Origin of the sequence: Terrabacter sp. 2YAF2 (genome assembly GCF_052114705.1) — a bacterium.
GTDB lineage: Bacteria > Actinomycetota > Actinomycetes > Actinomycetales > Dermatophilaceae > Terrabacter.
In genome coordinates, this window is record NZ_JBFRFG010000009.1 from 57,672 (window position 1) to 114,223 (window position 56,552).

51 protein-coding genes (2 of these 51 cut by a window edge) are annotated in these 56,552 nt (G+C 71.2%); 33 read left to right on the forward strand and 18 right to left on the reverse strand.

All coding sequences use genetic code 11. The features are described 5' to 3' along the window. Positions 1-654, reverse strand: the 5' portion of a protein-coding gene (gene corA / locus AB4030_RS12305; protein WP_442279508.1) for a magnesium/cobalt transporter CorA. Its footprint begins 348 nt before the window's first position; only the first 654 of its 1,002 coding nucleotides appear in the window; it begins with the start codon at positions 652-654; its stop codon lies beyond the left edge, outside the window. A 92-nt stretch (positions 655-746) separates the two neighbouring features. On the opposite strand from corA, the gene AB4030_RS12310 reads away from it, so the two are divergent. The 4 genes from AB4030_RS12310 to mshC all read left to right on the forward strand — a co-directional run bounded on the left by AB4030_RS12310 (position 747) and on the right by mshC (position 4,154). Then, entirely contained in the window at positions 747-1,478 is a 732-nt protein-coding gene (locus AB4030_RS12310) for an MSMEG_4193 family putative phosphomutase (RefSeq protein WP_442279509.1), read from the forward strand. Positions 1,479-1,488: 10 nt separating this feature from the next. Then, the gene (locus AB4030_RS12315; protein ID WP_442279510.1) at positions 1,489-2,043 is read left to right on the forward strand and encodes a DUF3090 domain-containing protein; all 555 of its coding nucleotides are present in this window, start codon (positions 1,489-1,491) and stop codon (positions 2,041-2,043) included. Next, complete coding sequence (locus AB4030_RS12320; protein ID WP_442279511.1) at positions 2,027-2,836, forward strand: SCO1664 family protein; 810 nt, start codon at positions 2,027-2,029, stop codon at positions 2,834-2,836. The genes AB4030_RS12315 and AB4030_RS12320 overlap by 17 nt, the downstream gene beginning before the upstream one ends. Positions 2,837-2,897: 61 nt before the next feature. Beyond that, positions 2,898-4,154 carry a cysteine--1-D-myo-inosityl 2-amino-2-deoxy-alpha-D-glucopyranoside ligase gene (gene mshC, locus AB4030_RS12325; RefSeq protein ID WP_442279512.1) on the forward strand — a complete coding sequence of 419 codons (1,257 nt, stop codon included), beginning with the start codon at positions 2,898-2,900 and terminating at the stop codon, positions 4,152-4,154. Positions 4,155-4,516: 362 nt separating this feature from the next. Here the strand turns inward: mshC and AB4030_RS12330 are convergent, their stop codons facing one another. Continuing rightward, positions 4,517-5,371 (reverse strand): PAC2 family protein, encoded by an 855-nt coding sequence (locus AB4030_RS12330; protein WP_442279590.1) that lies wholly within the window; start codon positions 5,369-5,371, stop codon positions 4,517-4,519. A 261-nt stretch (positions 5,372-5,632) separates the two neighbouring features. Between AB4030_RS12330 and metH the strand changes: the two genes are divergently transcribed. Together metH and AB4030_RS12340 are read left to right on the forward strand one after the other, a co-directional pair. Then, positions 5,633-9,415, forward strand: a complete 3,783-nt coding sequence (gene metH, locus AB4030_RS12335) for a methionine synthase (protein WP_442279513.1) — start codon at positions 5,633-5,635, stop codon at positions 9,413-9,415. Positions 9,416-9,419: 4 nt separating this feature from the next. Beyond that, positions 9,420-10,127: an HAD family hydrolase gene (locus AB4030_RS12340; protein WP_442279514.1), complete on the forward strand. Its 708-nt coding sequence runs from the start codon at positions 9,420-9,422 to the stop codon at positions 10,125-10,127. Here AB4030_RS12340 and AB4030_RS12345 read toward each other — a convergent pair. Beyond that, entirely contained in the window at positions 10,090-10,605 is a 516-nt protein-coding gene (locus tag AB4030_RS12345; protein ID WP_442279515.1) for an SRPBCC family protein, read from the reverse strand. The two genes, AB4030_RS12340 and AB4030_RS12345, sit on opposite strands and share 38 nt — an antisense overlap. Positions 10,606-10,679: 74 nt before the next feature. Next, complete coding sequence (locus AB4030_RS12350; RefSeq protein WP_442279516.1) at positions 10,680-11,444, reverse strand: LysR substrate-binding domain-containing protein; 765 nt, start codon at positions 11,442-11,444, stop codon at positions 10,680-10,682. Positions 11,445-11,612: 168 nt separating this feature from the next. Between AB4030_RS12350 and AB4030_RS12355 the strand changes: the two genes are divergently transcribed. Together AB4030_RS12355 and AB4030_RS12360 are read left to right on the forward strand one after the other, a co-directional pair. Beyond that, positions 11,613-11,990, forward strand: coding sequence for a DUF5997 family protein (locus tag AB4030_RS12355; RefSeq protein WP_442279517.1), 378 nt, complete (start codon positions 11,613-11,615; stop codon positions 11,988-11,990). Between the two features lie 79 nt (positions 11,991-12,069). Then, positions 12,070-13,497 carry a carboxylesterase/lipase family protein gene (locus AB4030_RS12360; protein WP_442279518.1) on the forward strand — a complete coding sequence of 476 codons (1,428 nt, stop codon included), beginning with the start codon at positions 12,070-12,072 and terminating at the stop codon, positions 13,495-13,497. 30 nt (positions 13,498-13,527) lie between these two features. On the opposite strand, the gene AB4030_RS12365 is transcribed toward AB4030_RS12360, so the two are convergent. Beyond that, the gene (locus tag AB4030_RS12365) at positions 13,528-14,880 is read right to left on the reverse strand and encodes an aminotransferase-like domain-containing protein (RefSeq protein ID WP_442279519.1); all 1,353 of its coding nucleotides are present in this window, start codon (positions 14,878-14,880) and stop codon (positions 13,528-13,530) included. A gap of 60 nt (positions 14,881-14,940) precedes the next feature. On the opposite strand from AB4030_RS12365, the gene AB4030_RS12370 reads away from it, so the two are divergent. The 3 genes from AB4030_RS12370 to AB4030_RS12380 all read left to right on the forward strand — a co-directional run bounded on the left by AB4030_RS12370 (position 14,941) and on the right by AB4030_RS12380 (position 19,159). Further along, positions 14,941-16,440, forward strand: coding sequence for a CoA-acylating methylmalonate-semialdehyde dehydrogenase (locus AB4030_RS12370; RefSeq protein ID WP_442279520.1), 1,500 nt, complete (start codon positions 14,941-14,943; stop codon positions 16,438-16,440). A 14-nt stretch (positions 16,441-16,454) separates the two neighbouring features. Next, positions 16,455-17,837: an aspartate aminotransferase family protein gene (locus AB4030_RS12375; protein ID WP_442279521.1), complete on the forward strand. Its 1,383-nt coding sequence runs from the start codon at positions 16,455-16,457 to the stop codon at positions 17,835-17,837. 533 nt (positions 17,838-18,370) lie between these two features. Further along, complete coding sequence (locus tag AB4030_RS12380) at positions 18,371-19,159, forward strand: alpha/beta hydrolase (RefSeq protein WP_442279522.1); 789 nt, start codon at positions 18,371-18,373, stop codon at positions 19,157-19,159. 22 nt (positions 19,160-19,181) lie between these two features. On the opposite strand, the gene AB4030_RS12385 is transcribed toward AB4030_RS12380, so the two are convergent. Continuing rightward, the gene (locus tag AB4030_RS12385) at positions 19,182-20,024 is read right to left on the reverse strand and encodes a RecB family exonuclease (protein WP_442279523.1); all 843 of its coding nucleotides are present in this window, start codon (positions 20,022-20,024) and stop codon (positions 19,182-19,184) included. A gap of 118 nt (positions 20,025-20,142) precedes the next feature. Here AB4030_RS12385 and AB4030_RS12390 point away from each other — a divergent pair, with 118 nt between their 5' ends. From AB4030_RS12390 to arc, 4 genes are all read left to right on the forward strand, one after another. Continuing rightward, positions 20,143-21,288 (forward strand): M50 family metallopeptidase, encoded by a 1,146-nt coding sequence (locus tag AB4030_RS12390; RefSeq protein ID WP_442279524.1) that lies wholly within the window; start codon positions 20,143-20,145, stop codon positions 21,286-21,288. Positions 21,289-21,505: 217 nt separating this feature from the next. Then, a complete protein-coding gene (locus AB4030_RS12395) occupies positions 21,506-21,928 on the forward strand; it encodes a single-stranded DNA-binding protein (protein ID WP_442279525.1) in 423 nt (140 codons plus the stop codon). 11 nt (positions 21,929-21,939) lie between these two features. Further along, positions 21,940-23,052, forward strand: coding sequence for a tRNA (adenine-N1)-methyltransferase (locus AB4030_RS12400; RefSeq protein WP_442279526.1), 1,113 nt, complete (start codon positions 21,940-21,942; stop codon positions 23,050-23,052). 56 nt (positions 23,053-23,108) lie between these two features. Beyond that, a complete protein-coding gene (gene arc / locus AB4030_RS12405; protein ID WP_442279527.1) occupies positions 23,109-24,866 on the forward strand; it encodes a proteasome ATPase in 1,758 nt (585 codons plus the stop codon). Positions 24,867-25,006: 140 nt separating this feature from the next. Here the strand turns inward: arc and AB4030_RS12410 are convergent, their stop codons facing one another. From AB4030_RS12410 to AB4030_RS12420, 3 genes are read right to left on the reverse strand one after another with little or no spacing between them, the layout of a single operon-like run. After that, entirely contained in the window at positions 25,007-25,402 is a 396-nt protein-coding gene (locus tag AB4030_RS12410; RefSeq protein WP_442279528.1) for a DUF3054 domain-containing protein, read from the reverse strand. After that, complete coding sequence (locus tag AB4030_RS12415) at positions 25,399-26,388, reverse strand: ribose-phosphate diphosphokinase (protein ID WP_442279529.1); 990 nt, start codon at positions 26,386-26,388, stop codon at positions 25,399-25,401. The genes AB4030_RS12410 and AB4030_RS12415 overlap by 4 nt, the downstream gene beginning before the upstream one ends. A 40-nt stretch (positions 26,389-26,428) precedes the next feature. Continuing rightward, complete coding sequence (locus AB4030_RS12420) at positions 26,429-27,436, reverse strand: alpha/beta hydrolase (RefSeq protein ID WP_442279530.1); 1,008 nt, start codon at positions 27,434-27,436, stop codon at positions 26,429-26,431. A gap of 194 nt (positions 27,437-27,630) precedes the next feature. On the opposite strand from AB4030_RS12420, the gene AB4030_RS12425 reads away from it, so the two are divergent. The 5 genes from AB4030_RS12425 (at position 27,631) to prcA (ending at position 33,630) form a co-directional block, all read left to right on the forward strand. Then, a complete protein-coding gene (locus AB4030_RS12425; protein WP_442279531.1) occupies positions 27,631-30,096 on the forward strand; it encodes a lysylphosphatidylglycerol synthase domain-containing protein in 2,466 nt (821 codons plus the stop codon). Between the two features lie 79 nt (positions 30,097-30,175). Next, positions 30,176-31,696, forward strand: a complete 1,521-nt coding sequence (gene dop / locus AB4030_RS12430; RefSeq protein WP_442279532.1) for a depupylase/deamidase Dop — start codon at positions 30,176-30,178, stop codon at positions 31,694-31,696. A gap of 88 nt (positions 31,697-31,784) precedes the next feature. Further along, positions 31,785-31,991 carry a ubiquitin-like protein Pup gene (locus AB4030_RS12435; RefSeq protein WP_056756869.1) on the forward strand — a complete coding sequence of 69 codons (207 nt, stop codon included), beginning with the start codon at positions 31,785-31,787 and terminating at the stop codon, positions 31,989-31,991. Continuing rightward, positions 31,988-32,821, forward strand: coding sequence for a proteasome subunit beta (gene prcB / locus AB4030_RS12440; RefSeq protein WP_442279533.1), 834 nt, complete (start codon positions 31,988-31,990; stop codon positions 32,819-32,821). The genes AB4030_RS12435 and prcB overlap by 4 nt, the downstream gene beginning before the upstream one ends. After that, positions 32,818-33,630, forward strand: a complete 813-nt coding sequence (prcA, locus tag AB4030_RS12445; RefSeq protein ID WP_442279534.1) for a proteasome subunit alpha — start codon at positions 32,818-32,820, stop codon at positions 33,628-33,630. Before prcB ends, prcA begins: the two co-directional genes overlap by 4 nt. Before the next feature lie 110 nt (positions 33,631-33,740). Here prcA and AB4030_RS12450 read toward each other — a convergent pair whose 3' ends face one another. The 6 genes from AB4030_RS12450 to AB4030_RS12475 all read right to left on the reverse strand — a co-directional run bounded on the left by AB4030_RS12450 (position 33,741) and on the right by AB4030_RS12475 (position 41,064). Continuing rightward, on the reverse strand, positions 33,741-34,940 hold the full coding sequence (locus tag AB4030_RS12450; protein ID WP_442279535.1) for a hypothetical protein: 1,200 nt from the start codon (positions 34,938-34,940) through the stop codon (positions 33,741-33,743). A gap of 105 nt (positions 34,941-35,045) precedes the next feature. Next, positions 35,046-36,005 (reverse strand): ABC transporter permease, encoded by a 960-nt coding sequence (locus AB4030_RS12455; protein ID WP_442279536.1) that lies wholly within the window; start codon positions 36,003-36,005, stop codon positions 35,046-35,048. Between the two features lie 11 nt (positions 36,006-36,016). Then, entirely contained in the window at positions 36,017-37,036 is a 1,020-nt protein-coding gene (locus AB4030_RS12460) for an ABC transporter permease (protein ID WP_442279537.1), read from the reverse strand. Further along, positions 37,033-38,139, reverse strand: a complete 1,107-nt coding sequence (locus AB4030_RS12465; protein ID WP_442279538.1) for an ABC transporter ATP-binding protein — start codon at positions 38,137-38,139, stop codon at positions 37,033-37,035. Before AB4030_RS12465 ends, AB4030_RS12460 begins: the two co-directional genes overlap by 4 nt. Beyond that, entirely contained in the window at positions 38,136-39,233 is a 1,098-nt protein-coding gene (locus tag AB4030_RS12470) for an ABC transporter ATP-binding protein (RefSeq protein ID WP_442279539.1), read from the reverse strand. The genes AB4030_RS12465 and AB4030_RS12470 overlap by 4 nt, the downstream gene beginning before the upstream one ends. A 22-nt stretch (positions 39,234-39,255) precedes the next feature. Further along, the gene (locus AB4030_RS12475) at positions 39,256-41,064 is read right to left on the reverse strand and encodes an ABC transporter substrate-binding protein (RefSeq protein ID WP_442279540.1); all 1,809 of its coding nucleotides are present in this window, start codon (positions 41,062-41,064) and stop codon (positions 39,256-39,258) included. Positions 41,065-41,271: 207 nt separating this feature from the next. Here AB4030_RS12475 and AB4030_RS12480 point away from each other — a divergent pair, with 207 nt between their 5' ends. From AB4030_RS12480 to AB4030_RS12505, 6 genes are all read left to right on the forward strand, one after another. After that, positions 41,272-41,955, forward strand: a complete 684-nt coding sequence (locus AB4030_RS12480) for a response regulator (protein ID WP_442279541.1) — start codon at positions 41,272-41,274, stop codon at positions 41,953-41,955. Between the two features lie 21 nt (positions 41,956-41,976). Further along, positions 41,977-43,293 carry an ATP-binding protein gene (locus tag AB4030_RS12485; protein ID WP_442279542.1) on the forward strand — a complete coding sequence of 439 codons (1,317 nt, stop codon included), beginning with the start codon at positions 41,977-41,979 and terminating at the stop codon, positions 43,291-43,293. Next, positions 43,286-43,882, forward strand: coding sequence for a GerMN domain-containing protein (locus tag AB4030_RS12490; RefSeq protein WP_442279543.1), 597 nt, complete (start codon positions 43,286-43,288; stop codon positions 43,880-43,882). Before AB4030_RS12485 ends, AB4030_RS12490 begins: the two co-directional genes overlap by 8 nt. Positions 43,883-43,967: 85 nt before the next feature. Continuing rightward, entirely contained in the window at positions 43,968-45,359 is a 1,392-nt protein-coding gene (gene pafA, locus AB4030_RS12495) for a Pup--protein ligase (protein ID WP_442279544.1), read from the forward strand. A 200-nt stretch (positions 45,360-45,559) separates the two neighbouring features. Further along, a complete protein-coding gene (locus AB4030_RS12500) occupies positions 45,560-46,555 on the forward strand; it encodes an FKBP-type peptidyl-prolyl cis-trans isomerase (RefSeq protein ID WP_442279545.1) in 996 nt (331 codons plus the stop codon). A 70-nt stretch (positions 46,556-46,625) separates the two neighbouring features. After that, entirely contained in the window at positions 46,626-47,012 is a 387-nt protein-coding gene (locus AB4030_RS12505) for an FKBP-type peptidyl-prolyl cis-trans isomerase (RefSeq protein WP_442279546.1), read from the forward strand. 27 nt (positions 47,013-47,039) lie between these two features. Here AB4030_RS12505 and AB4030_RS12510 read toward each other — a convergent pair whose 3' ends face one another. Next, positions 47,040-48,143, reverse strand: a complete 1,104-nt coding sequence (locus tag AB4030_RS12510) for a DUF3866 family protein (RefSeq protein WP_442279547.1) — start codon at positions 48,141-48,143, stop codon at positions 47,040-47,042. 78 nt (positions 48,144-48,221) lie between these two features. Between AB4030_RS12510 and AB4030_RS12515 the strand changes: the two genes are divergently transcribed. The 7 genes from AB4030_RS12515 to AB4030_RS12545 all read left to right on the forward strand — a co-directional run bounded on the left by AB4030_RS12515 (position 48,222) and on the right by AB4030_RS12545 (position 55,812). Continuing rightward, a complete protein-coding gene (locus AB4030_RS12515) occupies positions 48,222-49,253 on the forward strand; it encodes a helix-turn-helix transcriptional regulator (RefSeq protein ID WP_442279548.1) in 1,032 nt (343 codons plus the stop codon). Continuing rightward, complete coding sequence (locus AB4030_RS12520; RefSeq protein WP_442279549.1) at positions 49,250-50,242, forward strand: helix-turn-helix transcriptional regulator; 993 nt, start codon at positions 49,250-49,252, stop codon at positions 50,240-50,242. Before AB4030_RS12515 ends, AB4030_RS12520 begins: the two co-directional genes overlap by 4 nt. Before the next feature lie 125 nt (positions 50,243-50,367). Continuing rightward, positions 50,368-50,763, forward strand: a complete 396-nt coding sequence (gene tatA, locus AB4030_RS12525) for a Sec-independent protein translocase subunit TatA (protein ID WP_442279550.1) — start codon at positions 50,368-50,370, stop codon at positions 50,761-50,763. A gap of 39 nt (positions 50,764-50,802) precedes the next feature. After that, complete coding sequence (gene tatC / locus AB4030_RS12530) at positions 50,803-51,609, forward strand: twin-arginine translocase subunit TatC (RefSeq protein ID WP_442279551.1); 807 nt, start codon at positions 50,803-50,805, stop codon at positions 51,607-51,609. A gap of 9 nt (positions 51,610-51,618) precedes the next feature. After that, positions 51,619-52,524, forward strand: a complete 906-nt coding sequence (locus AB4030_RS12535) for a diacylglycerol kinase (protein WP_442279552.1) — start codon at positions 51,619-51,621, stop codon at positions 52,522-52,524. Further along, entirely contained in the window at positions 52,521-55,394 is a 2,874-nt protein-coding gene (locus AB4030_RS12540) for a DEAD/DEAH box helicase (RefSeq protein ID WP_442279553.1), read from the forward strand. The genes AB4030_RS12535 and AB4030_RS12540 overlap by 4 nt, the downstream gene beginning before the upstream one ends. Before the next feature lie 217 nt (positions 55,395-55,611). Further along, positions 55,612-55,812 carry a cold-shock protein gene (locus AB4030_RS12545; RefSeq protein ID WP_020144233.1) on the forward strand — a complete coding sequence of 67 codons (201 nt, stop codon included), beginning with the start codon at positions 55,612-55,614 and terminating at the stop codon, positions 55,810-55,812. Between the two features lie 102 nt (positions 55,813-55,914). On the opposite strand, the gene AB4030_RS12550 is transcribed toward AB4030_RS12545, so the two are convergent. Together AB4030_RS12550 and AB4030_RS12555 are read right to left on the reverse strand one after the other, a co-directional pair. Beyond that, complete coding sequence (locus AB4030_RS12550; RefSeq protein WP_442279554.1) at positions 55,915-56,139, reverse strand: hypothetical protein; 225 nt, start codon at positions 56,137-56,139, stop codon at positions 55,915-55,917. 128 nt (positions 56,140-56,267) lie between these two features. Next, positions 56,268-56,552 carry the end of a 5'-3' exonuclease gene (locus tag AB4030_RS12555; protein WP_442279555.1) on the reverse strand. Its footprint extends 693 nt past the window's final position, so only the last 285 of its 978 coding nucleotides appear in the window; the start codon falls outside the window, past its right edge; its stop codon occupies positions 56,268-56,270.

Here is a 56,552-nt window from a genome sequence, read left to right on the forward strand (position 1 = left end):
GTCGGACACTCCGTGTCGGCGGGCGGGGTCCATGAAGTGGGTCAGGGTGTCGGCGAGCGGCTGGCTGGCCCGCCGGAACTCGAGGACCTCGCGCTTGAGCCGGTAGATCGTGTTGGCGTCGCCGCCGGTGGCCGAGGCGAAGACCTGCTCCTCGATCTGCTCGAGGTCCTGACGCACCTCCCGGTCGACGACGGTGTAGTTGTCGACGACGGAGTCCATCACGGCGTGCAGCACCGTCATCGACCCATGGCGGAGGCGTTCCGGTGCGGCCTCGAGCCGCTGGCGCACCCCGGCCAGCGGGTTGCCCTCGCCGTGCCGCACCGTGACGACGAAGCGGTCACCGATGAAGAGCATGACCTCACCGGTCTCGATGTCGCTCGTCGCCTCGACGTAGCGCAGGGTCTTGAGCACGACGAACACCGACGACTCGTACTTCTCGATCTTGGCTCGTTGGTGGCCGAGGACGGCGTCCTCGACGGCCAGGGGGTGCAGGTGCAGCTCCTCGTTGACGAGTTCGAACTCCTCGTCGGTCGGGTCCTTGAGGCCGATCCAGAGGAAGCCGTCCTGGGTGAGGCGCAGCACGTCCAGCTCGTCGCTGAGGTCGCCGCACCCCTCTCGCCGTCCGTTGCGGTAGATGGCCTTGTCCACGATCACGTCCCCTACTTCACCACGTCCGCAGGTCGGTGGCGCGCACGTGAGGGCGTATGCCGGTGGTGGCGTCCGGCTCGCGGGCTAGGGTGACGACCGTGCCCACCGTCCTCTTCGTGCGCCACGGCCGATCCACCTCCAACACCGCCGGCACGCTGGCCGGCTGGATGCCCGGCGTCTTCCTCGACGAGACCGGCGAGGCGCAGGCCGCTGCCGTCGGACAGCGGCTGGCCGCAGCCGTCCTGCCCGTCGTCGAGATCGTCAGCTCACCTCTGGACCGCTGCGTGCAGACGGCGGACCTGCTGGCCGCGCCGCTGCCGAACCAAGTCGCCCGCAGCGTCCACGCAGGGCTGGGCGAGTGCCGCTACGGCGCCTGGACCGGGCGTCCCATCTCGGAGCTCGCCAGGGAGGAGCTCTGGAAGGTCGTGCAGGACCGACCGAGCGAGGCGCGCTTCCCGGACTCCGCGGCATACCCCGGCGAGTCCATGGTGGAGATGCAAGACCGGGCGCTGCGCGCCGTCCGCGAGACCGACGCGCGCATCCTCGAGACGCACGGCAACGACGCGGTGTGGGTCGCGGTGTCGCACGGCGACGTCATCAAGTCCATCCTGTCGCACGCCACGGGCGCGCACCTCGACGACTTCCAGCGGATCAACGTCGACCCGGCGTCGGTGAGCGTCGTGCGCTACACGAGCCGCAAGCCGTTCGTGCTGCGGCTCAACGACGTCGGGGGAGACCTCACGGGCCTGCGGCCACCCCAGAAGCAGGCGGCCGAGGACGGTGACGCCGTGGTGGGCGGCGGCGCCGGCGCGGTCGGTGGCGTCGGATAGGGTCGAACGCATGACGGTCCAGGACTTCGATCCCGCTGACCGGTTCGTCGCCGGGACGGTCGGCCCCGCCGGCCAGCGAGCCTTCTACCTGCAGGCGAGTACCGGACCGCTGGTCGTGACCATCGGTGTCGAGAAGCAGCAGGTCTCGATCCTCGCCGACCGCATCAACGATGTGCTCGACCAGCTCGCACCCGCCACGGCGGCCGAGCCGGGCGAGCCCGGCGGCGTGCCCGAGGACACCGACCCGTTGCAGACGCCGTTCGACGAGGACTGGCGCGTGCAGACCCTGTCCCTGGCGTGGGACGAGGACGCGCAGAAGGTCGTCATCGAGTGCCACGACCACGACCCCGACGAGGTCGACGAGGTCGCCGACGCCGCCGACGACGAGGTGGGACCTCTGGGGCGCAACTCGCTCCGCGTCACCCTGACGCCCGCGCAGGCCCGAGCCTTCGCGCGGCGCAGCAACGCGCTGGTCGCCGCCGGCCGGCCGCCGTGCCCGTTCTGCGGCAACCCGCTCGACCCCACGGGCCACATCTGCCCGCGGGCCAATGGCTACAAGCGCTGACCTGACGCCGTCGCCGGTCGACCTGACCGGCGAGATCGAGGTTCTGGGACGGATCGCCGACTCCTCGAACCTCGCGGTCCTGGCACGCGTGTCGACGCTGCCCGGCGGCCATGTCATCTACAAGCCCATCCGCGGCGAGCGGCCCCTCTGGGACTTCCCCGAAGGCACCCTCGCCGGCCGCGAGGTGGCGGCCCAGGTGGTCTCCGAGCTCGGCGGCTGGGACGTCGTCCCCCCGACGGTGATGCGCGACGGCCCCCTCGGTCCCGGGTCGGTGCAGCTGTGGATCGGCGATCCTTTCGAGTCCGTCGCCGACGACGTCGTCGTCGACCTCGTGCCGGAGGGGCGCACACCCGAGGGTTGGTCTGCCGTCCTCGACGGCGAGACGCCGGGCGGGTCAGCCGTCACCGTCGTGCACTCGCGTGCCGATGACGTGCGGTCGCTGGCGGTGCTCGACGCGGCGCTCAACAACTCGGACCGGAAGGGCTCGCACTGCCTCCGGGACGCAGACGGCCGTCTCTGGGCCATCGACCACGGCGTGACCTTCTCGCCGACGCCGAAGCTGCGCACGGTGCTGTGGGGCTGGGCGGGTGAACCGATCGTGGACGCCGACCTCGCGCGCCTCGAGCGCCTTCGGCGTGCCCTCGAGGCCAGCGACGTGCGCGACCGCCTGCTCGTGCTGCTGCCGGTGGCCGATGTCGACGCCCTCCTGCTGCGGGTGGCGCGCCTCATCGACCGCGGGGTGCACCCGTCCCCCAGGCGCGACTGGCCGTCGGTGCCGTGGCCGCCACTCTGAGTCGGTCCGCGGACCCGGTGCCCGCGACGAGCGCGCCCGCACCGCGGGATAGAGTCTGCGCGTGAGAAGTTGGCCGATGCCGTTCGTTCCCGAGGTTCCCGGCAGTGCCCCCGAGGTGCGAGTCCGCGACACGGCATCCGGCGAGCTGGTTCCCGCTGCGCGTGGCGATGTCGTCACGCTCTACGTCTGCGGCATCACCCCCTACGACGCCACCCATATGGGCCACGCGGCGACCTACGTGACGTTCGACCTGCTCGGGCGGGCGCTGCGCGCCAGCGGGCACAGCGTGCGCTACGTCCAGAACATCACCGACATCGACGACCCGCTCCTCGAACGGGCCGAGCGCGACGGCATCGACTGGCGCGACCTCGCGACGCGCGAGGTCGCGCTCTTCCGCGAGGACATGACCGCGCTCGCCGTGATCCCTCCCGACGAGTACCTCGGGGCCGTCGAGAGCATCCCCACCTTCGTGGGCCCCATCGAGAAGCTCGTCGTCGACGGTTGGGCGTATGCCGTGCCCGCGCCAGACGCGTCGCGCCCGGGTGCGCAGGACTTCTACTTCGACGTCGCGAGGGACCCGCGGTTCGGCTCGGTCAGCCACCTCGACGAGGCGGGCATGATGGAGGTCTTCGCCGAGCGCGGGGGAGACCCCGACCGTGCGGGCAAGCGCAACCGGCTCGACGCCCTGCTGTGGCGAGCCCACCGTGAGGGCGAGCCCGAGTGGGACGGCGGGTCGCTCGGCTCGGGCCGGCCGGGCTGGCACATCGAGTGCGCGTGCATCGCGCTCGACCACCTGGGCCTCCCTGTCGACGTCCAGGGCGGCGGCACCGACCTCGTCTTCCCGCACCACGAGATGAGCTCGGCGCACGGCCGCGCGCTCAGCGGATCCCAGTCCTTCGCGGGCGCCTTCGTCCACCAGGGCATGGTCGGCCTCGACGGCGAGAAGATGAGCAAGAGCAAGGGCAACCTCGTCCTCGTCTCGCAGCTGCGTCGTGACGGCATCGACCCGATGGCGATCCGGCTGGCCCTGCTCGCCCGGCACCACGCGCACGACTGGATGTGGACCCACGACCAGCTCGTCGAGGCGCAGCAGCGGCTCGCGACCTGGCGAGAGGCCTTGTCGTGCAACGGCGGTCCCGTCGCCGACCAGACCGTCGACGACATCCGCGCCGCTCTCGCCGACGACCTCGACAGCCCGCGGGCCCTCGAGGCGGTCGACCGGTGGGCCAGCCAGGCACTCAGCCGCGGGGGCGACGACCCGGGTGCCCCCGGCATACTCGGTCGGGCCCTCGACGCCCTGCTCGGCGTCCGCCTCTGACCCCACACCGGCCACCCCCCTCCCCAATCGAAAGAGCATTCCGTCCGGACGGAATGCTCTTTCGATCGTGATGGGGGAGGGTGGCAGGCCGGCGCGCCAGGCCGTGCGCAGGGCGCCGGGGGCTCTTCACCCGATCGAGAGAGCGATCCGTCCGCGTTCGGCGGGACCGCTGGGCGGACGGAATGCTCTTTCGATCGTCAGCGGCCGGTCTGGTCGTCGTCGCGCCCGTGGACGGGCCTTCCACGTCAACTGACCACTTGGGGGCTTGTTGCGGTCCACCTCGCCCACATGACGCAACAAGCGACCAGATGGTCGGCTGATGAACTCACGCTGCCCCGCCGCCGACCCCGAAAGAACTCGGCTCAGCGGCCGGTCTGGTCGTCGTCGCGCCCGCGGAGGTAGCGCTCGAACTCGCGCGCGATCGCGTCACCGCTCGCCTCGGGGAGCTCGGCGGTGTCCTGCGCCTCCTCGAGGGACTGGACGTACTCGGCGACCTCCTCGTCGGACTGGGCCAGCTCGTCGACGCCCCGCTCCCAGGCCCGGGCGTTCTCCTCGAGCTCGCCGTGCGGCACGGTCACCCCGAGCAGCGACTCGATGCGGCGCAGCAGGCTCAGGGTCGCCTTCGGCGACGGCGCCCCACCGGCGTAGTGCGGCACGGCAGCCCACGCCGAGACCGTGGGGATGCCGGAGTCGGCGGCGGCGTGGCTCAGCACCCCCACGATGCCCGTCGGCCCTTCGTAGCGCGACGCCTCGACGTCGAAGCGGTGGATCGCCGCCTCGTCCTCGGCGGTGGCGGTGACCGGGATCGGTCGGGTGTGTGGGACGTCCGCGAGGAGCGCGCCGACGGTGACGATCGTCGTGACGCCGAACCGCTCTGCGAGCTCGAGCAGCTCGACCGTGAAGGCCCGCCAGCGCATCGACGGCTCGATGCCCTGCACAAGGACGACGTCACGGTCCAGACCCGTCTCGGTGGCGACGAGGACGCGTGTCGTGGGCCAGGTCAGCACGCGCCGACCGTCCTCGAGCGACACGCGCGGACGGTTGACCTGGAAGTCGTAGTAGTCCTCGGGGTCGAGGGCCGCGACGACCTCGGCGTCCCAGACCTCGGCGAGGTGGCGGACCGCGCTCGTGGCCGCCTCGCCGGCGTCGTTCCAGCCCTCGAAGGCCGCGATGAGCACCGGGTCGACCAGCTCCGGCACGTCCTCGAACTCCAGCACCATGTCTCCTTCACCGTGGTCGCGGTCGCGTCCACCCCTTCAGCCTAGGACCTGCCGGACCGGATGGCCCGGACTCCCGGGCGGGCGCGCCCCGGGGGCTGCGGGCTCCTGCGCGGGCTCTGGCGCGGACTCGATCGGGTATGCCGGAGGGTGGCGTCGCGTGACCGCAGTGCGGGCGGCAGCGCGGGAGCCACGGCAGGTCCGTAGAATCGGGCCGGTCCCGTCACACGGCACGTCTTCGTGCCGCCGAGAGGAGCCACGTTGTCCAAGTCGCAGCAGCGACCCGATGCCACCGAGAGCCTCACCGCCACGCTCGGCCGGCGCATCATGATTCTCGACGGCGCCATGGGGACGGCCATCCAGCGTGACCGCCCCGACGAGGCCGGCTACCGCGGCGAGCGCTTTGCCGACTGGCCGAGCGACGTCCAGGGCAACAACGACCTCCTGACCCTCACTGCGCCCGAGATCATCGGCGGCATCCACCGCGAGTACCTCGAGGCCGGCGCCGACATCATCGAGACCAACACCTTCAACGCCAACGCGATCTCGCTGTCGGACTACGGCATGGAGGAGCTCGCCTACGAGCTGAACTTCGAAGCCGCCGCTCTGGCGCGCCGTGAGGCGGACGCCATGACGGACCGCACGCCCGAGCGACCCCGCTACGTCGCGGGCGCGCTCGGGCCGACGACGCGTACGGCCTCGATCTCTCCCGACGTCAACGACCCCGGGGCGCGCAACGTCTCCTACGACCAGCTCGTCGCCGCCTACCTCGAGTCGGCCCGCGGCCTCGTCGACGGCGGCAGCGACCTCATCTTCATCGAGACGATCTTCGACACCCTCAACGCCAAGGCGGCGATCTTCGCCGTCGAGACCCTCTTCGAGGAGCAGGGCCGGCGCTGGCCGGTCGTCGTCTCCGGCACCATCACCGACGCGTCCGGCCGCACGCTCTCCGGTCAGGTCACGGAGGCATTCTGGGACTCCGTCCGGCACGTCTCACCGCTCGCCGTGGGCCTCAACTGTGCCCTCGGCGCCAAGGAGATGCGGCCCTACATCGCCGAGATGGCGCGCCTGGCCGACTCGTTCGTCTCCTGCTACCCCAACGCCGGGCTGCCCAACGCGTTCGGTGAGTACGACGAGGCGCCCGACGAGACCGCGGGCATCGTCGGTGACTTCGCCGAGGCGGGGCTCGTCAACCTCGTCGGCGGCTGCTGCGGCACGACGCCCGAGCACATCGCCGCCATTGCCAAGGCCGTCGACGGCAAGCCGGTCCGTGAGCCCGCGTCCCTCGCGCCGGCCATGCGCCTGTCGGGTCTCGAGCCGTTCACCATCACCGACGAGAGCCTCTTCGTCAACGTCGGCGAGCGCACCAACATCACCGGCTCGGCGCGCTTCCGCACGCTCATCAAGGACGGCGACTACGACACCGCACTGTCGGTCGCTGCGCAGCAGGTCGAGAGCGGCGCGCAGGTCATCGACGTCAACATGGACGAGGGGATGATCGACGGGGTGGCGGCGATGGACCGCTTCCTCAAGCTGGTCGCGAGCGAGCCCGACATCAGCCGGGTCCCCGTCATGGTCGACTCCTCGAAGTGGGAGGTGATCGAGGCCGGGCTCAAGTGCGTGCAGGGCAAGGCCATCGTCAACTCGATCTCCCTCAAGGAGGGCGAGGAGCCGTTCCTGCGCCAGGCCCGCCTCGTGCGCAAGTACGGCGCTGCGGCTGTCGTCATGGCCTTCGACGAGGACGGTCAGGCCGACTCGCTCGAGCGCCGCAAGCAGATCTGCTCCCGGGCCTACCGCCTGCTCACCGAGGAGGTCGGCTTCCCCGCCGAGGACATCATCTTCGACCCCAACGTCTTCGCCGTCGCCACGGGCATCGAGGAGCACGCGTCCTACGGGCTCGACTTCATCGAGGCGACGCGCTGGATCAAGGAGAACCTCCCGGGCGCCAAGGTCTCGGGCGGCATCTCCAACGTGTCGTTCAGCTTCCGTGGCAACAACCCCGTGCGTGAGGCGATCCACGCAGTCTTCCTCTACCACGCCATCGCGGCCGGCCTCGACATGGGCATCGTCAATGCCGGCGCCCTGGCCGTCTACGACGAGGTCGACCCCGAGCTGCGCGAGCGGATCGAGGACGTCGTGCTCAACCGCCGACCCGACGCCGCCGAGCGGCTCCTCGAGATCGCGGAGGAGTACAACAAGGTCGGCCAGGCCGCTGAGGTCAGCGAGGAGGAGTGGCGCGCCTTGCCGCTCGGCGAGCGCATCACGCACTCCCTCGTCAAGGGCGTCGACGCACACATCCAGGCGGACACCGAGCTGCTCCGCGCGGAGATCGCCGACCGCGGAGGCCACCCGATCGAGGTCATCGAGGGTCCGCTCATGGACGGCATGAACGTCGTCGGCGACCTCTTCGGCGCGGGCAAGATGTTCCTGCCCCAGGTGGTCAAGAGCGCCCGCGTCATGAAGAAGGCGGTCGCCTACCTCATCCCGTTCATCGAGGAGGAGAAGGCCAAGGACCCCGAGCTCGCCACCGCCAAGGACACCAACGGCACGATCGTCATGGCGACGGTCAAGGGCGACGTCCACGACATCGGCAAGAACATCGTCGGCGTCGTCCTCCAGTGCAACAACTACGAGGTCATCGACCTGGGCGTCATGGTGCCGGCCCAGAAGATCCTCGACGCCGCCAAGGAGCACGACGCCGACATCATCGGGCTCTCGGGCCTCATCACCCCCTCGCTCGACGAGATGGTCGGCTTCGCCGCCGAGATGCAGCGCCAGGGCCTGACCATCCCGCTCCTCATCGGGGGGGCGACGACCTCTCGCGCGCACACGGCCGTCAAGGTCGACCAGCGCTACGACGGGCCCGTCGTCTGGGTCAAGGACGCCTCACGATCGGTCCCGACTGCCGCCGCCCTCCTCAGCGACGAGCTTCGGCCGAAGCTGCTGGCCCAGGTCAAGGAGGACTACGACTCGCTGCGGACCCGCCACGCGGCCAAGCACGACCGGCCTCTGCTCGGCCTCGAGCAGGCACGGGAGCGGCGCACCCAGGTGGACTGGTCCGGCTACCGGCCGCCGCACCCGCACCTGTTGCTCCAGCAGGACCACGACGTCTCGACGATCACCCGATCGCACCGGATCTCCCAGCACGTCAAGGCCTTCCACCACTACTCGCTCGGCGAGCTGCGCCGCTACATCGACTGGCAGCCGTTCTTCAACACCTGGGAGATGAAGGGGAGCTTCCCCGACATCCTCAACAACCCGGCCAGTGGTCCGGCCGCGCGCAAGCTCTACGACGATGCGCAGGCGATGCTCGACCGCATCGTCGACGAGCGCTGTCTCACGGCCAACGGCGTCATCGGCTTCTTCCCGGCGAACTCCGTGGGCGACGACATCGAGGTCTACCTCGATGACGCGCGCTCCGAGCGGCTGACGGTCCTGCACCACCTGCGCCAGCAGGGGGAGCACCGCGCAGGCGTGCCGAACCGGTCGCTTGCCGACTACGTCGCACCCAAGGGGACCGACGACTGGATCGGCGGCTTCGCCGTGACCGCCGGTCTCGGTGGGGGAGAGCGGGTCGCCGCGTTCAGGGCGGAGCTCGACGACTACAACGCGATCCTGCTCGAGTCGCTCGCCGACCGCCTGGCCGAGGCCTTCGCCGAGCGGATGCACGAGCGGGTCCGCAAGGAGTTCTGGGGCTACGCGCCCGACGAGCACCTCGACAACGTCGCGCTCATCAAGGAGCAGTACGCCGGCATCCGTCCGGCTCCCGGCTACCCGGCCTGCCCCGAGCACACCGAGAAGGCGACGCTCTGGCGCCTGCTCGACGTGGAGGCCAACACCGGCATCACGCTCACGGAGAGCATGGCGATGGCCCCGGGCGCGTCGGTGAGCGGCTGGTACTTCTCGCACCCGCAGTCGCAGTACTTCGTCGTCGGCCGTCTGGGTCGCGACCAGGTGCAGGACTACGCCGACCGCAAGGGCTGGACGCTCGCCGAGGCCGAACGCTGGCTGTCCTCCAACCTCGCGTACGACCCGGAGGACTGAGCCGGTGCCACTCTCACCCGCCACCGAGCCCGACGTCGTGGTGCCGGCCCTCCCGGCCGCGGTCCTGTGGGACATGGACGGCACGCTCGTCGACACCGAGCCGTACTGGATCCAGGCCGAGCACGAGCTCGTCGCGGCACACGGAGGCGAGTGGAACGACGAGTTCGCGCACCAGCTCGTCGGCAACGCGCTCGAGGTGTCGGCCCAGCTGATCATCGAGAAGTCGGGGATCTCGCTGTCCGTGCCGGAGATCGTCGACGCCCTCCTCGGACGCGTCATCGCCCAGGTCGAGCGCCGCGTGCCGTGGCGTCCCGGCGCCCGCGAGCTGCTGCTCGAGCTCGGCGCCCTCGGCGTGCCGTCGCTGCTCGTCACGATGTCGTGGCGCTCGCTCGCCGACATGGTCGTTCGGCGCCTGCCGGAAGGGGCCTTCGACCATCTCGTCACGGGCGACGAGGTGAGCCACGGGAAGCCGCACCCGGAGCCCTACCTCGAAGCCGCGCGCCTCGTCGGGGTCGACCCCGCCGACTGCATCGCCATCGAGGACTCCCCGGCGGGCGTGCGCTCCGCGACGGCGGCCGGTGTGCCGACGATCGCGATCCCGCACGTCGTCCCCGTGCCGCCCATCGCCGGGGCGGTGCACATCGACACCCTCGCAGGAGTCGGCGCGGCCGACCTCACGAGGATCGTGTCGAGCGTGCGGTCCCCTCGCTGAGGCGGGCCAGCGTCTGCAGCTGGCGCCGCATCATCACGAGGTCGCCCCAGGCGAGCGCGGTGGAACGCGCTCGGGCCGGCGCCGATCGCGCCCGGGGGAGCGCGATGTCGCCTCGGAGCGTCGTGCGCGGACCGTCGCTCTCGATGGGACCGTCCGTGAGCGGCACGGTCTGGTAGACGAGCGGCAGCCGACCGAAGAGGCGTATGCCGGCCGGCTCCGTGATCTCGAGGGCGACCATCTCGTCGGGCACCCAGTCGACGAGCGTGAAGATCGACGCGAAGCGCTGTCCGCGCTCGAGCCTCTCCAGGCCCGGCGTCAGGGAGCGTGGGCTGCGGCGGCCCAGGTTGTCGACGAGGTCGTAGCTGTACGGCGCCACCCTCAACTGGCACAGCCACCGGAAGACGACCTGGGGCTCGGCACGCGCGGTGACCGCCCGGCTCACGACCGGCCCGTCGTGGCCGACCAGACGTGCCGGCATACGTGATTGTGCGAAATCGCCCCAGCGCCAGGGCAGTTCGGCTCGCGGCGCCAGCGCACCGGGTGGGGGGTCACTCACCGGCGACCCTTGCGTCGGGAGGCACCCCCGCGAGGCGCGCCCTTGCGACCGGCCGGCTGGCCACGGCGGGCAGTGGAGTGTTGCGAGCGCCCCGGTGACGCCTCGCGTCGACCCGCCTTCCGGGCGGGATCAGCCTTGGGGGACGCGTCCGTCCCGCCGCGGGTGCTGCGTTCGGTGCGGCCGCGGACGATACCGATGAAGTCCTCGATGCGGGGATCCTCGTCGTCGGCGCGCCACGCGAGGCCGACGCGCGACGGGGCCACCCCGGTCACGGGACGGTGCACGACGTCCTTGCGGTGGTGCAGTCGCGCGACCGACATCGGCACGACGACGATGCCGGAACCGGATGCCACGACCGAGACGGCCTGCTTCGTCGTCATGCGCGGCATCGCCGTCGCCCGCTCGAGCGCCTCCGGACCGGCGACGGCCGTCCACTCCGGCACGGAGGCAGGGTCCTGCATGAGGACCTCGTCCGCGAGGTCGGCGACGTCGACCTCGTCGACGGCCGAGACGACGTGGTCCTTCGACACGACGACGACCGGGACCTCCTCGTAGAGGGGGATGACGTGCAGGCCGTCGCGGTCGACCGGTAGCCGGAGCAGGACCATTGACGAGGCACCCTCACGCAGGTGGTCGAGCGCGTCGGTGTCCTCGACGGGAACCGCCTCGAGAGGGGACTCCGGGAGGCGCTGGGCCCACACCCGCAGCCACTTGTCGGGCGTCACGCCGGGGACGAACTCGACGCGGAACGGTTGCGTCATGGTGGGCCTTCGCTGTCGGGACAGGTCGGTCCGAGGCTAGTCCACCCGGGCGTCGCTGCCCGACCACGTGACGGCCGTGGGGGCTGTGCCGGGACGCTCGCGCTCGACGGCTGCCGGAGGCCCCGGCGCGTGCGCAGTGACGGTCCCGGGACGCCCTAGGCTTGACCCATGCCCACGCCGAAGCCGCAGACCATGAAGCCCCAGACGGCCGCGAAGAAGCTCGGCGTCCTGCTGTCCGAGACCCCGGCCGACTTCCAGGAGGGCGTCGTCAGCCGCACCGAGCTCAACGCGCTGCAGGCCGACCCGCCTGAGTGGCTCTCGACCTTGCGCCGCAACGGTCCCCACACGCGCCAGGAGACGGCCCGACGCCTGGGCATCTCGAACTCGGGTCTGGCCCGCGGCGGTGTCGGCGAGCACCTGACGACCGAGCAGATCAAGGCCGTCCTCGAGGAGATGCCGGCCTGGCTCGTGGCCGAACGCGACATCCACGCCCAGGTCCGCGCCGAGGAGGCGCGGCTCAAGGCCCGGGACGCCGAGCGCGCCTGAGCGCCTGAGCCCGCGCGTCCGCGACTGCTCCCGATCAATCCGCTGGCACGCCCGCGGTCGTGACGACGACACTCGTCGGGTGGACGTCGAGGTCACCGGTGGGGTCGTGCGTGGCAGCAGCGAGGACGGACTCACCGTCTTCCGCGGGATCCCGTATGCCGCGCCACCCGTCCCGTTCTCGGCGCCTCAGCCCGTCCGCGCCTGGGACGGGGTGCGGGACGCCACGGCCTTCGGGCCGCCGCCACCGCAGTCCGGCTCGTTCGGGATGGACGCCCTCGGCGGTGCCGGCGACGACTGGCTGACCGTCAACGTGTGGTCGGCCGACCTCGCAGGACGGCTCCCCGTCATGGTGTGGGTGCAGGGCGGCGCCTATGCGTTCGGCATGTCCGGCCTCCCCGAGTACGACGGCAGCACGCTCGCCCGCGCCGGGGTCGTCCTCGTGACCTTCAACTACCGCGTCGGTCTCGAGGGCTTCGGCCACGTCGAGGGGATGCCCGCCAACCGCGGCCTGCTCGACCAGGTCGCCGTCCTCGAGTGGGTCCGTGACAACATCCGCGCCTTCGGCGGTGACCCCGCGCGGGTCACCGTCTTCGGCCAGTCCGCGGGTGGCGGGTCGGTGGCAGCCCTGCTCGCCATGCCCCGAGCAGCCGGTCTGTTCCAGCGGGCCGTCGCGCAGAGCGTGCCGGGCACCTTCTTCACCCCGGCGCTCGCCGCCGACATCGCCAGGGAGTGCGCCGCGGAGCTGGGCGTCGAGCCCGCCGACCTGCCGTCGGTGGACCCGCGACTGCTTCCCGCGGCCGGCGATGCGGTCGCGGCGCGCCTGGGAGAGCTGACCCGTCGCTGGGGGCCGGCGGCCCACGCGCAGGTGCTCTTCGCCCCGGTCGTCGACGGGGACGTGCTGCCGACGACGCCGTGGCAGGGCCTCACCGGCCGGGTGGAGCTCATGGTCGGGCACACCCGCGACGAGCAACGCCTGCTCACGGCCCTCACCGGGATGCTGGGCGAGGTCACGCAGGCGCAGGCCACCCTGACCGCCGAGGTCTTCGGACCGGACCCGGAGCGCTACCGCGACGCCTTCCCGGACCCCGGGGAGCTGTACGAGGTCGTGCGCTCGGACTGGCTCTTCCGGATGCCGTCGCTCAAGCTCGCCGAGGCGCAGCTCGCGGCCGGCGGTCGCGTGCACCTCTACGAGCTGACCTGGCCGGCGCCGGGCATGGGTGGCATGCTCGGCGCCTGCCACGGTCTCGACGTGCCCCTCGTGTTCGGCAACCTCGCCGTCGGACAGCCCGCCCTGCTGATCGGCGAGCCCGGCCCGGAGGCCGAGGAGCTGTCGAGGCAGATGCGCGACGCCTGGACCTCGTTCGCCATCGACGGCGACCCCGGGTGGCCCGGCTTCGAGACCGGCGCCACCCGGTTGTTCGGCGAGGAGCCCGCTGTCGGTGAGTACCCCGAGAAGATCTCGCGGGAGATCTGGACCCACGCGCCCGACGTGCTGGACCTGCCCTAGGCCCATCAGGACGGCCCGGAGCCGGGGCCGTCAGCGGTGCTGCGCGGTCCACGCCCCCGCGGCTGCGGCCTCGGCGATGAGATCGGCCACCTCCGCGTGGTTCTCGCGGATCAGGCCCGTGGTGACACGGACGTGGCCCGCGGGGCCAGCCGGGTGCTCGACGGAGAACGGCGACCCCGGCGTCACGGCGATCCCCTGGCTCGCCAGGCGCAGCACCGCGGCCGCCTCGTCACGCACGGGGACCCAGATGTTGAGGCCGTCGCTGCCCGGCACGTCGATGCCGTGCGTCGCGAGGCGCTCCACGACGAGCTCACGCCGTCGGGCGTACTCCGCACGGGCCGCTGCCGTGCGTCGGGCGCACTCGTCGTCACGCAGGAGCCCGGCGAGCACCCGTTGCAGCAGTCGGCTCGTCCAGCCCTGCCCGATCGCCCGGGCGTGGCGGACGGGCCCGAGCAGTGCCGCCGGCCCGCTGATCGCCGCGATGCGCAGGTCGGGACCGTGGGACTTGCTGAAGCTGCGGATGTGCAGCACCTGGTCCGGGATCCACGCCCCGAGACTGATCGCGCCGGACGTCGAGATGGGCCCGCTCGAGTCGTCCTCGACGACGATGCAGTCGTGCCCGCGCAACACGGCGGCCAGGCGGCGCGCGCGCGTGGGCGACATCGACACCCCGGTCGGGTTCTGGCCGCGAGGCTGGAGGACGACCGCTGCGGGGCGCCTCGGCAGGAGCTCCTCGACACGGACGAGGTCGAGGCCGGTCTCGTCGAGCGGAACCCCGACGACATCGACCCCCCGGTCCTCGAGCAGGTCGAGCAATGGTGGGAAGCCGGGGTTCTCGACGAGGACGAGGTCGCCGGGGCGCAACAGGGTTCGGGTGACCAGGTCCAGCGCGTCCATGGCGCCGTCGACGACGAGGAGCTCCTCGGCGGCATACGGCCAGTCCTCGGCCAGCACGGCCCGCAGCTCGTCGAGCACGGGGTCGTCGAGGTAGCTGCTCGGGGTCGCCGGCTCGGCCAGGCCCGAGAGCACCGGTACGAAGGGCGGCAGGAGGGCGCCGTCGGGGATGCCGGTCGAGAGGTCGAGGTGCACGGGGGACTCGTGGCGCAGCGCCCGGGTGTAGCGCTCGCCACCGCGCGCGGTGGGGGCGACCGTCGTGCCGCGCCGACCGTCAGAGCGGATCGTTCCCGACCTCGCGAGCAGCTGCCACGCCGCGCTCACCGTGGTCGGCGACATCATCAGCTCCTCGGCCACGCGGCGGATGGGTGGCAGCTGGTCGCCGGGCCGCAGGGCGGCGTCGCGGATGGCCCGGGACACTGCCTGGGCGAGACCCTTGGCGGTCGGGGCGTCGAGACGCTCCTCGAGGGCCGAGATGACGACGCGCATCTTCGTAACATAGCAATCGATGCTTTGTATGGGGTAGTAGTGGCACGTAGCGTGGAGCGCATGACGACCCAGGCTGTGACCATCGACCACTGGATCTCGGGCACGCGCGTCCCTGGTGCCTCAGGCCGGACCGCGCCGGTGCACGACCCCGCGACAGGGCGCGTGACGGGGGAGGTGCCGCTGGCGTCGACCGCCGAGGTCTACGCGGCCGTCAAGACCGCGGCCGCGGCGGCGCGGGAGTGGCGCACGAGCTCGCTCTCGAAGCGGGCGGCGGTGCTCTTCGCCTTCCGCGAGCTGCTCCACAGCCGCACCGACGAGCTCGCCGCGATCGTGACGGCAGAGCACGGCAAGGTCCTGTCCGACGCGGTCGGCGAGATCGCCCGCGGCCTGGAGAACGTCGAGTTCGCCACGGGCGTGCCACAGCTGCTCAAGGGCGGCTTCTCCGAGCAGGCCGCGAGCGGGGTCGACGTCTACAGCATCCGTCAGCCGCTCGGCGTCGTGGCGGGCATCACGCCCTTCAACTTCCCCGTCATGGTGCCGCTCTGGATGTGCGCCAACGCCATCGCCTGCGGCAACGCGTTCGTCCTCAAGCCGAGCGAGAAGGACCCGTCCGCCTCGCTCTTCCTTGCCGAGCTGTGGAAGGAGGCCAGCCTGCCCGACGGCGTCTTCACCGTCGTGCACGGCGACAAGGAGGCGGTCGACGCGCTCCTGGACCACCAGGAGATCGCCGCCGTCAGCTTCGTCGGTTCGACGCCGATCGCCAAGTACATCTACGAGCGTGGCACGGCCAACGGCAAGCGCGTCCAGGCGCTCGGTGGCGCGAAGAACCACGCTCTGGTCCTGCCCGACGCGGACATCGACATGGCCGCAGACGCCATCGTGTCCGCGGCGTACGGAGCGGCCGGTGAGCGGTGCATGGCGCTCTCGGTCGCGGTGGCCGTCGGCGGGGTCGGCGACGACCTCGTGTCGGCCATCTCCTCCCGGCTGCCCAGGCTCACTGTCGGCCCGGGTGCCGAGGAGGGCACGGACATGGGCCCGCTCATCACGCGCGAGCACCGCGACAAGGTCGCGGGCTACGTCGCAGCGGGGGCCGAGGCGGGCGCGACCGTCGTCGTCGACGGCCGCGAACAGGACGTCCCGGAGGACGGCTTCTTCCTCGGCATGACGCTCCTCGACGACGTCACGCCCGACATGACCGTCTACCGCGACGAGATCTTCGGCCCGGTGCTCTCGGTCGTCCGGGTCGCGACCTACGACGAGGGCCTGGCCCTCATCAACCGCAACCCGTATGCCAACGGCACCGCGATCTTCACCCGTGACGGCGGCGCCGCCCGTCGGTTCCAGAACGAGGTCGAGGTGGGCATGGTCGGCATCAACGTGCCCATCCCCGTGCCCGTCGCGTACTACTCCTTCGGCGGCTGGAAGGACTCGCTCTTCGGCGACACCCACATGTACGGCCCTGAGGGCATCAACTTCTACACGCGCGGCAAGGTCGTGACGCAGCGGTGGCCCGACCCGGCCACCTCGACGGTCGACCTCGGCTTCCCGCGCACCCGATGAGAGAGGACGCCACCATGACCGAGATCGGCCAGCGCACCGTGGTCAAGGACCTGCTCGACCAGATGGGCGTCGACGAGGTGCGTGCCCTCGACCGCGCCCACGTCTTCCACTCCTGGTCCGCCCAGGGCCTCATCGACCCGTTGCCCATCGCCCGGGCCCAGGGTTCGTACTTCTGGGACTACGAGGACAAGCGCTACCTCGACTTCAGCAGCCAGCTCGTCAACGTCAACATCGGCTACAACCACCCGAAGGTCGTCGCGGCGATCCAGGAGCAGGCGGCCCGGCTGGCGACGATCCAGCCGTCCTTCGCCAACGACGCCCGCAGCGAGGCCGCCCGGCTCATCACGGAGGTGGCGCCCGAGGGTCTCTCGGCCGTCTTCTTCACCAACGGCGGCGCGGAGGCCAACGAGAACGCCATCCGGATGGCGCGCCTGCACACCGGTCGTCACAAGGTCCTCGCGACCTACCGCAGCTACCACGGCGCGACGGCCGCGGCGATCACCCTGACCGGCGACCCACGGCGATGGCCGTCCGAGCCGGGCCAGTCCGGCATCGTCCACTTCTGGGGTCCCTACACGTACCGCTCCGCCTTCTTCTCCGAGAGCGAGGAGCAGGAGCGCGACCGTGCCCTGCAGCACCTGCGCGACACGATCATGGTCGAGGGCGCGCACACCGTGGCCGCGATCATCCTCGAGACCGTGGTGGGGACGAACGGCATCCTCGTCCCGCCGGACGGCTACCTCCAGGGGGTCCGCGACCTCTGCGACGAGCACGGCATCATCCTCATCGCCGACGAGGTCATGGCGGGCTTCGGGCGCTGTGGCGAGTGGTTCGCGGTCGACCACTGGGGCGTCCGACCGGACCTCATCACCTTCGCCAAGGGGGTCAACTCCGGCTACGTGCCGCTCGGCGGGGTCATCATCTCCGACGAGATTCGCGCGACGTTCGACCAGCGCGCCTTCCCGGGCGGCCTGACCTACTCCGGCCACCCGCTCGCCTGCGCGTCGGCCGTGGCCTCGATCAACGCCTTCCATGAGGAGGGCATCATCGAGAACGCCAGGATGCTCGGCACCGACGTCATCGGTCCCCGGCTGCAGGAGATCGCGGCGAGGCACCCGAGCGTCGGCGACGTGCGCGGTCTCGGGGTCTTCTGGGCGGTCGAGCTGGTTCGTGACCGTGAGACGCGCGAGCCGCTGGTGCCCTACAACGCCGGGGGCGAGCCGGCCGCGCCCATGACGGCCTTCGCGGCGGCGTGCAAGGAGCGCGGGCTGTGGCCCTTCACCCACTTCAACAGGACCCACGTCGTGCCGCCCTGCACCACCACGCCCGAGGAGGTCGAGGAGGGACTCGCGGTGCTCGACGAGGCGCTCTCCGTGGCGGACACCTTCACGGTCTGACTCGCACTGGCGCACATGCCGTGGGGGCCGCCGTGACCGTGGCGCTGCCGTGGGCTGCCGTATGCCGTGGGGCCGAGTCGCGGACTCGGCCCCACGGCTGCGCCCCGGCTCGGGGCGGCGCGCCGCGCGGTTGGCCTTCGCAGCACGACGGCTCTAACCTTGTCCGAAGGGGAACGTCCCTCCAGGACTTTGTCCGGCGCGTTTGCCACCGACCTTCCGGGTCGGTGAGCGAGATCGGCAGCGCCAGCCTGAGCCGCCGCGCCGCAGGCGCCACCCAGTTCCGCTGCGTTCGCGAGGACGCGCGTGGGGCAGCTCCGATCCTGGGGCGCGCCAACGCCGCGCCGGCCCGGGCCGGCCCCGAACTTGCTCTCAGGCTGGTCACGCAGACTGGGGGACTGCGCTGTCCAGACCGACGACCAGGAGACTGAGTGCACCGACCACCTCACCGTCACCGACGGAGGACCACGACCGGACGACCCTCACGCGGGCGCCTTCGGGACCGGCTCGTCCTCGGCGTCGCGACCCTCGTGGCGGTGCTCGTCGGGGCCGCGCCTGCCGTCGGCCAGTCGCTCAGTGACGGGACGCCCGTGACCGTCATGGGGCCGCCGGCCACGGTGCTGAGTGCCGATGCACACGGCCAGGGCCGTCTCGTCGAGGCGTTCGGGGACGTGCGCCGAGCACGCAATGTCGCCGTCATCGTGCCGGGTGTCGGCTGGACGGCTCCTCTGCTCAGTGACGAGCGCGGGGCTGGGCGCAGACATCCGGCGGTGCAGGCGCGCAGCCTCCTCGCCGCGATGGAGCGGCAGGCCCCTGGAACGCCGGCGGCGGTGGTGGTCTGGCTCGACTACGACCCACCCGCTGGGCTCAACGCGGACGCCGCTCGCTCCGAACGTGCCGTCGACGGGGCTCCCCGGCTGGCCGCCTTCGTCGACAGCCTCTCGCGCTCGGCCACGGTGAGCGTCGTGTGCCACAGCTACGGCTCGGTGGTGTGTGCCCACGCGGCCCCCCACCTTCGCATCTCTTCCCTCGTGGTCGTCGGCTCTCCGGGGATGGACGTGTGGAACCGTGCCGCCCTGCACACGACGGCGACCGTGTGGGCAGGCCTCGCCCCCGACGACCCGATCGGTGTCGTCCCCCACACGCGGGTGGAGGGGTTCGGCCACGCTGCCGACCCGACTGCAACCGCCTTCGGTGCCCGGGCGCTCCCGGTCGACGGCGCACACGGACACAACGGCTACCTCGTCGCGGGCACGGGATCCCTGCGCGCGATCGCTCAGATCGCGACAGGCCACGGCGCGACCGTGGCTGCACCGGCCCCGTAGCTCGGCGGCAGTACCCCCGGGCTCATTCGTCGTCGGGCTCGGCCTCCCCGGTCACCTGGGGGTCGACGGCGCGCGTCGCGGCGTCCTCGGGCAGCGGCGGGGGAGTGCCGCCCCACGCCGGGCACAGGGCCCGGTGGTCGCACCAGTCGCACAGCCGGCTCGGGCTCGGCCGCCAGTCACCGGTCGTCGCAGCTCGCTCGATCGCCTGCCACAGTGCCTTGACCTTGCGCTCGGTGCCGAGGAGGTCCTGCTCGTCAGGCTCGTAGGCGACGATCTCGCTGTTTCCGAGGTAGACCAGCTGCAGGCGCTTGGGCATGACACCGCGCTGTCGCCAGAGCACGAGTGCATAGAACTTCATCTGGAAGAGAGCCTTGGCCTCGAAGTGCTCGGAGGGCGAGCGCCCGGTCTTGTAGTCGACGACACGCATCGCGCCCCCCGGCGCCACGTCGAGGCGGTCGACGTAGCCGCGCAGGACGAGCCCGTCGATCTCGGTCTCGACGTAGAGCTCGCGCTCGGCAGGCTCGAGGCGGGTCGGGTCCTCGAGGCCGAACCACGTCTGCAGCAGCGTCGCGGCTCCGGCGAACCACTCGTCGGTGCGCCCGTCGTGCTCGGCGAGCAGGTCGAGCATGGCCGGCTCCTCGTCGGCCAGGCGCGCCCACTCCTGCGGCACGAGGCCCACGGCCGCCTCGATCGTGCGCTCGGTCGCGGGCAGGTCGAAGAGCCGCTCGAGGACGGCGTGCACGAGCGTGCCCCGGGCCGTCGCCTGCGTCGGCGGCGACGGGAGCTTGTCGATGACCCGGAAGCGGTAGAGCATCGGGCACGACATGAAGTCGGAGGCCCGACTCGGGGACAGCGCTGCAACCATGGGCCGACTGTATGCCGCAGCGGCGACACCGCCCGCCCGCGCCCACAGGCCACAGGCCACAGGCCGCGGACAGGTCCGGCACAGGGCGCCCCGCCACGCAGGGCATAGGGTCGGGTCCATGAGCACTCCCGTCCGCCCGGCCGCGGCCCACGGGTGGCGGATCGGCAGCCTCGCCGGGATCCCGGTGTATCTCGGCCGGTCCTGGCCGATCATCGCCGTGCTCATCGTCGTCGTCTTCGGGCCCAACCTCTCGCGGCCCGACCGCGGTGCCTCGTACGGCTACCTGCTGGCCGTAGGTTACGCCGTGCTCCTTCTCGTCTCGGTGCTCGTGCACGAGGCGTCCCACGCCCTCGCCGCTCTGTGGCGGGGTCATCCGGTCAGCCGGATCGTGATCGACGTCTGGGGCGGGCACACCGTCTACGACGCGACCCGCAGCTCGCCGACCACGACCGCACTCGTCGCCGTCGTGGGTCCGCTCTCCAACCTCGTCCTCGCCGGCGCGGTCTGGGGCGTCCGCGCCCTGACGACGAACGAGACGGCCCTGACCTTGCTCGGCATCGTCGCCTTCGCCAACCTCCTCGTCGGCCTCTTCAACCTGCTCCCCGGACTGCCGCTGGACGGCGGCCAGATCGTCAGCGCCCTGGTCTGGTGGGCCACCGGCAGCAAGGGCCGCGGTCTCGTCGCGGCCGGCTGGCTCGGCCGCGTCGTCGCAGTGCTGACCGTTGCGTGGTTCGCCCTGCGTCCCCTCGCCGAGGGGCGCTCACCCGACATCTTCGACCTCGTCTGGCCCATGGCGATCGCCTTCTTCCTGTGGCAAGGCGCTTCGGGCGCTGTCCGCGCCGGGCACATCCACGAGGCGACCGCCGGCCTCGCGACCGACGTGCTCGAACCGCTGTCGCTCGTCGCGGGCACGACGTCGCTGGTGCAGGTCGAGGCGGAGCTGGCCGCTGGCGCCTGGGTGGCGGCGGCCGACCCCACGGGGTGGCCCCTCGGCGTCGTCGACGCGGACTCCGCCGCCGCCGTGCCGACCGAGGGGCGCGATCGCACCGCCATCGCCTCCGTCACCGTGGCCCAGCCCGCGGCATGGGTCGTCGCCCTGCCCGCCGACGCCGTGCTGACGGATCTCATCCAGGTCATGAGCGCGCGGGAGCTGTCGCTCGCCGTCGTCGTCGACGAGGCGACGCGCGACATCCGCGGCCTGGCGAGCGCCGAGCGGATCAATGCCGTCGTGGGGGCCGGGCTGTCCCGCCGCGGTCGCCGCTGACCCCGCACGCCTCCGGTCACGACGACCTGGGGACCCACTCGATCACGTATGCCGTGTCGCGCGGAGCCGTCTGGCCCGCCGGGGGGCGTGTGCGGCGTCCACATCCCCGCCGCGGTCCCGGACGTTGTCCACAGGACGGCGGCGCCGGCAGCGCGTCGTGCCGGTCACCCCTCACCGTTGGGCACAGGGCCCGACACGCGGGCCGGAGGGAGGCATCATGGCGACGAGACAGCCCACGACGAGCCGAACCGCGACGAGCGCCAGCCCTGACAGCCCCGCCGCGGGACGCAACGAGGTGGCCCTGACCGGGCGCCTGGCCGCCGAGGCCGAGGAGCGTGAGCTGCCGAGCGGTGACCGCATCGCCACGCTGCGCGTCGTCGTCCCACGCGAGCCGGCGGCCAGCAGACGCCGCGCCGCCGCCGACAGCCCCAAGCGGGCGACGGTCGACACCATCGACGTCGTGTGCTGGACGGCAGGGACGCGCCGCACCGCCATGCGCCTGCGCAGCGGTGACCTGGTCGAGGTCGAGGGCGCACTTCGCCGCCGGTTCTTCGGCGGACCTGCCGGCCGTCAGAGCCGCTACGAGGTCGAGGCGGTGGCGCTCCGGAGGGCGTCCGGAGGAGGTCTCGGCGCCACCTAGACTGTGCTCCCATGACCGACGCCGAGCAGCCCGCATCCGCGCAGTCCCACGTCACGGGTGCGCACGACCGCCGCGGCGTCTTCGAGGTCGGGGAGCGCATCCAGCTGACCGACCCCAAGGGGCGACTGCACACCATCACGCTCGAGCCCGGTCGCGAGTTCCACACCCATCGCGGCTTCCTCCGGCACGACGACCTCATCGGGTCCCACGACGGGTCCGTGGTGACGAACACCGCCGGCGTCGAGTACCTCGCACTGCGACCGTTGCTCAGCGACTACGTCATGTCGATGCCGCGCGGCGCGGCCGTCGTCTACCCCAAGGACTCGGGCCAGATCGTCCAGATGGCCGACATCTTCCCGGGCGCGACGGTCGTCGAGGCCGGTGTCGGCAGCGGGGCGCTGTCCATGTCACTCCTGCGTGCCATCGGGGAGCGTGGCCGGCTGCTGTCGTTCGAGCGTCGCGAGGACTTCGCCGACATCGCCCGTGGCAACGGTCGGGCGTTCTTCGGTGGGGACCACCCGGCCTGGACCGTCACGGTCGGCGACCTCGTCGAGTCCCTGCCGACCGTTGCCCCCGCCGGCACGGTCGACCGCGTCGTCCTCGACATGCTGGCCCCGTGGGAGTGCCTCGACGCCGTCTCCGAGGCCCTGATCCCGGGCGGCGTGCTCATCTGCTACGTCGCCACGACGACCCAGCTGAGCCGGGTCGCCGAGGGCATCCGTGCCCATGGCGGCTTCACCGAACCGTCCGCCTGGGAGTCCCTCGTGCGCGGGTGGCACCTCGAGGGCCTCGCGGTCCGTCCGCAGCACCGGATGCACGGACACACCGGCTTCCTCATCACGACGCGTCGCCTCGCCCCCGGCGTCGTCCCGCCCGAGCGCAAGCGCCGTCCCGCCAAGGGCGCCTACGCCGACGCGACCGAGTCAGGCGTGACCGGCGACACCGGGGTCGGCGCCGCTTCCGACGCCGGCGGAGAGCCCACGGTCGTCCCGGGATCGACCGCGTCGACCGACATCCCGGCGGACGCCTGGACGCCCGAGGCGCTCGGCGAGCGGGTCAAGAGCGACAAGACGATCCGACGCGTGCGCCGATCACTGGCTGAAACGTCCGACGACATCGGCTGACCCGGGGTTAGGGTCGAATCGTCACTATGTGCGAGTGACGAATCGAGGAGGCCGACATGTCGGATGACGTCCGCAACCCAGACCCCGAGCGTGCCGACGGCGCAGGAGTCCCCGGAGACCGCGAGCTCGCAGCCCTGCGCGCCGAAGTCGAGTCCTTGCGTGAGGTGGCGCGTCACTCGCCGCAGCGCACGCGTGAGCTCGAGGCACGGCTGGCCCACGTCCAGACGAGCCTGTCGACGCTGTCGTCGCAGAACGAGCGGCTGGTGCGCACGCTGAGGGACGCGCGCGAGCAGATCGTCACCTTGAAGCAGGAGGTCGACCGCCTCGCGCAGCCGCCGAGCACCTACGGCCTTGTCATCGACCCGCCCGACGACGGCGCGATCGACATCATCACCGGCGGACGCAAGATGCGTGTCGCGATCAGCCCGTCCGTCGACCAGCAGGACCTCGGGCTGGGCCGCGAGGTCATGCTCAACGAGGCCCTCAACGTCGTGTCCGTCCATGGCTACGAGCGGGTCGGCGAGGTCGTCACCGTCAAGGAGCGCATCGACCACGAGCGGGTGGTCGTGATCACCCACGGCGACGAGGAGCGCGTCTGCCGCATCGCGACCCCTCTTCTGGGGGAGCACATCCGTGTCGGGGACTCCCTCACGCTGGACCCACGGTCGAACTTCGTCCACGAGGTCATCCCGAAGCTCGAGGTCGAGGAGCTCGTCCTCGAGGAGGTCCCCGATGTGGACTACGAGGACATCGGTGGCCTCTCGGGACAGATCGAGCAGATCCGCGACGCCGTCGAGCTGCCCTTCCTGCACCCCGAGCTCTACAAGGAGCACGCCCTCAAGCCGCCGAAGGGTGTCCTGCTCTACGGCCCTCCCGGCTGCGGCAAGACCCTCATCGCCAAGGCCGTCGCCGCATCCCTGGCACGTCAGGTCGCGGCGCGCACCGGCAAGGCGACGGAGAAGAGCTACTTCCTCAACATCAAGGGCCCAGAGCTGCTCAACAAGTACGTCGGCGAGACCGAGCGCCACATCCGGCTCATCTTCCAGCGCGCCCGTGAGAAGGCCTCGGACGGAACGCCGGTCGTCGTCTTCTTCGACGAGATGGACTCGCTCTTCCGCACGCGTGGCTCGGGCGTCTCGAGCGACGTCGAGACCACCATCGTGCCGCAGCTGCTCGCCGAGATCGACGGCGTCGAGCGCCTCGACAACGTCATCGTCATCGGGGCCTCCAACCGCGAGGACATGATCGATCCCGCCATCCTGCGGCCGGGGCGACTCGACGCCAAGATCAAGATCGAGCGGCCCGACGCCGAGAGCGCGCGCGACATCTTCAGCAAGTACCTCGTCGAGACGCTGCCGCTCCACGAGCACGACCTCGCCGTCAACGGGGGTGACCGCGAGGCCACCGTCGGGGCCATGATCACGGCCGCGGTCGAGCGGATGTACTCCGAGATGGAGGAGAACCGTTTCCTCGAGGTGACCTACCAGGGCGGTGACAAGGAGATCCTCTACTTCAAGGACTTCAACTCGGGCGCGATGATCCAGAACATCGTCGACCGGGCCAAGAAGCTGGCGATCAAGGACTTCCTCACGACCGGCCAGAAGGGCATCCGCGTCGAGCACCTCCTCGCGAGCTGCGTCGACGAGTTCAAGGAGAACGAGGACCTGCCCAACACGACCAACCCCGACGACTGGGCGCGGATCAGCGGCAAGAAGGGTGAGCGGATCGTCTACATCCGCACCCTCCTCAAGGGCAAGGACGGCACCGAGCCCGGCCGGTCCATCGCGACGGCCAACACGGGCCAGTACCTCTGAGACCGTGCGTATGCCGTGTGGCCCGGGTCTCCGGGCCACACGTGGCCTCTCGACGGGGTGGGAGCGGCCACACGTGGCCTCTCGACGGGGTGGAGGCGGCCACACGTGGCCTCTCGACGGTTGAGGAGGGGGCGGGGTGGCTAGCCGTGGTGTGGCGCGCGGGCTCGGCGGACGGCATACGCCCCCAGGGCGCGCCAGCCCAGCAGGAAGAGGGCGAGCACGACCGAGGCCACCACGACGAAGCTCAGGGCCGTGCCCGAGCCGACCGCGTGGCGCAGCAGCATGCCGACGAGGACGGTCGCGAACCAGACCGTGACCCCGGGCGCCACGTCGATCGGCCAGACGCCACGGACGACCCGGACGACGAGCCAACCGATGGCGGTCCCGACGAGGAAGGGCCACGCCGTCACCAGCGCGCCCAGAACAGGACCCGACTCGTCGTGGCTGGCCCGCCCCACGGCTGCGAAGACGAGGACGAGCAGGACGTCGAGCAGGAGCGCGACCGCCGGGCGGCGCCACCAGGGGGATCGGCTCATGGCTGCGGGTCGAACGGGAGCTTCGCCTGCGGCGGCGCGTGGGTCGGGTCCACACCCTCGAAGAGCGAGCTGACCGAACGGCCGTGGTGGATGCGGCTGATCGTCTCGGCGAAGAGGGCCGAGACCGACCGCACCTTCAGCTCGGGCCAGCCGTGCGGCGGTGGGACCGTGTCGGTCGTGACGACCTCGGTCACGAACGGGTGGTCGCGGAGCCGTTCGACGGCCTTGCCGGCGAAGAGGCCGTGGGTGCAGACGATCGCGGCCTCGGTGGCGCCGGCGTCCTTGAGCCGGTCCATCAGCTCGAGCATCGAGCCGCCCGTCGCGATCTCGTCGTCGAGGATGATGGCGCGCCGGCCGGACACGTCGCCGACGATCGAGTCGATGACGACCCGGTCGTCGGCCACGCGGCGCTTGGACCCGGCCGCCACGGGCAGCCCGAGCAGCCGGGCGAACTGGGTCGCGACCTTGGCGTTGCCGAGGTCAGGGCTGACGACGATCGAGTTGGTCAGGTCGTTGTCGCGGAAGTGGTCGGCCAGGACGCCGATGGCAGTGAGGTGGTCGACGGGCGTGGAGAAGAAGCCATGCACCTGCGGGGCGTGCAGCGCCATGGTCAGGACCCGGTGGCAGCCGGCCGTGGAGATCATGTCGGCGACGAGCCGGCCGCCCAGGGAGATGCGCGAGGCGTCCTTCTTGTCCGAACGTGCGTAGGCGTAGTGGGGCATCACGGCCGTGATCTGCGCCGCCGATGCACCACGCGCCGCGTCGATCATGAGGAGCAGCTCCATCAGGTGCTCCTGCGTCGGCGGCACGAGCGGCTGCACGATGTAGACGTCGCGCTGGCGGCAGTTCGCGAGCAGCTGTGCCTGGAGGCAGTCGTTGCTGAACCGTTTGATGTCGACGGGGGAGCGGGTCACCCCCAGGTAGGAGCAGATCCGGTCGGCCAGGGCGGGGTGCGCCGAGCCGCTGAAGACGACGACGTCGTTCACTTCGAGACCATCCCTCACGAGACTCGCGTGCGTTCGCAGACTAGCCGACCGTCCCGGGTCGCGCGTGGCGGGCGACCCACTGGGCGAGCTCGGCGCGGGCGGCACCGCCGACCCGGGTGGCTCCCGGGAAGCTCATGAAGCCGTGCGGGACGCGAGGGTAGTTCGTGTGTCGCACCTCGACGCCGGACGCCTGCAAGGCCTCGGCGTAGGCCGTGCCCTCGTCGCGCAGGGGGTCGAGGTCTGCCGTCTGGACGAGCGCGGGCGGCAGACCGCCCAGGTCCGGGGCGTGCAGGGGGGAGACGAGGGGGTCGACCGGGGCGAGCGCGTCGTCCGCGTCCCCGAGGTAGTGCGCGAGGAACAGGTCCATGTCGCTGCGGGTGAGGATCGGCGCCTGGGCGTGCTGGGCCACGGACGGCGAGCTCATCGTCGCATCGACGGCGGGATAGACGAGCGCCTGGTACCCCACGTGGGCGCCACCCTCGGTGCGAAGCACCTGCGCGGTCACCGCCGCGAGGTTGCCGCCGGCGGAGTCGCCCGCGAGGCCGAGGCCCGAGTGTCGGATCCCGGCACCCAACTCGTCCGACGCGTCCGATGCGGCCCATCGGGCTGCGTCGACGCAGTCGTGCGCGGCCCGGGGCGCCCGGTGCTCGGGTGCGAGACGGTAGTCGACGTTGAGCACGGCCACCCGCGCCCGATCGGCGACCCAGGCGCACAGTGGGTCGTAGCCCCGGGTGTTGCCGAGCACCCACCCGCCGCCGTGGAACCACAGCATCGCGGGCAGCACCTCGTGCCCGCTATGTCGCGGTCGGTAGGTGCGGACCGCGACCTCGTGGCCGTCACGCGCCCGGAAGCTCGTGCCGCCGATCTCGACGCCGGCCGGAACCGATCCGGTGACCCAGGTGAAGGGGGCTCTGGCCGGAGCGAACCAGGCTCTGCTGCGGGCGATCGCGTCCGCCGACTGCATCCGTTCGACGCTGCGCGACCGGCTCAGGGCACGGGCGAGGAGCTTGGTGCGCAGGGGCATGTCCCACGAGTCGCTGACCGTCACGGCGTCAGTCTCGCACCGCTCGCGGGGGTCTCCCCGTACCGGGCCACAGGCCCCGGACGGCGACGCTGCGACGAATCGAGCCTGACCTCGGGCAGGATTGGCCCATGCCCGGCGACTCGGAGAGGACGCAGCCCCCCACGGACGGGGACGGCTCGCGACCTGTTCAGCAGCCGGACGACACCACGGGGGAGACCATGCGCCGAACGGCGGAGCACGTGCACGACCAGCTCGACGGGCCCGACGAGCAGGGTCTGACTGCCCGAGAGCCCGTCGACGAGGGCGGTCCGGCTCCCGTCCCCGACGTGGAGGTCATCGAGCCGTCCATCCCCGAACGGGTCCGGCGTCCAGCCGACGGAGTGCGTCTGGCCGCCGCGGTCCTGCTGCTCGTGCTGGGGCTGCTCGTGGCCGACCTCGCTGCCGGGACCCGCGGCGCGGTGGAGCAGGACCTCACCGATGCCACGAGTGGGCTCCCGCGACTGCTGCTGACGCTCCTGGGCTGGATGAGTGGCATCGGCGTGCTGCTCCTGCCGATCGGCGTGGGTGCCGACCTGCTGGTGCGACGCCGGCCGATGCAGCTGATCCAGGCCCTGGGCGCCGCGGTCGTCGGCGGCGTCCTCGTCATCGTCCTGGCCACCCTCGTCCAGTCCGGCAACGGTGGATTCGTCACGGACGTGCTGACGCGGCCGACGTCGTCGGGGCGGACCGGCCCGCTCGACATCGTCATCGTCTCGATGCTCGCGCTGCTCACGGTCGCGGACATCTCCGGCCGCAAGTGGATCTCGCCCATCGCGACCACGGTCGTCATCGCGACGCTCGTCACCACCTTGCTCTCGGGCGCCCTGACACTCGCCGCCCTCGCCTGCTCGCTCGTCGTGGGCTGGATGGTCGGCCTCGCCTTCCGGCTGATCTTCGGGGTGACGTCCACCCGGCCGCCGGCCACCGAGGTGGCCGCGGTTCTCGTCGCGGTCGGCCTTCCCCTGACGCGGCTCGAGCTGATCGACGCGAACGACGCGGGTGACCGGCGCTACCTCGGTGCCGTCCCGGACGGCCAGCTCGACGTCCACGTCATCGACCGCGACACCTTCGGGCTCGCGTCCGGTCGCCGCCTGCTTCGCGTGCTGCGGCTGCGCAGCGGCTTCACGCGACCGCCGGCGCTCACGCTGCGTTCCGAGGTCGAGCACCGCACGCTGATGGGCCTGGCGTTCCACGACGCCGGCATCCGCGCCCCCAAGCCGGTCGCCGTCTCCGAGGTGGGGCCGTTCTCGGCCGTCATCGCCTACGACGAGCCGCAGGGCAGGCCGCTCAGTGAGGTCGATGGTCAGCTCGACGACGCCCGGCTCGCCGCGATCTGGCGTCTCGCTGGCACACTGCACCGTCGACGTCTGGTCCATCGCCAGCTCGGGCCCTCGACGATCCTCGTCGACGACCGTGGCGGGGTCGCCCTCGCGAGCCTCGGCAGCGGTGACGTCGCCGCCGACGACCTCAGCCTGCGCATCGACCTGGCGCAGCTGCTCACCACGGTGGCACTCACCGTCGGGCCCGAACGCACCGTGGACTCCGCTGTCGCCGCGCTGGGCGAGGATGCCGTCCTCCGGGCGGTCCCCGTCCTGCAGCCCGTCGCGCTGAGCGCCGACGCCCGCGTCGCGCTCAAGGCGTCGAAGTCGGTCATGGGCGAGCTGCGTGAGCGCCTCGTCGCGCTCCGGCCGCAGGCCGAGGCTGTCGAGCCGGTGCAGCTGCGGCGGATCTCGGCCCGCGGTGTGGTCACACTCGTCGGCGGGGGTGTCGCCGGCTACGTCGTCCTGACCCAGCTCGCCCAGGTGAACCTCCGCCAGGTCGTGAGCACGGCCGACTGGCGCTGGGCGGCGCTCCTGCTCGTCTTCGCCGCTGCCACCTTCGCCGGTGCCTCGCTCGCCCTCGGCGGCGCGGTGCAGATCCGCCTGCGCTTCATCCGGACGTACATGACGCAGCTCGCCGTCGCCTTCAGCGGTCTCGTCGCACCGGCGGCCGTCGGAAACATCGCGCTCAACACGCGCTACCTCCAGACCTCCGGGCTGTCCCCGACCATCGCGGGGGCCAGCGTCGGAGTGGCCCAGGTGGCGCAGTTCTGCTCCTACTTCGTGCTGCTCGTCATCTCGGGAGTGCTAGCCGGCACCGGTCCCGCGGTCTCGTTCAGCCCGTCGCCGGTCCTCGTCGCCGGCATCCTCGTCGTGGTCATCCTCCTGCTCGGCGTGCTGGCCCTGCCGAAGGTCCGTGCGCTGCTCACCGACCGGGTCCTGCCGCAGGTCAAGTCGGCGGTGCCGCAGGTGCTCGCCGTGCTCCAGCACCCGGCCAAGCTCACCCAGCTGCTCGGTGGTGCCCTGCTGCTCGACATGTCCTTCGTCGCGGCCCTCGTCTGTGCGACGAGGGCCTTCGGAGCACAGGCACCCGTCGCCTCCATCGCCGTGGTCTACTTCGCCGGCGCGATCGTCGGATCGGCGGTCCCGACGCCGGGCGGGCTCGGCGGCATCGAGGCGGCGATGTCGTTCGGCCTGATCTCCATCGGCGTCGACAGCGGCACCGCCGTCTCGTCGGTCCTGCTCTACCGGCTTGCGACCTACTGGCTGCCCATCCCGTTCGGCTGGTTCTCGCTCAACCGGCTGCAGAAGGTGGGGGCCATCTAGCGGCCACCCCACGGCATACGCCCTCGGCTGGTGACGGACCGCGCGCGGCAGCGACGGCCCAGACGGTTATCGTCGCCCCATGACGGTGCGGCGGATCATGGGGCTGGAGACCGAGTACGGCATCTCGGTGCCGGGCGACCCGATGGCCAACCCGATGTTCCTCTCGGGCCAGGTCGTCAGCGTGTATGCCGCGGCCCAGGGGATCCGCTCCAACCAGTCGAGCTGGGACTACGCGTTCGAGGACCCGCTGCGTGACGCGCGTGGCTGGCAGCTCGACCGGCAGACCGCCGACCCGAGCCAGCTCACCGACATCGAGGACCCGACCCTCGCCAACGTCGTGCTCACCAACGGGGCCCGCTACTACGTCGACCACGCCCATCCGGAGTACAGCTCGCCCGAGGTGACCCTGCCGCGCGACGCCGTCACGTGGGACCGCGCCGGTGACGCCATCGCGCTCGAGTCGGTCCGCCTGATCGCCGCGCGCCCCGGGCAGCCGCCGGTGAACCTCTACAAGAACAACGCCGACGGCAAGGGCCAGTCCTACGGCACCCACGAGAACTACCTCATGCCCCGGCGCACGCCCTTCCCCGAGATCGTCCGCGGCCTCATCCCGTTCTTCGTGACGCGCCAGGTCGTCTGCGGCGCCGGCCGGGTCGGGTTGGGGGTCGACAGCCGGGGGGCGGGTTACCAGATCGCCCAGCGCGCCGACTTCTTCGAGACCGAGGTCGGGCTCGAGACCACGCTCAAGCGCCCGATCATCAACACCCGCGACGAGCCCCACGCCGTGGCGGACCGCTACCGGCGCCTGCACGTCATCATCGGCGACGCCAACCACCTCGATGTCGCGTCACTGCTCAAGACCGGAACGACCTCGCTCGTGCTCGGCATGATCGAGGACGGACACCTCACCGAGGACTGGTCCGTCCGGCGCCCCGTGGCCGCTCTCCAGACGATCTCGCACGACCCGTCGCTCGCGGCCACCGTCGAGCTCGTCGACGGCCGCACCGTGACCGCCCTCGACGTGCAGTGGATGTACCTCGAGGCCGCCCGCACCTGGTTGGACCGGCGCGGCGACGACCCCGAGCCCGAGGCGACGGCGGAGGTCATGGGGCTCTGGGAGGAGGTCCTCAGCGGCCTCGGGCGGGACGTCATGTCGTGCGCCCCGCTGCTCGACTGGGTGGCCAAGCTGAAGCTCCTCGAGGGCTACCGCGCCCGCGACGGCCTGTCCTGGGACGACCACCGGCTCGCCGCCATTGACATCCAGTGGGCCGACGTGCGGCCCGAGAAGGGCCTCGTCCACCGGCTGCGGGACCGCGGCATGCTCCGCGACCTCGTGGCACCGGAGGCGGTCAAGGAGGCCCAGACCACCCCGCCCGAGGACACCCGCGCCTGGTTCCGCGGTGAGTGCGTGCGGCGGTTCACCTCACAGGTGTTCTCGGCCAGCTGGGACTCCGTGGTCTTCGACGTGCCCGGCCACGCCAGCCTGCAGCGCGTGCCGATCCTCGAACCCGAGCGCGGCACCCGGGCGCAGGTGGGCGCCCTGCTCGAGCAGAGCGCCGACGTCGGTGAGCTGCTCCGCGGGCTGGCCACGCCGGAGTAGCCGTCGTCGTTGCAGCTGGGTGCTCGGACGGCGGGGTCTGCACGGGTTAGGGTCGGGTCACGAGGTCCAACACGTCTGGGAGGTAGCCATGCCGGGTCAGGAGCACGTCAAGCCGCAGCGTCGTGACGAGGAGCCGCCGGAGACACCGGAGGCGCCCCCGACCGCGCCCGCAGGAGCTGCCGTCAAGGAGGGCCTGTCCGACGACATCGACAGCGTCCTCGACGAGATCGACGGCGTCCTGGAGTCCAACGCCGAGGAGTTCGTCCGGGGCTTCGTGCAGAAGGGCGGCCAGTGACCCAGCCGTCCACGGGACGAGCGCGGCAGATCGACGACGCCTTCCTCCGGGCAGGCTCCTCGTCGTTCACCGAGTTCGTCTCCGCCTACCGTCCCGAGCTGCTGCCGGCGGGCCGGCGCCTGCCGTCCGGTGCGAGCATCGAGGCACCGCACGGCACGACGATCGTGTCCCTGCTCTTCGACGGCGGGGTCGTCATGGCCGGCGACCGCCGAGCCACCATGGGCAACGTCATTGCCAACCGTGACATGGAGAAGGTCTTCGCGGCCGACGACTACAGCGTGGTGGGCATCGCCGGCACCGCCGGCATCGCCATCGAGCTCGTCCGGCTCTACCAGGTCGAGCTCGAGCACTACGAGAAGATCGAGGGCGCCATCATGTCGCTCGAGGGCAAGGCCAACCGCCTCGCCTCGATGATCCGGGGCAACCTCGGGCTCGCGATGCAGGGACTGACGGTCGTGCCCACGTATGCCGGCTTCGACCTCGAGTCGGCCACCGGGCGCATCTACTCCTACGACGTCACGGGCGGGTGCTACGTCGAGGGCGGCCACCACTCGACGGGTTCGGGTTCGATGTTCGCCAGAGGTGCCCTCAAGAAGCTGTGGCGTCCGGGCCTCGAGGAGCAGCAGGCCGTCTCGGTCGCGCTCGAGGCGCTCTACGACGCCGCCGACGACGACTCGGCCACCGGCGGTCCCGACCTCGGCCGCCAGATCTGGCCCACCGTGGCCATCGTCGACCACTCGGGCGCCCGCTTCGTCGGGCAGGACGTGCTCGAGGCACATGTCGAGCGCATCGTCTCCGCACGCCGTGACAACCCGGGGGGTGCGCGATGAGCATGCCGTTCTACGTGCCGCCCGAGCAGGTCATGAAGGACCGGGCGGACTTCGCGCGCAAGGGAATCGCGCGCGGCCGCTCTGTCATCGTCCTCGGCTACGACCGCGGCATCGCGTTCGTCGCCGAGAACCCCTCGCGCGCCCTGCACAAGGTGTCCGAGATCTACGACCGCATCGCCTTCGCGGCCGTCGGGCGCTACAACGAGTTCGAGAGCCTGCGGGTCGCGGGCATCCGCTACGCCGACCTGCGCGGCTACTCGTACGACCGCACCGACGTCACGGCTCGGGCGCTGGCCAACACGTACGCCCAGACGCTCGGGGCCGTCTTCACCCAGGAGTCCAAGCCGTTCGAGATCGAGATCGTCGTGGCCGAGGTCGGCGTCGACGCCGACAGCGACCAGATCTTCCGGCTGACCTACGACGGGTCGGTCGCCGACGAGCAGGGCTTCGTGGCCATGGGGGGCGCGAGCGACGCGGCCGAGGAGCGGCTCGGCACCGGGTGGCGACCGGGCATGACCCTGAGCGAGGTCCTGCGGCTCGCCGTCGACGTGCTCGGCGCCGGCGAGAACGGCGAGCGCCGGGCCCTGGACGAGGCCCAGCTCGAGGTGGCCGTGCTCGACCGCGACCGTCCGCGCCGCTCGTTCCGGCGCATCGTCGGTCCGGTGCTCACCCGACTGCTCGGCGAGCCACGCGAGACGACCGATGCGCCGGCCGGCCTGCTGGGCTCGAGCGCGACTTCGTCACCTGGAGATCCCACGACGACAGAGGAGCCGCCCGGAGGTCGGGGCCCCGGGACGCCCACGGCCTGAGTCTCACCCGCTCCGCCTCCATAGGGGGGTGGACACGACGAAGGCCGCCCACCAGCGGTGGGCGGCCTTCGTCGTGCTCGGGCTGCGCGTCCAGGCGGCGGCCTGCCTCGTCAGCGGCGCGTGGCGCCGACCTCGTCGCCGGTGTCCTGGAGCTGCTCGTCGTCCTGCTCGTCGTGCTGCTCGTGGTCCTGCTCGTCGAGCTCGGCCGGCTCAGCCGCGGTGTCCACGCCCTCGGACCCGGCGACCTCGGACCCGGCGACCTCGGACCCGGCGACCTCGGACCCGGGGCCCTCGTCCACGTCGGCCGCAGGTTCCGCGGACTCGTGCACCGGGGCGGGAACAGGCTGCTCGGCGTCGGCGACCTCGGCGGGCTGGGCGGTCTTGGTCGGAGCGCCCAGGCCCTGCACCAAGGTCCCGCCACCCAGGGTGGCGAGCATCTGACGGACGTTGCTCAGCTGCGCGCTGATGCTGTCGCGCTGGGCCGAGGCCGCGGCCAGCTCGCGGTCGGACTCCTCACGCACCCGCGACGCGTGGTCGCGGGCCTCGGACACGATCTGGTCGGCCTGCGCCTCGGCGTTCTGGAGCAGCTGCTCGGCCCTCGCGCGCATCTCCTGCGCGTCGTGCTCGGCCCGCTCGGTGAGCTGGCGCAGCCGGGACTCGCTCTCGGTCAGGGCTGCCTCCTGCTGCCGGCGGCGCGCCTCGAACTCCGCGTCGGCCGACTCGCGGCGGGCGGCGAGCGTGACCTCGAGCTCCGCCGACGCCGTGGAGGCCTTGAGGCGGTGGGCCTCGAACTCCGCAGCGAGCTCCTGGCGCTGTGCGGCCGTGACGCTCTGGGCCTCGGCGACGACGGCCTGGGCCTCCCGGTTGGCCTGGGCGATGATGCGCACGGCTTCCTCGTCCGCGCGGGCGCGAGCCTGCTCGGCATACGACGTCGTGGTCGCCTTGAGCTCGGCGGCTGCACGCGTGGCGCGCTCGCGGATCTCGTCGGCCTCCGCACCGGCGCGGGTGCGCATCTCGGCTGCCTCCTGGTCGGCGAGCGACAGGATCTGGGCGATGCGCTCACCGAGGTCGGTGAACGCCTGACCCGGCGCCGGAGCGCTCTTCTTCAGGTCGGCCATGACCCGCGACTGCTGGCCGAGCTGGCCTCGCAGGTCGGCCAGGGCAGCGTTGAGCTTGGTCAGCTCCACGCTGCGCTCTGCGGCGTCCTTCTTGGCTGCCTGGAGCGTGCGGTTCTGCGACTCGATGAAGGAGTCGACCTCCTCGGGCTCGTAGCCGCGGCGGGAGAACTTGAAGTGTGGTCTGTCGATCATGACCGTCCAATGCAGGGGCAGGGGGCTGGGGAGGGGTGGACCTCGCCATCTTGGCAGGCATCGGAACAAAAGGCCCAGCGCAGCCACGCCCGCAAGGGAGACTGGTCAGTGCAGGCGGACGCGCGGGTCGAGGACGGCATAGAACATGTCGACGACGATGTTGGCCACGACGACCGCGAACGAGGCGAAGAGCACGATCCCGATGATGACCGGGAGGTCCTGCTGGTTGATGGCATCGATCGACGTCTTGCCGAGGCCGGGCAGGCTGAACACCGTCTCGGTGACGACGACGCCGCCGACGAGGGCCCCCACGTCGATGCCGAACTGGGTGACCACCGGGGTCATGGCCGAGCGGAGCGCGTGCCGGGTGATGACGCGGCTCTCACGGATGCCCTTGGAGCGCGCCGTGCGGACGTAGTCCTCGCCGAGGACCTCGAGCATCGAGGCCCGGGTGAGGCGGGTGTACGTGGCAGCCGAGACGAGCGCGAGGGTGAACCACGGCAGGATGAGGTGCTGCACCCATGGCCCCAGGCCCTCGCTGAGCGGGGCGTAGCCGCCCGCCGGGAAGATCGGGTAGCCCGCCACGGTGAGCTGGTAGTAGAGGAAGAAGAGCAGCAGCAGTCCGAGGAAGAACGTCGGCATCGAGTAGAAGAAGAGCGAGAAGACCGTCAACGACCGGTCGGTGAACGACCGGGGCCGGATCGCGGAGACCACGCCGTTGAAGACCCCCATGACGAGCCAGATGATGGCTCCGCCGACGACGAGGCTCAGCGTGATCGGCAGGGCCTGCGCCATGATCGTCGTGACGGGCACCTGGTGGTAGTAGTCGTAGCCGAGGTCCCCGCGCAGCGCCTTGCCGAGGAAGTCGAGGTACTGCTTCCAAATCGGCTGGTCCAGGCCGAGCCGGGCCGAGATCAGCGCCACCGTCTCAGGGGTGGCCTGGCGTCCGGCGAGCGTCCGGGCCACGTCGTTCGGCGCGACGAAGAACAGGGCGAACACGGCGAGCGAGATGAGCCACATGATGAGCAGCCCGAGAGCCAGCCTGCGGACGACGAAGCGCAACATGGGTCAGCCCCTCACTCGAAGATCCGGTCGCTGCGCGGGTCGAAGGCGTCGCGCACACCGTCACCGAACAGGTTGAAGGCCAGGGTGGTCAGCAGCAGGGCCGCGCCGGGGAAGACCATGAACCACCACGACGTCGTGTAGTAGTTCTGGGCGTCGCTGATCATCCCGCCCCAGTCGGCGGTGGGGGGAGCCAGGCCCAGACCGAGGTAGGACAGGGTCGCCTCCACGACGATGACGACGGGGATGAGCAGCGACGCGTAGACGATGATCGGGGCGAGGATGTTGGGCAGGATGTCGACGAACATGATCCGGCGGTCCGAGGCGCCGAGCGACCGCGCCGCCTCGACGAACTCCCTCTCGCGCAGGGACAGGACCTGACCTCGGACGATGCGGGCCACGGACGCCCAGCTGAAGAACCCGATGACGAGCACGGTCACGAGCAGGCTCGGGCCGGTGATCGATACGAGGGCGATGGCCACCAGCAGGAACGGGATGGACAGCACGATGTCGATGAGCCGCGCGAGCAGGGTGTCGACCACGCCGCCGAGGAAGCCGGCCGCCAGCCCGACGATGACGCCGATGATCACGGTCAGGACCGTCGCGGCGACCCCGACGAGCAGCGAGACCCTCGCGCCGTAGGCGATGCGGACGAAGATGTCTCGCCCGAGGTCGTCGGTGCCGAGCCAGAAGGTCGAGTTCGGGGGTAGGGGGAGCCCGTCGGCGGAGAGCCCGGTCTCGCGGTACTGCTCGTTCGGCGGGTGCCCGGTGAGCGCGGTGGTCACCGGTGCGAAGACCGCGAGCAGGATGATGAGTCCGATGATGACGAGGGACACCATCGCGACCCGGTCCCGACGCAGTCGCTGCCACGCGAGCAGCCACGGGCTTCGCCCCTCGATGTGACGGGCCTGCGGGGGTAGCTCCTCGGCCGCCGCTTCGGGGGTGAGGAAGGGCCGTTCCTCCGCCTCCGGTTCCAGGTCGGTCAGCCGGGGGGCCGTCGGGTCCATGGGGTCGTGCGGGGGGACGATGCTCATCGTGACTCACCTCCGGACTCAGGCGCCGAGCTGCCGGCGCCGTGCGACAAGGTGGCGTCTCCGACCATCTCCGAAGCGTCGATGTCGGGGCGCGCCAGCGAGAGGTCCTCACCGATGCTCAGCGGGTGGTGGCAGGCAGTGGAATGGTCGAGCTCGTCGCCGAGCACCGGCACCAGCGGCGGCTCCGACGTGACGCAGTCCTGACGTGCCTTGGGGCACCGGGTGTGGAAGCGGCACCCCGACGGCGGGTCCGTCGGTGTCGGGAGGTCTCCGACGAGGACGATCTGCTCTCGGCTGTCGGCCAGGTCCGGGTCGGGCACCGGGAGGGCCGACAGCAGCGATCGCGTGTACGGGTGTCTCGTCGTGCTGAACAGCTCGGGCGTGGGGGCGGTCTCGACGACCTTGGCGAGGTACATGACCGCGATGCGGTCGCTGACGTGGCGCACGACCGACAGGTCGTGGGTGATGAAGAGGTAGGTCAGGGCGAACTCGTCCTGCAGGTCGATGAGCAGGTTGATGATCTGGGCCTGGATCGAGACGTCGAGCGCCGACACGGGCTCGTCGCAGATGACGAGCTTGGGACGCAGGGCCAGGGCCCGCGCCACGCCGATGCGTTGCCGCTGGCCGCCGGAGAACTCCGCGGGGAAACGGTTGTAGTGCTCGGGGTTGAGCCCGACGGTAGCCATGAGGTCCTGCACCTTGGCCTTGAGGTCGCGACGGGTCGCCGTGCCGTGGATGACGAAGGGGTCCCCGATGATGGCGCCGACCCGACGGCGCGGGTTCAGCGACCCGTAGGGGTCCTGGAAGATCATCTGGACGTCTCTGCGGACGGTCCTCATGTCGCGACGGTCGAGATGCGTGATGTCGCGCCCGTCGAACCAGACGGAGCCGCTGGTGATCTCGTACAACCGTGCCATGCAGCGCGCCAGGGTCGACTTGCCGCAGCCGGTCTCCCCGACCAGGCCGAGGGTCTCCCCGGGCTGGATCTCGAGCGTCACGTCGTCGACGGCGTGCACCTGTGCCACGTCTCGACGCCAGAGGCCACCGGAGCGAACCGGAAAGGACTTCGTCAGCCTGTCGACGCGCAGGAGTGGTTCGGTCATGGCGACACCTCATCGGCCGTCATGGAGGCACCTTCCGTCGTGGGTCGGCTCAGCGGCTCTGCGGCGCCCGCCTGAATTCGCTCGAGATCGCCTTGCGCGCGCGCCGACCGCAGCGCCTCACGCTCGGACAGGACGGTGGGGAGCCAGCAGGCGGAGTCGTGGTCGGGGTCGTCGAACACCCGACGCAGTGGCGGCGTCTCACTCCGGCACCGGTCGAACGCATACGGGCACCGCGGCGCGAAGGGGCACCCCTGGGGGAGGTCGATGAGCGACGGCGGCACGCCGAGGATGGGGGTGAGCCGCGCCCGCACGCCGCCCTGCGCGGGAAGCGAACCGAGCAGGCCCTCGGTGTAGGGGTGGTGGTTGGCGTAGAAGAGCGTGCGCCGGGGCGCCCGCTCCATCGCCGCCCCGGCGTACATGACCACCACCTCGTCGGACATCTCCGCGACGACGCCGAGGTCGTGGGTGATGAGGATGATGGCGGTGCCGAACTCCTCCTGGAGGCGGCGCATCACCGAGAGGACCTGGGCCTGCACGGTGACGTCGAGGGCCGTGGTCGGCTCGTCGGCGATGAGCAGGACCGGGTCGAGTGCCATCGCCATGGCGATCATGACCCGCTGACGCATCCCACCGGAGAACTGGTGGGGGTAGTCGTCGATCCGGCTCTGGGCGTGCGGGATCCCGACCACGGCGAGCAGCTCGGCAGCGCGTCGACGCGCAGCGTCCGTCGACACTCCCCGGTCGTGGGCGCGGATCATCTCGACGATCTGCCAGCCGACCTTGTAGTAGGGGTGCAGGCTCGAGAGCGGGTCCTGGAAGATCATGCCGATGCGCGCCCCCCGGATCCCGCGAAGGACCTCTGGGGAGGCACCGATGAGCTCGGTCCCGTCGAAGCGCGCCGACCCGGTCACCCGGGCGCCGGTCGTCAGGCCGGTGATGGTCTGCGTGGCCACGCTCTTGCCCGAGCCGGACTCGCCGACGATGGCGAGGGTGGACCCGCGGTCGACGTCGAAGGAGAGCCCGCGCACCGCCTCCAACACCCCGTCCGGGGTGTTGAAGGCGACGCGCAGGTCACGGACCTCGAGGAGGGACATGGTGGCTTCGCCCCGGTTCCGCTCAGCCGCCCTGCTTGTCGGCGCTCAACCACACGTTGGCCGGGTCGAAGTTCTGGAGCGACGGCACGTAGACCGCGCCCTGCACCTGGGACGCCCGGTAGTTGGCCTGGACCGGGTTGGTGATCGGGAAGAACGGAGCGTCCTTCATGACCTGCTGGTCGGCCTGCGCCCACATGGTCGCCGCCTCGTCAGTCGTCTTCGCCGAGTTCGCCTGCGCGATGAGGGTGTTGGCGGCGGGGCTGTCGTAGAGACCGTAGTTGCTGCCGCTGGGCGGGAAGGACACCTTCCCGGAGAAGAGCGGGTTGAAGAACGACACGGCCGCGTTGCCGTACCAGTCGGAGCCCCACCCGGCCGTGGCCAGGTCCCAGACGCCCCGCTGGGCGACGGTGGGCACCTGCAGGTACTTCGTGTAGAAGTCGGCGTTCGGGGAGGGCACACCGACGACGGTGACGCCGATCTTCGACAGGTCCTGCTGGAGGGTCTGGAAGGTCTTGCTGCTGCCCTGCGATGCGTTGCGGTAGAGCATCTTGAGACTGAGCCCGCTCGGGTAGCCCGCCGCCGCGAGGTCGGCCTTGGCCTTGGTGGCGTCGTAGGGGTAGAGGTCGAAGTTCTTCTCACCACCGACGATGACCGGGGGGAGGACGTGGCTGAGGGCCTGGTTGACCTTCGGGCCGCCCAGCACCTGGATGATGTTCGTGCGGCTGATCGCCTCGGAGAGGGCCTGACGGACCTTGACCTTGCCGAGCGCCCCGTTGGCGTTCGGTGACACCGTGTTGAAGACGACGTAGGGGTTGGACGACGAGCTCGGACCGAGGCTGAGGTTGGGGTCCTTCTTGGCGATGAGCGCGGGGACCTGCGAGGGCGGCGGGGCGACGTCCCATTCCATGTCAGCAGTGGGCGTGCCGGTCTGCAGCTGTTGCTGCACGGAGTCCTGGGTGATGGTCTCGTTGATGAGGACCTTGTCGACGTACGCCTTGCGGATCGGGTCGGTCGAGGCGGTCCAAGCGGGGTTGCGGACCAAGGAGATGCTCTTCGTCGGCGCATACGACTCGATCATGTAGGGGCCGTCGGAGATCGTGTGCTGCCCGAGCTCGGCGCTCGCCGGGACGTACGCGTCGTACTCCTTCGGGGCGGCCGAGAACGCAGTCAGGGTCAGCATGTCGGGGAAGAAGCTGGCCGGGTGTGTCAGCTTGAACACGACCGTGAGGTCGTCCTTGGCGACCACACCGGGCAGGTTGGTCCCCTCGAGGTAGGACGAGATGGCGGCGGCAGTGTGGCCCACCTTCTGGAACCCGTCGCAGAAGCTCTTGAACCCCACGATGAGGTCGAGGTAGTCCGGCAGGCCGCCGAACGGCTGCACGGGGTTGCACGTGCGCTTCACGCCACGGACCACGTCGGCTGCCGTCACCTGGCGTGCCGGCGAGGTGCTCCACTTGGCGCCCGGTCGGATGGCAATGGTGTACGTCAGCCCGTCGCTGCTCACGCCCTTGCCGGCGGTTGGCATCTCGGTGGCGAGGTCGGGGACCGCCTGGGTCACCTGACCGCTCTGCGCGGGGTAGGTGAACAGCTGCCGGCTCCACAGCCGCAGGCCGAGGTAGCCGACGCTGTAGTAGCTGATGTTGGGGTCCATGTAGTCGACGTCGCCGGCGCCGAGCATGTTGAGGGTCCCGCCCCTGACCGCGGCCGCTGCAGACCCCGAGCCGCCGGGCACCGTGGTGCCGCCGGTCGACCCGCCGCTGCACGCCGCGAGCCCGAGGCTGATGGCGCCGACGGCCGCCACCCAGGGGAGCGCCCTGGTGTTCCGTGTCATGAGGTCCCTCTTCCGTGACGGGCACGAGTGCCGCTTCGGCGCTCGCCACAGGCGGTGCCGCTTCCACGCTAGGCACACCTGTCACACGGCAACGGCGCTTTCCGGAGCCGACACAGGAGTGCAACGGGACCGTCATGGGGTCCGGCCGTGGGTGACGGTTTGGTGACAGACGTCATGGACGGCGTGGGGCCGGGCGATACTTGGCCCATGACGCGGCGCGTGCTGCTGGTCGAGGACGATGCACGAGTCCGGCGCGTCCTGCGGCTCGCGCTGGAGGACGAGGGCTTCTCCGTCACCGAGGCCGCGGACGGGGGCCAGTGCCTCACCGACCTGGCCGAGGTCGACCCCGACGTCGTGCTGCTCGACCTCATGCTCCCCGACACCGACGGCTTCTCCGTATGCCGTGAGATCCGGCGCTCGAGCAGCGTGCCCGTCATCATGGTGACCGCTCGAACCGACAGCCACGACGTCGTCGCGGGACTGGAGTCCGGCGCCGACGACTACGTCACCAAGCCGCTCGTCGCGCGGGAGCTGACGGCGCGCATCCGAGCCATGCTCCGCCGGGTCGAACCGGCCGTGGACCACCGTCCGCGCCGCGTGGTGGTCGGAGATCTGGCGATCGGCCTCGACGACGGTGTGGTCACCCGCGACGAAGAGCGAATCCCCTTGACCCGCACTGAGTTCCGGCTTCTCGTGGAGCTTGCCGTCGCCGACGGGAGGATCCGCAGCCGCGAGGAGCTCCTCGACCGGGTCTGGGGCTACGGCTACTTCGGTGACAGCCGCATCGTCGACGTGCACATCCGCCGGCTCCGGACCCGGATCGAGCCCGATCCCGCCAACCCGAGGTATGTCGTGACGGCACGCGGTCTGGGCTATCGGCTGGCGATCTGAGTGCACGGTCTGCGCTCGCGGGTGACCCTGGCCTTCGGGCTCGTGTCGCTCGCCGTGTCGGCCCTGCTCGCCCTGCTCGTCTGGACCGTCGTCTCGACCTACCTGGTCGACCAGCGCGAGACGGTGGCCGTGGCCGAGGGCGAGCTCGGTCGGACCGTGGTCGAGGACGGCCTCGTCGCCCGGGCAGGGCTGGTCACGGCCCCGCTCGACGGCCTGCCGACCGCCGAGTCGACTGCGTCGATGTGTCTCGTCGGGGGGGAGTGGTACTCGACCTCCCCCCGGGTCGGGGCGTCGGACCTCCCGGTCGCCCTCGTCGACGCCGTGACCAGTGGCCAGGAGTCGACGCAACGGATCCAGGTCGGCGGCCAGCTCCTCCTGGCGGTGGGGGTGCCGCTGTCCCCGGCCCACGCGGGCTTCTTCGCGGTGTTCCCGTTGAGCGACCTCGACCAGGCCCTGCGGACGTTGTCGACCGCACTCGTGCTCGGTGCAGCGCTCACAGCCGTCCTCGGCGCCTGGATCGGTCGCAGCGCGTCCCGACTCGCCCTGCGACCGCTGGCGGAGCTGGGCAGCGTCGCGGCGGCCGTCGCGGAGGGACGCCTCGACGCGCGCCTGCAGACCGGTGACGACCCGGACCTCGGTCCCCTGGGTGCGTCGTTCAACCGGGCCGTGGCCGAGCTCGAGCACCGGGTGGCGGCGGACTCGCGCTTCGCGGTCGACGTGAGCCACGAGCTGCGAACCCCTCTGACGACCATGCTCAACTCGATGCAGATCATCAAGAACCGAGAGGCATCCCTGCCGGTCTCGGTGCGTGAGCCGTTCGACCTGCTCGCGGAGGAGCTCGAACGCTTCCGCGTGCTCGTCGTCGACCTGCTCGAGATGGCCCGGCACGATGCCGGCCAGGGTCTCCTGCTCGAGGAGGTGAACCTGGCCGAGCTCGTGCGGACGGCCGCCGACCATGCAGCGGGCCGACCGGTGACCGAACCCGCCGGGCCACTGACGACGAGCGTGGACAAACGTCGCCTCGAACGCGTCGTCGCCAACCTCGTCCACAACGCCGAGTCCCACGGCGGCGGCGTCACGGCAGTCCGGCTGCTCCGACGGGGAGGGACCGCGCGGATCGAGGTGGACGACACCGGCCACGGAGTCCCACCCGACCAGCGCGGCCGGATCTTCGACCGGTTCGCCCGGGGCCCGGGCCCGGCCGGCAGCGGGGGGCTCGGGCTCGGCCTGGCCATCGTCCAGCGCCACGTCGCGCTGCACGGCGGCTCGGTCGGCGTAGAGGACCGTCCGGGAGGAGGCGCGCGGTTTGTCGTCGAGCTGCCGATCACCGATGGCTGAGGGACGACGTTGGCGACGAGGACGCCGGGCCCCGGGCGTCGTCGTCGCCACCTGCCTCGTCGTGCTCGGGCTCGGGTCCGCCTGCACCCTCGGCCCACAGGACGCGCCGGTCGCGGTCCCCGGGCGAGGCGCGGTGACGGCGTCGGCCGCCGGCCCGCCGACCGCGGTGCCGCTGACGATGCAGGCCTACCTGCTGCGTGGCGAACTGCTCTCGCGGGTCGAGCGGCAGGTACCCGAGGGATCGGGCATCGGTCCGGCACTCGCGGCGCTCGCCATGCCGCTGTCACGGGACGAGGTCGCCCAGGGCCTTCGGACCGCGCTACCGCCCGCGACCGTGGCGCTCGTGGGCCGGTTGAACGGCACGCAGGTGGCGCTCGTCGACGTGCCCCAGGGCTTTGACCGCCTGTCCGCGCGCGACCAGGTGGCCGCCCTGGCTCAGATCGTGTTCACGGTTACGGCAGACACGGTCGCCACGGGGGTGCAGCTCGTGCAGGGTGGGCGGGTCATGCCGATGCCCGACGCGAGCGGGCAGCTCCGCTCCCGCCCACTCAGCCGGGCCGACTTCGCCGCCCTCGCGCCGACGTCGTGACCCCGGGAGGATGCGTGCACCCGCAAGGAGGGTCGCCGCATACGTCCTCCCCGTCGATGGGGAGCGAGCCGCCTACAGTTGGTCCATGGAGCGGCGGATCTTCGGGATCGAGAACGAGTACGGCGTGACCTGCACGACGCAGGGCCAGCGGCGCCTGACTCCGGACGAGGTCGCGCGCTACCTCTTCCGCCGGGTCGTCGCGTGGGGGCGTTCGAGCAACGTCTTCCTCGGCAACGGCGCGCGCCTCTACCTCGACGTGGGCTCCCACCCGGAGTACGCCACGGCCGAGTGCGACTCCGTGCGTGAGCTCGTCGTCCAGGACAAGGCGGGCGAGCGGATCCTCGAGGGTCTCGTCGAGGACGCCCAGGGCCGCCTGCGCGACGACGGTGTGGAGGGCGAGATCTTCGTCTTCAAGAACAACACCGACTCCGCCGGCAACTCCTACGGCTGTCACGAGAACTACCTCTACGGGCGGTCCGGCGACTTCCAGCGGGTCTCCGACATGTTCATCCCGTTCCTCATCAGCCGGCAGATCATCTGCGGAGCCGGCAAGGTCGTCGCGACGGCCCACGGCGCGAGCTTCGCCGTCAGCCAGCGGGCCGACCACATCTGGGAGGGCGTGTCGTCCGCGACGACTCGCAGCCGACCCATCATCAACACCCGCGACGAGCCGCATGCCGACGCCGAGAAGTACCGCCGCCTGCACGTCATCGTCGGTGACTCCAACATGTCCGAGACGACCAACCTGCTCAAGGTGGGCAGCGCCGACCTCGTGTTGCGGATGATCGAGGCGGGCATCGTCATGCGTGACCTGTCGATGGAGAACCCCATCCGCGCCATCCGCACCATGAGTCACGACCCGAGCGGTCGTGCCACCGTGCGGCTCGCCAACGGACGCGAGCTGTCGGCCCTGGACATGCAGCGTGAGTACCTCGACAAGGCCGTCGAGTTCATCGACCGCGAGGGCATGGACAGCCCGGACACGAAACAGGTCATCGACCTCTGGGGCCGGGCCCTCGACGCCATCGGGTCGGGTGACCTCGACGCCATCGACACCGAGATCGACTGGGTCATCAAGCACCGCCTCATCGAGCGCTACCGGGCCAAGCACGGACTTTCCCTCTCGGACGCCCGGATCCAGCAGATAGACCTCGCGTACCACGACATCAACCGTCGGCGCGGGCTCTTCTACCTGCTCCAGCGACACGGTCGAACGGCGCGCGTCGCCTCCGACGTCGAGATCTTCGAGGCGAAGGTCCGCCCGCCCCAGACGACGCGAGCCAAGCTGCGCGGCGACTTCATCCGGGCCGCCCAGGCCCACGGCCGCGACTTCACCGTGGACTGGGTGCACCTCAAGCTCAACGACCAGGCCCAGCGCACCGTGCTGTGCAAGGACCCGTTCCGTTCCGCGGACGAGCGGGTCGAGCGCCTGATGGAGACGATCGACCGGTCCCCGACCATCCAGCGCCCGCTCTGAGACCACCCCCACGACCACCCCCACGACCACCCCTCACGAGCACCCCCGCGGGTGACCGAGCACCCCGGGTGCCGGGTCACGGCAGGCCGTTCCCACCTGTCAACGCGCTGTGCATCACGCACAAGGGTGGGGGTTACAGTGGCTGGGATTTGCCCAGCGGGACCTCCACGCCCGCCCGCCCCGACCGAAAGTCTTCCCCTGTGCGTCCCAACCGCCCAGCCGCTAGCGCGGCCGTTGTCCTGATCGCTGCCCTCGGGCTCACGACCGTCGCCGCCTGCGGGTCGAGCTCGTCCGGGTCCACGAGCACCTCGACCTCGAGCGTCGCCGCTTCGACCGCCCTCAAGGGCGTGTCTGCGACCGGTGCCGTCGACCTCAAGACGGCGCCGAAGGTGACGATCGGCACCACGCCGATCAGCTCCAAGGCCGTCGAGCACAAGGTGCTGACCCCGGGCACCGGCACGGCGGCGACCAAGGCCGACACGGTGCGCCTGCGCGCGCAGATCTTCAACGGCACGAGCGGCAAGCTCATCGACGACGGCTTCTCCGCAGGCCGCTCGGTGGAGGGCTACCGTCTCGGCCGCTCCGACATCGTGGCCGGCTTCCTCGAGGGCCTGGTCGGCGCCACGAAGGGCAGCCGCATCGCCTTCACGATCCCGCCCGAGAAGGGCTTCGGCTCCGCCGGCAACGAGCAGCTCGGCGTGAAGGGCACCGACACGATCGTGGTCGTCGCGGACATCGCCGACGTGCACACGCCCCTGACCAAGGTCGACGGCACCCAGACGGCGGCGCCGGCGGGCCTGCCCACGGTGGAGTTCAAGAACGGACCGACCAAGGAGCCCACGGTCACGGTGCCCAAGACCGCTGCCCCGACGACGACGCAGCAGGCGACCCTGATCCAGGGCACCGGGGCGACCGTCGAGAAGGGCCAGACGATCAGCGCCCAGTACCACGGCGTCCTCTGGAAGGACGGCAGCGTCTTCGACTCCTCGTGGAAGCGTGGCGCGGCGGCCGACTTCCCGATCGGTGTCGGCCAGGTCATCCCCGGTTGGGACAAGACCCTCGTGGGCAAGAAGGTGGGCAGCCGCGTGCTGCTCGTCATCCCGCCGGCCGACGGCTACGGCAAGGCCGGCAGCCCGCCGAAGATCTCCGGCACCGACACCCTCGTGTTCGTCGTGGACATCCTCGACGCCTACTGAGCAGCAGCGGGACCGGCGACCCGGTCGCCACCTGAGTCTTCTGAGTCACCAAACGAAAGGGAAACGCAGCATGGCACTCGACCCCAACCGCACCAAGCCCGAGATCGAATTCCCGGAGGGCGACGCGCCTGCCGACCTCGTCGTCGAGGACCTCATCGTGGGTGACGGTCGTGAGGCGAAGGCGGGCGACACGGTCAGCGCCCACTACGTCGGCGTCGCGCACTCCACCGGTGAGGAGTTCGACTCGTCCTGGAACCGCGGCAGTGCGCTCGACTTCCGTCTCGGCGTGGGCATGGTCATCGCCGGCTGGGACAAGGGCATCGAGGGCATGAAGGTCGGTGGCCGGCGCAAGCTGACGATCCCTTCGCACCTCGCCTACGGCGAGCGCGGCGCGGGCGCCGCCATCAAGCCCGGCGAGACGCTGATCTTCGTCGTCGACCTCGACGACGTGCGCTGAGCGCACCCGACGTCCGGCCCTGAGGGCTCAGCGACCAGCGAGCAGCATCCGGGCGGCATACCGCCCCGCGACGGCCGCGCCGAGGAATCCGGCGCGGTCGTCGTCGTATCCGCGGCCCATCGTGCGCAGCGGGACCGGCACCTCGCGCAGGGCCAGGTCGAGACCGTCGGTCTCCACCTCGTGGAGCGTGAGGCGACCGGCGCTCGTGGCCGCCAGTGCACGCGCCTGGTCGAGCACCAGTGCCCCGACGCTCCCCGGCAGGAGGGGGACCGGCACGTCGGCGGGCACGAGCGACACCCGTCCGTATGCCGTGAGGCTGTGGTGCGAGACCCCGCGGTGCCGCTCGCGCGGGTCCGCCTCGGAGATCCGCAGCGAGCAGACGGGCCGGCCCCCCAGCGTCCCCGCCGCGTTGACGGCCTCACCGGCCGAGGTGCCCGAGAAGCCCCAGCGCGTGCCCGTGCCGAGGTTGCCCGGTCCCTGCGACACGACGACGACGTCGGCGCCGACGACGTGGTGCGCGGCCAGCAGGCCGGTGTGGACGTTGACGGCCTCGAGGTCACCGCCGAAGGCCTGCCCGACCGTGATGGACGCCTCGAGCCAGCCGGACGACCTCAGGCCGGCCACCGTGCGGGAGAAGTCGAGGGGGAGCGCGCCGCCGTCGGTCATGACGTAGGCCACCCGTACCGACGGCACGGCCGCTCGCAGACCCGCCAGCACCGCCGGGAGGGCCGAGTGGAGGTCCGCGACGACGACCGGCAGGCCGGCGAGGTCGTCGGCGTCGGCCAGGACGGCGTGGTGCTCGCTGTCCTGCTCGTCGACGCCGAGCACCATCGTCTGCGAGGGCGTGTAGCGCGCCTTGACGACGTGCCCACGCACCGCGGCGACGTCGTCGACGGGCCGGGGGAGCGCGTCCGGGGCCGCGACGACGATGGCGAGACCACCCGTGCCGAGACCGCGCTCGAGGGCCGTCGTGTTGAGCAGCACCGCGGTGCCCGGACCGAGGCTGCCGACGACCTCGACGTAGCCGAGCGCACGGACCACGTCACCGGAAGCGAGGCGGACGGCATACTCGACCGCCCCCGCCCAGCGGGAGCGGACCTCGACGACGACACCCCGGCGCCACTGGATCATGGGGTGACCCTATTCGATCGCATGTTCGGGTAGCGTCGGACTGCCCCCACGCGCCGCTGCCCCTTCAGGAAGGTCTCGATGAGCCCTGCGTCTGCCTCGGCCGACAAGACCGAACGGCTGCTCAACCTCATCCTCGCGCTGAAGTCCGCGCGGCGACCGGTGTCGAAGCAGAAGATCCGCGAGTCGCTGCCGGCCTATGCCGCCGCGACGTCCGACGAGGCCTTCGACCGGATGTTCGAGCGCGACAAGGACGAGCTGCGCGAGATGGGGATCCCCATCACGACGACCGTCCTCGACGTCCTCTTCGACGACGAGGTCGGATACCGCATCGACGCGAGCGAGACCACGCTGCCGGCCATCAGCTTCGAGCCCGACGAGGTCGCTGCCTTGGCCCTGGCCGCGCGGGCGTGGTCGACGGCCAGCATCTCCGGCGCCGCGTCGGCGGGCCTGCGCAAGCTGCGCCTCTCCGGGGTCGAGATCGACGAGTCGGTCGCCGCCGGCGCCGAGCCGCGCATCCGCACCAAGGAGCCGGCGTTCGAGGCCGTGCACGCGGCCGTGACGGCCCTGCAGCCGATCACCTTCGACTACCGCAAGAACGACGGGGAGCTGACGACGCGCCACGTGCAGCCGTGGGCGCTGAAGAACTGGCACGGCCGCTGGTACCTCACCGGTTTCGACGTCGACCGCGGCGACGAGCGCGCGTTCCGGCTCAGCCGCTTCGAGGGCACCGTCCGTCGCAAGGGCAGGGCGGGGTCGTATGCCGTCCCGTCCGACCACGTGCCCGAGGTGGCCCTCGAGGCGCAGCCGCCCGAGCCCGAGGGCACCGCCGTCGTGCGCGTGCGCCACGGGCGCGGACACACGCTGCGCCGCTCCGCCCAGCGCACCACCGAGGTCGACGAGCAGTGGGCCGAGATCGAGGTGCCGTACCGCCGCGGCACGACCGAGCGCGACGTCGTGGCCCTGGGCACGCACGCCATGGCCGTGTCGCCGCCCGAGCTCGTCGAGGCCGTCCGCTCGGCGCTGCGGGCAGTCGCCCGGGCACACCACGCGTCAGCACGGGCAGGCGCAGCCTCCGTGCTCGAGACGTCACGATCGGAGGCACCGGCATGAGCGGTTCGAGACGGCCGGCAGCACGTCGACCGGCCGAGACGGCGACGCAGCGCCTGGGGCGCCTGCTCGACATGGTGCCGTGGCTGCTCCAGCACCGCGGGGTGCCGATCTCCGAGGCCGCGCGCGAGTTCGGTGTCGACGAGGACCAGGTCGTGGAGGACCTCGAGCTGCTGTTCGTCTGCGGCACGCCGGGCTACGGCCACGCCGAGCTCATCGACGCCCAGTGGGACAGCGGCCACATCTACCTCGACAACGCCGACGACATCGCCGCTCCCATGCGTCTGACCCGTGACGAGGCGGTCACCCTGACGGCCGGTCTGCAGGCCCTGGGCTCGACGCTGGTGGGGTCCGACGTCGCCGAGCGCACGCTCGACAAGATCCGGGTGGCGGCGGCGACGGGCGTCGGCGAACCGACGGGTCGCATCGACCTCGACCTCGACGACGGCAGCCAGCACCCGGCCATGGAGACGCTCAAGGACGCCTTCACGCGCGGCCGGCGGGTGCACCTGCGCTACTACGTCGCGACGCGCGACGAGTCGACCGAGCGCGACGTCGACATCATGCGCATCCTCAACCTCGACGCGCAGTGGTACGTCGAGGGCTACTGCCACCGCGCCGAGGACGTCCGGCTCTTCCGGCTCGACCGCATCGAGGACGTCTCCGTGCTCGATGTCGACGGCACGCCACCGCGGCAGGCGCGTCCCCGGGACCTCGACGACGTGTTCGTCCCCGGTGAGAACGACCTCACTGTCGTCATCGAGGCAAGTCGCTGGGCGGCCTGGATCGCTGACTACTACCCCAACGAGGGGGTCGAGCGTGGGCCTGACGGTTCGCTGCGGGTCACCCTCAAGGTCGCCGACCCGGCTCTCGTCCGGCGCCTCGTGCTGCGCCTCGGGGGAGAGGCCCGGGTCGTCGAGCCACCGGAGCTCGTCGACGCGGTGGCCGACGAGGCACGGTCCGCGCTGGCGGCCTACGGCGAGCCCGGCTGAGCGCCGTCCTCCCGCACGGCCCACAGGTCAGGTTCACCGGGCGCACGTATGCTGGTCACCTGCAGCACCGAGGCTGCACCATGACGGTTCCGATCCGGACCGGACTTCGACGAGGAGACGTAACCATGCCCAACCTGGGTGCCCCCGAACTGATCATCATCGCGGTCGTGCTCATCGCCTTGTTCGGCTGGAAGAAGCTCCCCGACATGGCTCGCAGCCTCGGCCGTTCCGCCCGGGTCTTCAAGTCCGAGGTGGACGAGCTGAAGAAGGACGGCAAGCCGGTCCCCAGTGACGCGGCGCGGACCACCGTGCCCGGCGACGTCGTCGACGCCGACGCCGAGCGGCGTGCCGCGGAGGCCCGCCTTGCCGATGCAGAGCGCCACGCCGCAGAGGCCCGCGCGGAGGCCGACCGCCTGCGTGCCGCCACCCCGGCCGCGACGACGACCCCCACGCCGACTCCCACGCCGACCCCGATGCCGACGAGCAGCACGGACGACGTCCGTCGCGACTCGACGTTCTGAGTGGGTCGGGTCCCGGACCTGTCACACGGACTCACCTGAATGCCGTCACTGCGACGCCAGCGCGACCCCGAGGGGCGGATGTCGCTCGGCGACCACCTCCGTGAGCTGCGCAACCGCATCACCATCAGCGCCATCGCCATCGTCATCGGTGGCGTCGTCGGCTGGATCTACTACGACCGCATCATCAGTGCCCTGACCAAGCCCCTGCGGGACCTGCAGGTCGGGCGTGGCGGCGTCGTCAACATCAACTTCGCGGGGATGACCGACGCCTTCGCGCTCCAGCTGACGACGTCGCTCTCCGTCGGCCTCATCATCGCCTCGCCGATCTGGCTCTTCCAGATCTGGGGCTTCATCGTCCCCGGGCTGACGAAGAAGGAGAAGCTCGTCGCGCGGCTGTTCGTCGTCGCCGCGGTGCCGCTCTTCCTCGCCGGCTGCCTCTTCGCGTTCATCATGGTGCCCAAGGCCGTCGCGGTCCTGCTCGGTTTCACACCCCCCGGGGCCTACAACCTGCAGGACGGGTCGCAGTACCTCAACTTCGTGCTGAAGTTCATCGTCGCCTTCGGCTGCGCCTTCCTGCTGCCGGTCTTCCTCGTCGCGCTCAACCTCGTCGGCGTGCTGCCGGCGAGGGCGATGCTCAAGGGCTGGCGTCCGGCCGTCATGGTGATCCTCGTCTTCGCGGCGGTCATGACCCCGACGCCCGACGCGTACACCATGCTCTTCCTGGCCACGCCCATGGTGGCGCTTTACTTCGCCTCGGTCGGCGTCGCCTTCCTGCTCGACCGCCGCAAGGAGGAGCACAAGCCCGACTGGTTGGACGTCCCCGACGACGAGGCGTCCTCCCTGTAGCGTGCGGGTGTGTCCCACCGTGTCGCCCTGGTCGTCAACCCCACGTCCGGGAAGGGCCTGGGACAGGTGCTGGGCGCGCAGACGCGGCAGCTGCTCCTCGAGGCCGGGCACGAGGTCGTCGACGTGTCGGGCAGCGACTACCACGAGGCGCGGGACCGGGGACGAGGTGCCGTGGACTCCGGCGCCGACACGGTGGTCGTGGTCGGCGGCGACGGCATGGTGCACCTCGGGGTCAACCTCTGCGCCGGCACGTCCACCCGGCTCGCCGTCGTGGCGGCCGGCACCGGCAACGACTTCGCGCGCAACCTCGGCCTGCCCGTCCGCGATGCGCGGTCGGCGGTCGCGCTCCTCACCGACGGGCGCACCCGCCGGATCGACCTCGGGCGCGTCAGCAACGGCGTCGGGGGGGAGACGTGGTTCGGCGGGGTGCTCGGTGCCGGTTTCGATGCCGTCGTCAATGCGCGGGCCCAGCGGATGAGGTGGCCACACGGACAGATGCGCTACAACCTCGCGGTGCTGCGCGAGCTGCCCGTCTTCCGGCCCATCCCGTATGCCATCGAGCTCGACGGGCGCCGCATCGAGACGCGCGCGATGCTCGTGGCGGTCGCCAACACGACGTCGTTCGGGGGCGGCATGCGCGTCTGTCCGGACGCCGACGTCACGGACGGGCTCTTCGACGTCATGATCGTGCACGCGCTGTCTATCGCGGCGTTCCTCCGGGTCTTCCCCAAGGTCTACTCCGGGACGCACATCACCCATCCGGCCGTCGAGATCCAACGCGCCCGGCGAGTTCGCTTGGAGGCGAGCGGTATCCACTCACAGGCCGACGGCGAGATGTTCGCCGACCTTCCCATCGACGCCGAGGTCGTGCCCGGTGCCCTGCGCGTCGTGACCCCCAAGGAAGTGCTCTCATGATCGCCACGTGGCCGAGGCTCGCGGAGTTCGCCGCCCGACTCGAGTTCCCGCTCGACGACTTCCAGACGGAGGCGTGTCGCGCCGTCGAGGAGGGTCGCGGTGTCCTCGTGGCGGCGCCGACGGGTGCGGGCAAGACGATCGTCGGCGAGTTCGCCGTGCACCTGGCCCTCGCGACCGGGCGCAAGGCGTTCTACACGACGCCGATCAAGGCACTGTCGAACCAGAAGTACACGGACCTCGTCCGCGTCCACGGCGCCGACAAGGTCGGCCTGCTCACCGGTGACGCGTCGATCAACGGCGAGGCGCCCATCGTCGTCATGACGACCGAGGTCCTGCGCAACATGATGTATGCCGGGTCGACCACCCTGCGCGGGCTCGGCTGGGTCGTCATGGACGAGGTCCACTACCTCGCCGACCGGTTCCGTGGGGCGGTGTGGGAGGAGGTCATCATCCACCTGCCGCCCGACGTCAGCGTCGTGTCCCTGTCGGCCACCGTGAGCAACGCCGAGGAGTTCGGCGCCTGGCTCGGTGAGGTGCGGGGCGACACCGAGGTCATCGTCTCGGAGCACCGGCCCGTGCCGTTGTGGCAGCACATGATGGTCGGTCAGACGCTCTTCGACCTCTTCGTCGAGGAGCGCGACGCCCGTGAGGACGACGAGCACTTCGTCGCCGCGCCCGGTCGCTACTCGGTGGCCGTGAACCCCGACCTCGTCCACGCCATCCGCGGCTCCGAGGGGCGCGGCGCGTGGGACTCCCACTGGGTCAGCTCCCGCGGGGGCCGGGACAAGGGCCGTCCGCGCGGCAAGGGCGGCGCCCGTGGCGGTTCCGGGGGAGCAGGGCGCGGCGGTCGTGACGACTGGTCCGGGCGCGGCCGCCGGGGCAACGACGCACCGTCTGGTCGTGGTGGCGACGCCGGGCGCGGCTTCTCGCGCGGCGGACGTCCCGGTGGCGGTGCGACCCGTGCCGAGGTCATCGAGCGCCTCGAGCGCGAGGGCCTGCTGCCCGCCATCACCTTCATCTTCAGCCGGGCCGGCTGCGACGGTGCCGTGGGCCAGCTCCTGTCGAGCGGCATGCGCCTCATCCCCGAGTCCGAGGGAGAGGCCAACCGGCGCCTCGTCGAGGAGCGCATCCAGGGCCTGGCCGAGGAGGACCTCACGGTGCTCGGCTACTGGGACTTCGTCGACGGCATCTCTCGTGGCTTCGCCGCGCACCACGCCGGCATGCTGCCGACGTTCCGCGAGATCGTCGAGGAGCTCTTCACCGCCGGTCGGGTTCGGGCCGTCTTCGCCACCGAGACGCTGGCGCTCGGCATCAACATGCCGGCGCGCACCGTCGTGCTCGAGAAGCTGGTCAAGTTCAACGGTGAGAACCACGTGGACATCTCACCGGCTGAGTACACCCAGCTGACCGGGCGGGCCGGCCGGCGCGGCATCGACATCGAAGGCCACGCCGTGGTGCTCTGGAACCGTGGTCTCGACCCTGCGGGGGTCGCCGGCCTCGCCTCGACGCGCACCTACCCGCTGCGCTCGAGCTTCCGGCCGACCTACAACATGGCGGTCAACCTCGTGCGGCAGTTCGGTCGCGAGAGCGCCCGCAAGATCCTCGAGACGTCCTTCGCCCAGTTCCAGGCCGACCGAGCCGTGGTCGGCTTCGTCCGAACGGTCCGGCGCAACGAGGAGGCTCTCGCCGGCTACGCCGAGCAGATGACCTGTCATCTCGGCGACTTCACCGAGTACGCCGCGATCCGCAACGAGATCCGCGACGTCGAGAAGGAGGGCGCCAAGGCCCGGTCCGCATCGATGCGGACAGCGGCGGCGATCTCCCTGGAGGAGCTGAAGATCGGCGACATCGTGCGCATCCCGGCAGGACGGCACAGCGGTCTGGCCGTCGTCGTCATGCCGAACCGCGGTGGCAGGGGAGAGTCGGCGTCGCCGGCCGTCGTCACCGAGGACCACCAGCTGCGTCGCCTGACCCTGCACGACGCCCCCACCCCGCTCGAGCCGCTCGGCTCGATGCGGGTGCCCAAGCAGTTCAACGCCCGCAACCCCAAGGCCCGCCGCGACCTCGCCGCGACGCTGCGGGCGACGATGCCGCACGACCCGCCGCCCCGACGGCGCCAGGCCGACGTCGACCCGACGGACGACCGGGTCGACGTGCTGCGCCGGCAGCTGAGGGCGCACCCGTGCCACCGCTGCCCCGACCGCGAGAACCACGCCCGTTGGGCGGAGCGCTGGTGGCGCCTGCGGCGCGAGACCGACGGCATCCAGCGCAAGATCGACGGCCGCACGAACTCCGTCGCCAAGACCTTCGACCGTATCTGCGAGCTGCTCGTCGAGATGGGCTACCTCGGCGACGGCGGACAGACGATCACCGCCAACGGTGACCGGCTGCGCCAGCTCTACACCGAGAAGGACCTGCTCGCGGCCGAGTCGCTCCGCGAGGGAGTGTGGCGCCGCCTCGACCCGCCGTCGCTGGCGGCTGTGGTCTCGACGCTCGTGCACGAGCCGCGCCGCGAGGAGGGTGGCCTCACCCCGCGGTGGCCCAACGACGACGTCCGCGAGGCGTACGACCGGATGATCCGGATCTGGTCCGACCTCGAGGACGCCGAGGGCGCCCTGGCGCTGCCCCGGACGGGTATGCCGGACGGTGGCCTCGCCTGGGCGATGCACCGGTGGGCGAGCGGGCAGCGGCTCGAGGACGTCCTGCGCGGGACCGACCTGGCCGCGGGCGACTTCGTGCGCCGGTGCAAGCAGGTCATCGACCTGCTGGGACAGCTCACCGACGCCGCGGAGCCGGACCTGGCGACCACGGCCCGGCGGGCGAGCGACAGCGTGCTGCGCGGTGTCGTCGCGGCTGACCGGCTGGACTGACGGCGGCGGTTCCCGGTGGCGCCGCGATTGTCGCCGCGGCAGTGGAGTCGGTTATGGTTGCGTCACCGGTCGGCGTTTTTGGTGCTCGTGTGTTCGCACGCTCGCAAGGAACGCATTGCGAGCGCAACTGTTTCTTCAGGGTTTCTGGAGTGGTCGCGTCTCTGCCGGCCGCGGGTCGCTGACAATCAACGGCTCACTTCCACCCAAAGGAGAAAACATGGCACAGGGAACCGTCAAGTGGTTCAACTCGGAGAAGGGCTTCGGCTTCATCGCCCCGACCGAGGGTCCCGACGTCTTCGTCCACTACTCGGAGATCACGGGCAACGGCTACCGCAGCCTCGAGGAGAACCAGGCCGTCGAGTTCGACGTCGAGCAGGGCCCCAAGGGTCCGCAGGCGATGCGCGTCCGCGCTCTCTGATCACTCGCTGATCTCGGCGGACCCACAGTCCGCACAAACGAAGGCCGGTCCCCCAGGGGGGACCGGCCTTTCGTCTTGTCCGGGCGGAGGCGCCTCAGCCGGTCAGAGCCGCGTCAGCCGGTCGAACGGGCTGTTGACGCGGACCACGCCGGACTCGAAGCGCAGGGTGACGGTCTCGGGACTGCAGGCGACCACGACACCGAGGCCGTGGCGCAGGTGGGAGACCCGGTCACCTACCGAGAACTGTTCGATGTCGCGAGCCGGAGCCGGCCTGAACGGGCTGCTGGAGAGATGGCGACGGCGGTCTGGAGTTCCGTGGTTGGGCACCCTTCAGTATGCGCCATTTGACGGCCAGGTGGTGACCCGCGAGTGGCTGTGAGACGCTCGGCCCTCACGGGGGCGGTCGAGACGTGACCGTACCGTGACCGCTCCGGAGGCCCTCTGGGACGTTCCTCTCAGTCGATGCCGAGGGCGGAGATGACCCGGTCGAAGGACGACGTCAGCCCGTGCTCGACGGCCAGTCGGGACATCAGGGTGGGGTCTGCCACGGCCGACGGCGCGGAGAGATCGACGTCCGGCACGGCAGCGTCCTTGGCGACGGCGACGACCCGGGGGGCTGCGTCGAGGTAGTCGGCAGCGGCCTCCAGGCGGGCGCGCTGGGCGCCCTTGAGGGCAGGGTCTCCCTCGTCGATGGCGGCACGGATCGCCTCGAGGGTGCCGTAGGTCGTGATGAGCTTGGC

Excerpts from the sequence above, each read along its gene's own strand:
- AB4030_RS12315 (WP_442279510.1), top strand. The coding sequence starts at position 1,489 with ATGACGGTCCAGGACTTCGATCCCGCTGACCGGTTCGTCGCCGGGACG.
- AB4030_RS12320 (WP_442279511.1), top strand. The coding sequence starts at position 2,027 with ATGGCTACAAGCGCTGACCTGACGCCGTCGCCGGTCGACCTGACCGGC.
- AB4030_RS12345 (WP_442279515.1), bottom strand. The coding sequence starts at position 10,605 with ATGCCGGCACGTCTGGTCGGCCACGACGGGCCGGTCGTGAGCCGGGCG.
- AB4030_RS12350 (WP_442279516.1), bottom strand. The coding sequence starts at position 11,444 with ATGACGCAACCGTTCCGCGTCGAGTTCGTCCCCGGCGTGACGCCCGAC.
- AB4030_RS12355 (WP_442279517.1), top strand. The coding sequence starts at position 11,613 with ATGCCCACGCCGAAGCCGCAGACCATGAAGCCCCAGACGGCCGCGAAG.
- AB4030_RS12365 (WP_442279519.1), bottom strand. The coding sequence starts at position 14,880 with ATGCGCGTCGTCATCTCGGCCCTCGAGGAGCGTCTCGACGCCCCGACC.
- AB4030_RS12370 (WP_442279520.1), top strand. The coding sequence starts at position 14,941 with ATGACGACCCAGGCTGTGACCATCGACCACTGGATCTCGGGCACGCGC.
- AB4030_RS12375 (WP_442279521.1), top strand. The coding sequence starts at position 16,455 with ATGACCGAGATCGGCCAGCGCACCGTGGTCAAGGACCTGCTCGACCAG.
- AB4030_RS12385 (WP_442279523.1), bottom strand. The coding sequence starts at position 20,024 with ATGGTTGCAGCGCTGTCCCCGAGTCGGGCCTCCGACTTCATGTCGTGC.
- AB4030_RS12390 (WP_442279524.1), top strand. The coding sequence starts at position 20,143 with ATGAGCACTCCCGTCCGCCCGGCCGCGGCCCACGGGTGGCGGATCGGC.
- AB4030_RS12395 (WP_442279525.1), top strand. The coding sequence starts at position 21,506 with ATGGCGACGAGACAGCCCACGACGAGCCGAACCGCGACGAGCGCCAGC.
- AB4030_RS12400 (WP_442279526.1), top strand. The coding sequence starts at position 21,940 with ATGACCGACGCCGAGCAGCCCGCATCCGCGCAGTCCCACGTCACGGGT.
- arc (WP_442279527.1), top strand. The coding sequence starts at position 23,109 with ATGTCGGATGACGTCCGCAACCCAGACCCCGAGCGTGCCGACGGCGCA.
- AB4030_RS12410 (WP_442279528.1), bottom strand. The coding sequence starts at position 25,402 with ATGAGCCGATCCCCCTGGTGGCGCCGCCCGGCGGTCGCGCTCCTGCTC.
- AB4030_RS12425 (WP_442279531.1), top strand. The coding sequence starts at position 27,631 with ATGCGCCGAACGGCGGAGCACGTGCACGACCAGCTCGACGGGCCCGAC.
- dop (WP_442279532.1), top strand. The coding sequence starts at position 30,176 with ATGACGGTGCGGCGGATCATGGGGCTGGAGACCGAGTACGGCATCTCG.
- AB4030_RS12435 (WP_056756869.1), top strand. The coding sequence starts at position 31,785 with ATGCCGGGTCAGGAGCACGTCAAGCCGCAGCGTCGTGACGAGGAGCCG.
- prcA (WP_442279534.1), top strand. The coding sequence starts at position 32,818 with ATGAGCATGCCGTTCTACGTGCCGCCCGAGCAGGTCATGAAGGACCGG.
- AB4030_RS12450 (WP_442279535.1), bottom strand. The coding sequence starts at position 34,940 with ATGATCGACAGACCACACTTCAAGTTCTCCCGCCGCGGCTACGAGCCC.
- AB4030_RS12455 (WP_442279536.1), bottom strand. The coding sequence starts at position 36,005 with ATGTTGCGCTTCGTCGTCCGCAGGCTGGCTCTCGGGCTGCTCATCATG.
- AB4030_RS12460 (WP_442279537.1), bottom strand. The coding sequence starts at position 37,036 with ATGAGCATCGTCCCCCCGCACGACCCCATGGACCCGACGGCCCCCCGG.
- AB4030_RS12465 (WP_442279538.1), bottom strand. The coding sequence starts at position 38,139 with ATGACCGAACCACTCCTGCGCGTCGACAGGCTGACGAAGTCCTTTCCG.
- AB4030_RS12470 (WP_442279539.1), bottom strand. The coding sequence starts at position 39,233 with ATGTCCCTCCTCGAGGTCCGTGACCTGCGCGTCGCCTTCAACACCCCG.
- AB4030_RS12475 (WP_442279540.1), bottom strand. The coding sequence starts at position 41,064 with ATGACACGGAACACCAGGGCGCTCCCCTGGGTGGCGGCCGTCGGCGCC.
- AB4030_RS12480 (WP_442279541.1), top strand. The coding sequence starts at position 41,272 with ATGACGCGGCGCGTGCTGCTGGTCGAGGACGATGCACGAGTCCGGCGC.
- AB4030_RS12490 (WP_442279543.1), top strand. The coding sequence starts at position 43,286 with ATGGCTGAGGGACGACGTTGGCGACGAGGACGCCGGGCCCCGGGCGTC.
- pafA (WP_442279544.1), top strand. The coding sequence starts at position 43,968 with ATGGAGCGGCGGATCTTCGGGATCGAGAACGAGTACGGCGTGACCTGC.
- AB4030_RS12505 (WP_442279546.1), top strand. The coding sequence starts at position 46,626 with ATGGCACTCGACCCCAACCGCACCAAGCCCGAGATCGAATTCCCGGAG.
- AB4030_RS12510 (WP_442279547.1), bottom strand. The coding sequence starts at position 48,143 with ATGATCCAGTGGCGCCGGGGTGTCGTCGTCGAGGTCCGCTCCCGCTGG.
- AB4030_RS12515 (WP_442279548.1), top strand. The coding sequence starts at position 48,222 with ATGAGCCCTGCGTCTGCCTCGGCCGACAAGACCGAACGGCTGCTCAAC.
- AB4030_RS12520 (WP_442279549.1), top strand. The coding sequence starts at position 49,250 with ATGAGCGGTTCGAGACGGCCGGCAGCACGTCGACCGGCCGAGACGGCG.
- tatA (WP_442279550.1), top strand. The coding sequence starts at position 50,368 with ATGCCCAACCTGGGTGCCCCCGAACTGATCATCATCGCGGTCGTGCTC.
- tatC (WP_442279551.1), top strand. The coding sequence starts at position 50,803 with ATGCCGTCACTGCGACGCCAGCGCGACCCCGAGGGGCGGATGTCGCTC.
- AB4030_RS12540 (WP_442279553.1), top strand. The coding sequence starts at position 52,521 with ATGATCGCCACGTGGCCGAGGCTCGCGGAGTTCGCCGCCCGACTCGAG.
- AB4030_RS12545 (WP_020144233.1), top strand. The coding sequence starts at position 55,612 with ATGGCACAGGGAACCGTCAAGTGGTTCAACTCGGAGAAGGGCTTCGGC.